Annotated in this window: 56 protein-coding genes, 2 pseudogenes and 1 riboswitch (1 of these 59 cut by a window edge); of the genes and pseudogenes, 31 read left to right on the top strand and 27 right to left on the bottom strand. The window is 75.1% G+C overall.

All coding sequences use genetic code 11. The features are described 5' to 3' along the window. Both ABD358_RS16875 and ABD358_RS16870 read right to left on the bottom strand, forming a co-directional pair. A protein-coding gene (locus ABD358_RS16875) for a 6-phospho-beta-glucosidase (protein WP_344631859.1) crosses the window boundary here: on the bottom strand, positions 1-244 show its 5' end (the start). 1,100 nt of this gene lie to the left of the window's left edge; only the first 244 of its 1,344 coding nucleotides appear in the window; the start codon lies at positions 242-244; its stop codon lies off the left edge, out of view. A gap of 188 nt (positions 245-432) precedes the next feature. Next, a complete protein-coding gene (locus ABD358_RS16870; protein ID WP_344631858.1) occupies positions 433-666 on the bottom strand; it encodes a hypothetical protein in 234 nt (77 codons plus the stop codon). 197 nt (positions 667-863) lie between these two features. Here ABD358_RS16870 and ABD358_RS16865 point away from each other — a divergent pair. Beyond that, positions 864-1,295 (top strand): annotated as a pseudogene (locus tag ABD358_RS16865) (RrF2 family transcriptional regulator); the annotation flags it as partial. A gap of 50 nt (positions 1,296-1,345) precedes the next feature. On the opposite strand, the gene ABD358_RS16860 reads toward ABD358_RS16865, so the two are convergent. Beyond that, positions 1,346-1,999 carry a phosphoribosyltransferase gene (locus tag ABD358_RS16860; RefSeq protein ID WP_344631857.1) on the bottom strand — a complete coding sequence of 218 codons (654 nt, stop codon included), beginning with the start codon at positions 1,997-1,999 and terminating at the stop codon, positions 1,346-1,348. Between the two features lie 55 nt (positions 2,000-2,054). Then, complete coding sequence (locus tag ABD358_RS16855; protein ID WP_344631856.1) at positions 2,055-2,723, bottom strand: dienelactone hydrolase family protein; 669 nt, start codon at positions 2,721-2,723, stop codon at positions 2,055-2,057. Between the two features lie 506 nt (positions 2,724-3,229). On the opposite strand from ABD358_RS16855, the gene ABD358_RS16850 reads away from it, so the two are divergent. Then, positions 3,230-3,748, top strand: a complete 519-nt coding sequence (locus tag ABD358_RS16850) for a gamma-glutamylcyclotransferase family protein (RefSeq protein WP_344631855.1) — start codon at positions 3,230-3,232, stop codon at positions 3,746-3,748. Positions 3,749-3,757: 9 nt separating this feature from the next. On the opposite strand, the gene ABD358_RS16845 is transcribed toward ABD358_RS16850, so the two are convergent. Continuing rightward, entirely contained in the window at positions 3,758-5,032 is a 1,275-nt protein-coding gene (locus ABD358_RS16845) for an endonuclease Q family protein (protein ID WP_344631854.1), read from the bottom strand. 139 nt (positions 5,033-5,171) lie between these two features. Then, a riboswitch (guanidine-III (ykkC-III) riboswitch) is annotated at positions 5,172-5,231 on the top strand. 62 nt (positions 5,232-5,293) lie between these two features. On the opposite strand from ABD358_RS16845, the gene ABD358_RS16840 reads away from it, so the two are divergent. The 7 genes from ABD358_RS16840 to ABD358_RS16810 all read left to right on the top strand — a co-directional run bounded on the left by ABD358_RS16840 (position 5,294) and on the right by ABD358_RS16810 (position 11,455). Then, positions 5,294-5,608, top strand: coding sequence for a DMT family transporter (locus ABD358_RS16840; protein WP_344631853.1), 315 nt, complete (start codon positions 5,294-5,296; stop codon positions 5,606-5,608). Positions 5,609-5,804: 196 nt separating this feature from the next. Next, entirely contained in the window at positions 5,805-6,896 is a 1,092-nt protein-coding gene (locus ABD358_RS16835; protein ID WP_344631942.1) for an LLM class flavin-dependent oxidoreductase, read from the top strand. Between the two features lie 63 nt (positions 6,897-6,959). Beyond that, positions 6,960-7,595, top strand: a complete 636-nt coding sequence (locus ABD358_RS16830; protein WP_344631852.1) for an FMN reductase — start codon at positions 6,960-6,962, stop codon at positions 7,593-7,595. A gap of 37 nt (positions 7,596-7,632) precedes the next feature. Further along, positions 7,633-8,604: an AraC family transcriptional regulator gene (locus ABD358_RS16825; protein ID WP_344631851.1), complete on the top strand. Its 972-nt coding sequence runs from the start codon at positions 7,633-7,635 to the stop codon at positions 8,602-8,604. Between the two features lie 43 nt (positions 8,605-8,647). After that, positions 8,648-9,091, top strand: coding sequence for a VOC family protein (locus ABD358_RS16820; RefSeq protein ID WP_344631850.1), 444 nt, complete (start codon positions 8,648-8,650; stop codon positions 9,089-9,091). A gap of 239 nt (positions 9,092-9,330) precedes the next feature. Beyond that, positions 9,331-10,353: a glutathione S-transferase family protein gene (locus ABD358_RS16815; RefSeq protein WP_344631849.1), complete on the top strand. Its 1,023-nt coding sequence runs from the start codon at positions 9,331-9,333 to the stop codon at positions 10,351-10,353. Between the two features lie 91 nt (positions 10,354-10,444). Next, positions 10,445-11,455 carry a zinc-binding dehydrogenase gene (locus ABD358_RS16810; protein WP_344631848.1) on the top strand — a complete coding sequence of 337 codons (1,011 nt, stop codon included), beginning with the start codon at positions 10,445-10,447 and terminating at the stop codon, positions 11,453-11,455. Here ABD358_RS16810 and ABD358_RS16805 read toward each other — a convergent pair. Beyond that, complete coding sequence (locus ABD358_RS16805) at positions 11,445-11,717, bottom strand: hypothetical protein (RefSeq protein WP_344631847.1); 273 nt, start codon at positions 11,715-11,717, stop codon at positions 11,445-11,447. The two genes, ABD358_RS16810 and ABD358_RS16805, sit on opposite strands and share 11 nt — an antisense overlap. Positions 11,718-12,386: 669 nt before the next feature. Here ABD358_RS16805 and ABD358_RS16800 point away from each other — a divergent pair. Continuing rightward, entirely contained in the window at positions 12,387-13,667 is a 1,281-nt protein-coding gene (locus tag ABD358_RS16800; protein ID WP_344631846.1) for an MFS transporter, read from the top strand. A gap of 55 nt (positions 13,668-13,722) precedes the next feature. Next, positions 13,723-14,343, top strand: a complete 621-nt coding sequence (locus tag ABD358_RS16795; RefSeq protein ID WP_344631845.1) for a hypothetical protein — start codon at positions 13,723-13,725, stop codon at positions 14,341-14,343. A gap of 76 nt (positions 14,344-14,419) precedes the next feature. On the opposite strand, the gene ABD358_RS16790 is transcribed toward ABD358_RS16795, so the two are convergent. The 3 genes from ABD358_RS16790 to ABD358_RS16780 form a co-directional block, all read right to left on the bottom strand. Beyond that, positions 14,420-16,444 carry a neutral/alkaline non-lysosomal ceramidase N-terminal domain-containing protein gene (locus tag ABD358_RS16790; protein WP_425576357.1) on the bottom strand — a complete coding sequence of 675 codons (2,025 nt, stop codon included), beginning with the start codon at positions 16,442-16,444 and terminating at the stop codon, positions 14,420-14,422. Positions 16,445-16,737: 293 nt separating this feature from the next. Beyond that, positions 16,738-17,325: a GNAT family N-acetyltransferase gene (locus ABD358_RS16785; protein ID WP_344631843.1), complete on the bottom strand. Its 588-nt coding sequence runs from the start codon at positions 17,323-17,325 to the stop codon at positions 16,738-16,740. Between the two features lie 83 nt (positions 17,326-17,408). Further along, complete coding sequence (locus tag ABD358_RS16780) at positions 17,409-17,555, bottom strand: hypothetical protein (protein ID WP_344631842.1); 147 nt, start codon at positions 17,553-17,555, stop codon at positions 17,409-17,411. A gap of 248 nt (positions 17,556-17,803) precedes the next feature. Here ABD358_RS16780 and ABD358_RS16775 point away from each other — a divergent pair, with 248 nt between their 5' ends. Then, entirely contained in the window at positions 17,804-18,832 is a 1,029-nt protein-coding gene (locus ABD358_RS16775) for a LacI family DNA-binding transcriptional regulator (protein ID WP_344631841.1), read from the top strand. 49 nt (positions 18,833-18,881) lie between these two features. Here the strand turns inward: ABD358_RS16775 and ABD358_RS16770 are convergent, their stop codons facing one another. Continuing rightward, positions 18,882-19,802, bottom strand: coding sequence for a DUF6891 domain-containing protein (locus ABD358_RS16770; protein WP_344631840.1), 921 nt, complete (start codon positions 19,800-19,802; stop codon positions 18,882-18,884). A 140-nt stretch (positions 19,803-19,942) separates the two neighbouring features. Between ABD358_RS16770 and ABD358_RS16765 the strand changes: the two genes are divergently transcribed. Beyond that, complete coding sequence (locus ABD358_RS16765) at positions 19,943-20,797, top strand: hypothetical protein (protein WP_344631839.1); 855 nt, start codon at positions 19,943-19,945, stop codon at positions 20,795-20,797. 146 nt (positions 20,798-20,943) lie between these two features. Beyond that, positions 20,944-22,167 carry an MFS transporter gene (locus ABD358_RS16760; protein WP_344631838.1) on the top strand — a complete coding sequence of 408 codons (1,224 nt, stop codon included), beginning with the start codon at positions 20,944-20,946 and terminating at the stop codon, positions 22,165-22,167. A 91-nt stretch (positions 22,168-22,258) separates the two neighbouring features. On the opposite strand, the gene ABD358_RS16755 is transcribed toward ABD358_RS16760, so the two are convergent. The 3 genes from ABD358_RS16755 to ABD358_RS16745 all read right to left on the bottom strand — a co-directional run bounded on the left by ABD358_RS16755 (position 22,259) and on the right by ABD358_RS16745 (position 24,482). After that, positions 22,259-23,209 carry a hypothetical protein gene (locus ABD358_RS16755; RefSeq protein ID WP_344631837.1) on the bottom strand — a complete coding sequence of 317 codons (951 nt, stop codon included), beginning with the start codon at positions 23,207-23,209 and terminating at the stop codon, positions 22,259-22,261. Between the two features lie 270 nt (positions 23,210-23,479). Then, positions 23,480-23,608, bottom strand: coding sequence for a DUF397 domain-containing protein (locus ABD358_RS16750; RefSeq protein WP_344631836.1), 129 nt, complete (start codon positions 23,606-23,608; stop codon positions 23,480-23,482). Beyond that, positions 23,571-24,482 (bottom strand): helix-turn-helix domain-containing protein, encoded by a 912-nt coding sequence (locus tag ABD358_RS16745; RefSeq protein WP_344631941.1) that lies wholly within the window; start codon positions 24,480-24,482, stop codon positions 23,571-23,573. Before ABD358_RS16745 ends, ABD358_RS16750 begins: the two co-directional genes overlap by 38 nt. Before the next feature lie 163 nt (positions 24,483-24,645). Here ABD358_RS16745 and ABD358_RS16740 point away from each other — a divergent pair, with 163 nt between their 5' ends. Further along, a complete protein-coding gene (locus ABD358_RS16740) occupies positions 24,646-25,107 on the top strand; it encodes an ATP-binding protein (RefSeq protein ID WP_425576353.1) in 462 nt (153 codons plus the stop codon). Between the two features lie 170 nt (positions 25,108-25,277). Next, positions 25,278-25,772, top strand: coding sequence for a hypothetical protein (locus ABD358_RS16735; RefSeq protein ID WP_344631835.1), 495 nt, complete (start codon positions 25,278-25,280; stop codon positions 25,770-25,772). Positions 25,773-25,879: 107 nt separating this feature from the next. Here the strand turns inward: ABD358_RS16735 and ABD358_RS16730 are convergent, their stop codons facing one another. Both ABD358_RS16730 and ABD358_RS16725 read right to left on the bottom strand, forming a co-directional pair. After that, entirely contained in the window at positions 25,880-27,709 is a 1,830-nt protein-coding gene (locus ABD358_RS16730; RefSeq protein WP_344631834.1) for an AMP-dependent synthetase/ligase, read from the bottom strand. A gap of 148 nt (positions 27,710-27,857) precedes the next feature. Continuing rightward, a complete protein-coding gene (locus ABD358_RS16725) occupies positions 27,858-28,388 on the bottom strand; it encodes a DinB family protein (protein WP_344631833.1) in 531 nt (176 codons plus the stop codon). Between the two features lie 127 nt (positions 28,389-28,515). Between ABD358_RS16725 and ABD358_RS16720 the strand changes: the two genes are divergently transcribed. The 3 genes from ABD358_RS16720 to ABD358_RS16710 all read left to right on the top strand — a co-directional run bounded on the left by ABD358_RS16720 (position 28,516) and on the right by ABD358_RS16710 (position 30,396). Next, complete coding sequence (locus ABD358_RS16720) at positions 28,516-29,346, top strand: LacI family DNA-binding transcriptional regulator (RefSeq protein ID WP_344631939.1); 831 nt, start codon at positions 28,516-28,518, stop codon at positions 29,344-29,346. Next, entirely contained in the window at positions 29,346-29,816 is a 471-nt protein-coding gene (locus ABD358_RS16715; RefSeq protein WP_344631832.1) for a helix-turn-helix domain-containing protein, read from the top strand. The genes ABD358_RS16720 and ABD358_RS16715 overlap by 1 nt, the downstream gene beginning before the upstream one ends. Before the next feature lie 172 nt (positions 29,817-29,988). After that, entirely contained in the window at positions 29,989-30,396 is a 408-nt protein-coding gene (locus tag ABD358_RS16710; RefSeq protein WP_344322104.1) for a four-helix bundle copper-binding protein, read from the top strand. Between the two features lie 66 nt (positions 30,397-30,462). On the opposite strand, the gene map is transcribed toward ABD358_RS16710, so the two are convergent. Continuing rightward, the gene (gene map, locus ABD358_RS16705) at positions 30,463-31,230 is read right to left on the bottom strand and encodes a type I methionyl aminopeptidase (protein ID WP_344631831.1); all 768 of its coding nucleotides are present in this window, start codon (positions 31,228-31,230) and stop codon (positions 30,463-30,465) included. A 75-nt stretch (positions 31,231-31,305) separates the two neighbouring features. On the opposite strand from map, the gene ABD358_RS16700 reads away from it, so the two are divergent. Further along, complete coding sequence (locus ABD358_RS16700) at positions 31,306-31,581, top strand: helix-turn-helix domain-containing protein (RefSeq protein WP_344631830.1); 276 nt, start codon at positions 31,306-31,308, stop codon at positions 31,579-31,581. Between the two features lie 152 nt (positions 31,582-31,733). After that, the gene (locus ABD358_RS16695; RefSeq protein ID WP_344631829.1) at positions 31,734-32,117 is read left to right on the top strand and encodes a cupin domain-containing protein; all 384 of its coding nucleotides are present in this window, start codon (positions 31,734-31,736) and stop codon (positions 32,115-32,117) included. Between the two features lie 49 nt (positions 32,118-32,166). Here the strand turns inward: ABD358_RS16695 and ABD358_RS16690 are convergent, their stop codons facing one another. From ABD358_RS16690 to ABD358_RS16675, 4 genes are all read right to left on the bottom strand, one after another. Then, on the bottom strand, positions 32,167-32,601 hold the full coding sequence (locus ABD358_RS16690; protein WP_344631828.1) for a pyridoxamine 5'-phosphate oxidase family protein: 435 nt from the start codon (positions 32,599-32,601) through the stop codon (positions 32,167-32,169). 135 nt (positions 32,602-32,736) lie between these two features. After that, positions 32,737-33,435, bottom strand: a complete 699-nt coding sequence (locus ABD358_RS16685) for a response regulator (RefSeq protein WP_344631827.1) — start codon at positions 33,433-33,435, stop codon at positions 32,737-32,739. Between the two features lie 131 nt (positions 33,436-33,566). Further along, positions 33,567-34,253 (bottom strand): CBS domain-containing protein, encoded by a 687-nt coding sequence (locus tag ABD358_RS16680; RefSeq protein ID WP_344631826.1) that lies wholly within the window; start codon positions 34,251-34,253, stop codon positions 33,567-33,569. 56 nt (positions 34,254-34,309) lie between these two features. Further along, positions 34,310-34,771, bottom strand: a complete 462-nt coding sequence (locus ABD358_RS16675; protein WP_344631825.1) for a Crp/Fnr family transcriptional regulator — start codon at positions 34,769-34,771, stop codon at positions 34,310-34,312. A 376-nt stretch (positions 34,772-35,147) separates the two neighbouring features. Here ABD358_RS16675 and ABD358_RS16670 point away from each other — a divergent pair, with 376 nt between their 5' ends. Next, positions 35,148-36,050 carry a universal stress protein gene (locus ABD358_RS16670; RefSeq protein ID WP_344631824.1) on the top strand — a complete coding sequence of 301 codons (903 nt, stop codon included), beginning with the start codon at positions 35,148-35,150 and terminating at the stop codon, positions 36,048-36,050. A gap of 77 nt (positions 36,051-36,127) precedes the next feature. Next, positions 36,128-36,355: a DUF4236 domain-containing protein gene (locus tag ABD358_RS16665; protein ID WP_344631823.1), complete on the top strand. Its 228-nt coding sequence runs from the start codon at positions 36,128-36,130 to the stop codon at positions 36,353-36,355. Between the two features lie 54 nt (positions 36,356-36,409). Here the strand turns inward: ABD358_RS16665 and ABD358_RS16660 are convergent, their stop codons facing one another. Beyond that, the gene (locus tag ABD358_RS16660; RefSeq protein WP_344631822.1) at positions 36,410-37,624 is read right to left on the bottom strand and encodes an acyl-CoA dehydrogenase family protein; all 1,215 of its coding nucleotides are present in this window, start codon (positions 37,622-37,624) and stop codon (positions 36,410-36,412) included. Between the two features lie 46 nt (positions 37,625-37,670). Further along, a complete protein-coding gene (locus ABD358_RS16655; RefSeq protein WP_344631821.1) occupies positions 37,671-38,132 on the bottom strand; it encodes an SCP2 sterol-binding domain-containing protein in 462 nt (153 codons plus the stop codon). Between the two features lie 76 nt (positions 38,133-38,208). On the opposite strand from ABD358_RS16655, the gene ABD358_RS16650 reads away from it, so the two are divergent. Continuing rightward, on the top strand, positions 38,209-38,931 hold the full coding sequence (locus ABD358_RS16650) for a TetR/AcrR family transcriptional regulator (RefSeq protein WP_344631820.1): 723 nt from the start codon (positions 38,209-38,211) through the stop codon (positions 38,929-38,931). On the opposite strand, the gene ABD358_RS16645 is transcribed toward ABD358_RS16650, so the two are convergent. Next, positions 38,917-39,843, bottom strand: a complete 927-nt coding sequence (locus tag ABD358_RS16645; RefSeq protein ID WP_344631819.1) for a MaoC/PaaZ C-terminal domain-containing protein — start codon at positions 39,841-39,843, stop codon at positions 38,917-38,919. The two genes, ABD358_RS16650 and ABD358_RS16645, sit on opposite strands and share 15 nt — an antisense overlap. Before the next feature lie 5 nt (positions 39,844-39,848). Then, a complete protein-coding gene (locus tag ABD358_RS16640) occupies positions 39,849-41,198 on the bottom strand; it encodes a 3-oxoacyl-ACP reductase (protein ID WP_344631818.1) in 1,350 nt (449 codons plus the stop codon). A gap of 74 nt (positions 41,199-41,272) precedes the next feature. Between ABD358_RS16640 and ABD358_RS16635 the strand changes: the two genes are divergently transcribed. The 4 genes from ABD358_RS16635 (at position 41,273) to ABD358_RS16620 (ending at position 47,775) form a co-directional block, all read left to right on the top strand. After that, positions 41,273-42,589, top strand: a complete 1,317-nt coding sequence (locus tag ABD358_RS16635) for an acetyl-CoA C-acetyltransferase (protein ID WP_344631817.1) — start codon at positions 41,273-41,275, stop codon at positions 42,587-42,589. Positions 42,590-42,669: 80 nt separating this feature from the next. Further along, positions 42,670-44,589, top strand: a complete 1,920-nt coding sequence (locus ABD358_RS16630; RefSeq protein ID WP_344631816.1) for an AMP-dependent synthetase/ligase — start codon at positions 42,670-42,672, stop codon at positions 44,587-44,589. A 47-nt stretch (positions 44,590-44,636) separates the two neighbouring features. After that, positions 44,637-46,469 (top strand): FAD-dependent oxidoreductase, encoded by a 1,833-nt coding sequence (locus tag ABD358_RS16625; RefSeq protein WP_344631815.1) that lies wholly within the window; start codon positions 44,637-44,639, stop codon positions 46,467-46,469. A 178-nt stretch (positions 46,470-46,647) separates the two neighbouring features. After that, the gene (locus ABD358_RS16620; protein WP_344631814.1) at positions 46,648-47,775 is read left to right on the top strand and encodes a polysaccharide deacetylase family protein; all 1,128 of its coding nucleotides are present in this window, start codon (positions 46,648-46,650) and stop codon (positions 47,773-47,775) included. A gap of 124 nt (positions 47,776-47,899) precedes the next feature. Here the strand turns inward: ABD358_RS16620 and ABD358_RS16615 are convergent, their stop codons facing one another. After that, positions 47,900-49,615, bottom strand: coding sequence for an ATP-binding SpoIIE family protein phosphatase (locus ABD358_RS16615; protein ID WP_344631938.1), 1,716 nt, complete (start codon positions 49,613-49,615; stop codon positions 47,900-47,902). Positions 49,616-49,935: 320 nt separating this feature from the next. Here ABD358_RS16615 and ABD358_RS16610 point away from each other — a divergent pair, with 320 nt between their 5' ends. Next, a complete protein-coding gene (locus ABD358_RS16610) occupies positions 49,936-51,012 on the top strand; it encodes a GDSL-type esterase/lipase family protein (RefSeq protein ID WP_344631813.1) in 1,077 nt (358 codons plus the stop codon). A 119-nt stretch (positions 51,013-51,131) separates the two neighbouring features. On the opposite strand, the gene ABD358_RS16605 is transcribed toward ABD358_RS16610, so the two are convergent. Next, a complete protein-coding gene (locus tag ABD358_RS16605; protein ID WP_344631812.1) occupies positions 51,132-51,659 on the bottom strand; it encodes an ATP-binding protein in 528 nt (175 codons plus the stop codon). A 228-nt stretch (positions 51,660-51,887) separates the two neighbouring features. Between ABD358_RS16605 and ABD358_RS16600 the strand changes: the two genes are divergently transcribed. Together ABD358_RS16600 and ABD358_RS16595 are read left to right on the top strand one after the other, a co-directional pair. After that, on the top strand, positions 51,888-52,124 hold the full coding sequence (locus tag ABD358_RS16600) for a DUF397 domain-containing protein (protein ID WP_344631811.1): 237 nt from the start codon (positions 51,888-51,890) through the stop codon (positions 52,122-52,124). A 128-nt stretch (positions 52,125-52,252) separates the two neighbouring features. After that, positions 52,253-53,159 (top strand): annotated as a pseudogene (locus ABD358_RS16595) (helix-turn-helix domain-containing protein). Between the two features lie 85 nt (positions 53,160-53,244). On the opposite strand, the gene ABD358_RS16590 reads toward ABD358_RS16595, so the two are convergent. Beyond that, positions 53,245-54,060: an SAM-dependent methyltransferase gene (locus ABD358_RS16590; RefSeq protein WP_344631810.1), complete on the bottom strand. Its 816-nt coding sequence runs from the start codon at positions 54,058-54,060 to the stop codon at positions 53,245-53,247. Between the last annotated feature and the right edge of the window lie 253 nt (positions 54,061-54,313).

The raw sequence follows: 54,313 nt of genomic DNA, 5'->3' as shown, positions 1-54,313 counted from the left end.
ACACGAAGTCCGCGCCGCGCAGCGCCTCGTCGAGGTCGGTGGTGGTCCGCAGCGCGGGGGCCGGTCCGGTGTGCCGCGCCCGCTGGTGGGCGAGCACCGCGCCGATCGCGTCCAGCCGGGCGCGGTCGGTGTCGTACAGGACGAGTTCGGTGCAGCGGCCCGCCGGATCCCCGGCGTCGCCGAGCAGCGCCCGGTGCACCAGCGGCACCCGGAAACCGCCGCCTCCCAGCACGGTGAGCCTCATCGCGCGGCCACCCCCCGTCCGGCGTCCGCCACGGTCGTCACAGCGTCCACGGTCCGTCCCCGGTCTGTCGCGGTCCGATCCTCCCCGCCCGCGGGAGCCGGCGGGGCAGGTGCGATGGTCGCACACCTCCGCGTCCCGGACGGGCCCGGGTGGCCGGGGCGGCCCGTCCGGGGCGCGGAGGGGCGGGGTCAGGCGTGGTCGACCAGTTGCGCGTGCCCCTGCACGCGCGCGCAGTGGGCGCAGCAGTAGAAGTGCCCGTCGGACTCGACGCCGTGGCCCAGGATGCGGCACTGGCAGTTCTCGCAGATGGGCGCCATCCGCTGGACGGCGCACTCGAAGCTGTCGAAGACGTGGACGGCGCCCGCCGCGTGCACCTCGAACGCCATCTCGTAGTCGTTGCCGCACACCTCGCACACGCTCATGAAACGTTCCTCCTCCGCTGGGTCGGTCAGCCGCAAGGATGGATCGGGCGCACCCCGGTCCTCCCTCGCGACGCGGCGCCGGTCTCCGACCGGCGCAGCGCGACCACCCGCCCGGCCGACGCTTCCCGGCGGACCGGATCAGGTTTCCCCGGGAGTCCCGGATACGCGTCTGAGATGCGAATCGATGACGTCATGGCGTGCGGCTGACGAAGTTCACCGACCTGGCGCTGCGTGTCGTGGTGCGCCCGGCGGTCGCGGACGAGGCCGGGACGCCCGCCTCCCGGCAGGTGGCCGAGGCCGTGGCCGCGCCGTACACGCACGTGTCCGAGGTGGTGAGCCGCCTCCAGCACCCGGGCGTGCCGGAGGCGGGGCAGGGGCGGCGGGCTGGAGCTCACCGCCGGGGGACGCACCGCCTCGGCCGGCTGGCTGGTGCGGCAACTTGAGGGGGCCGGTGACGTGGTGGGCTGCGAGGACCCGCCCACTCCCTGCCCCCGCGCGGGGCCTGCCGGCTGCGCGCCGCCCTGCGCGACGTGCAGGAGGCGTTCTACGCGGCCCTCGACCCGCTGACCGTGCGGGACCTGGTCGGCGAGCCGGCCCGGCCCGTGCTGGCGAGGCTGCTCACCCGGGCCGCCGCCCGCGGGAGGGCCCCAAGGGGCTCCCCCCGGTCCGCCCGCGTCCCTCACCGCGCGCCGGCCGCGGCGCGCAGGGTGGCGACCACCTCGTCGTCGCCCACCTGCGCGAAGTCCGCGTACCACTGCCCGACGCCCTGGAAGGACGGCGGCTCCGACAGGCACACCAGCCGGTCCGTCTCCGGCTCCAGCGCGGCGGCGGCCTGGGGCGAGGACACCGGGACGGCCAGGACCGCCCGGTCCGGCCCCAGGGCGCGGACCGCGCGCAGCGCGGCGCGCGCGGTGACGCCGGTGGCCAGCCCGTCGTCGACGACGACCGCCGTCCGGCCGCGGACGTCGGGCGCCGGCCGTCCGGCGCGGTACAGCTCCTCGCGGCGGCGCAGCTCCGCCCGCTCCCGCTCGACCAGCGGGGCCAGCCCCTCGGGCGTCAGGCCGAGCGCGGCCAGCGACCGCTCGTCGAAGAGCGGCGGGCCCCCGCCCGCGATGGCGCCCACCCCCAGCTCCGGGTTGAACGGGGCGCCGATCTTGCGGGCGACCAGCACGTCCAGCGGCGCGTGCAGCGCGCGGGCGATCTCGTCGCCCACGGGGACGCCGCCGCGGGGGAGAGCCAGGACCAGCGGGTTCTCCAGCTCCCCGGCGAGCAGGAGCTCGCGCAGCGGTTCGGCGAGGCGGCGGCCCGCCTCCCTGCGGTCGTGGAAGCGCATGGTCTCCTCTCCCTTCGCCCCCTGCGCACCGGGACGCCGCGGAGCCCCGCGGCCGTCACCGGGGCGCCGTCTCGCGGGACATGCGGACGAACCAGTCGCGGGCCGCGGCGGCGGCCTGGTCCAGGGTCCCGGGCTCCTCGAACAGATGGGTGGCACCGGGCACCACGTGCACCGCGCAGGGCGCGGCCAGCCGCGCGGCCGCCTGCTCGTTCAGCCGCAGGACCTCCCGGTCCTCGCCGCCGACGATCAGCAGGACGGGCGCGTCGACCCGGTCCAGGGCGTCCCCGGCGAGATCCGGCCTGCCGCCCCGGGAGACCACGGCCCGCACCCTCTCCGGCCGCTGCGCCGCCGCGACCAGGGCCGCCGCGGCGCCCGTGCTGGCGCCGAACAGGCCGATCGGCAGTCCGGCGGTGGAGGGGTGGGCGGCGAGCCAGTCGACGGCGGCCACCAGACGCCGTCCGAGCAGGGGGATGTCGAAGCGGTGCGCTGCGGTGACCGCGTCGGTGCGCTCCTCGTCCTCGGTGAGCAGGTCGAACAGCAGCGTGCCCAGACCCGCGTCCCGCAGCACCCCGGCCACCGCGCGGTTGCGGGGGCTGTGGCGGGAGCTGCCGCTGCCGTGGGCGAACGCCACGGCGCCGCGGGCCCCTTCGGGCACGGTGAGGTCTCCGGGCAGGACGGCTCCCGCGCCGGTGGCGATCCGGGCTGTCTCGGTCTCGGGGAGCATCGTCGCCTCCCGCGCTGTGCGGACGTCCGTGCCCGGCCGGAGGTACCCGCCGTCGGCGGCGGTATGCGCGCCCGGGACGTCCGGAACGGCCCGGGCGGAGCCGGGGCCGGAGTGGACGGCGCCCCGGTGCCGCGGACCTGCCGGTCCCGGCCGGGGCCGTGCCGCCCGCCGCCGTGCGCGCCCCGGGATCCGAGGGGGCGGCCGGTGAACGCGGCCGGCCGTGTGCCGGGCATGGTGACGGCGGCCAGCCGGCGCACCCCGCGGAGCGCGCGGGCGGTGCTCGCCGGGGCCCCGGCGCACCGGCACCGGGCCGCCCGCGGTGGTGACCCGCCGTCCGGGCCCGACGCGCTCCGTACCGTGTGCGGTCCCGCACCGCCGCCGATCGGCCCACTCCGGCGCACGCGCGCGCCGGGACCGGGCCATCATGGGAGCGGCCGGCCCCGCGCGGCCCGTCCGTCCCGGCGCGCCGCCGACGCCCCGCCGCCGATGCCACCAGGAGGAACCCCGTGCTCCGCCGCCCCGCCGACCAGAACCCCGCCCCCGCCGACGCCGTGCGCGGACAGCGGGCCGCCCCGGCGGACGAACCGCTGTTCGTGTACGGGACGCTGCGCTTCCCCGAGGTCCTGCGCGCCCTCCTGGGCCGGGTGCCGGCCCGGACGCCGGCGGCCGTCGCCGGATGGCGCGCCGCCGCCCTCAGGGGGCGCGTCTACCCCGGCCTCGTCCCCGCCGACGGGACGGTGACGGGCCTGCTCCTGGAGGACCTGACGCCCGCCGAGCGGCACGTCCTCCACACCTTCGAGGGCGACGAGTACGAGCTGCGGCGCCTGCCCCTGACCGACGGCCGGCACTGCCGGGCCTACGTCTGGTCCGCCGGGCGGGTGCTGCCCGGCGACTGGAACGCCGAGGACTTCGCGGAGTGCCACCTGGCCGCCTTCGCGGCCCGGTGCGCGCGGCTCGCCCTGGGCCCCGCCCCGGAGCCCGTCCCGGTCCCGGAGGCCCCGGCCCGCCCGTCGGCCTCCCGGTGAGGACGCGGCCTATCCGCCGCGGTCGGCCGCCGGGGCGGGCCCGTCCGGTTCCACCACGGTGACCGCGCCGAACACCCCGTCGTAGCCCGGCTCGCGCCGCACCCGGTGGGCGCGCAGCCGCCCGATCGCCTCGGCCGCCTCCGGCTCGCCGGCCCCGCGGATCTCCTCCAGGGGCACGTCCAGCAGCAGGGGCAGCTCCGGTCCCAGGGCGGCGGTCAGGGCGTCGACCGCGCGCGCCACGCGCTTGCTCTTCGGCCCGACCCCGAGGATCTGGCCCATGACCTCCGGCAGCGGCACGATCTTCAGCGGCTCGCCCGCGGTGGACGGCCGCCGCCCGGGGGGACGGTCGCCCAGCTCCTCGACCCGGTGGAGCACGCCCACCGTCAGGCGCCTGCCGCACACCGGGCACCGCCCGCCGTGCTCCCTGGTCCCGGCCGGCTCCAGCCGGACGCCGCAGCCGCGGTGCCCGTCGAGGTGGTACTTGCCCTGCTCGGGATAGAGGTCCACGGTGCCGGCGTACCCCTCGCCGGTCCGCAGGGCGCGGCGGAGCGCGAAGTAGTCGAGTGCGGTGTCGAACACGGTGGCGTTGCGGCCCACGATGGGCGGCGAGTGCGCGTCGGAGTGGCTGACCAGCCGGAAGCGGTCCAGGGAGGAGACCCGCCAGTTCATCTCCGGGTCGGAGGACAGTCCGGTCTCCACCGCGAAGACGTGCCCGGCGAGGTCGCCGTAGCACTCCTCCACCCCGTCGAAGCCGGACTTCGAGCCCAGGACGCCGAACCAGGGGGTCCACACGTGGGCCGGCACCAGGAAGGAGCCCTCGCCGGCGGCGAGGACGGCCTCCAGCAGGTCCCGCGCGTCCATGGCCAGGGCGGGCCGTCCGTCCGAGGCGAGGTCGCCGAACGGGGCCAGGCGGCGGGTGAGCTCCTCCGCCGCGTCGAAGCCGGGCACGTGGCACAGGTGGTGGATCCTGCGCCCCCGGCCGTCGCGCCGGTAGTTGGTGGAGACCTCCACCTGGAGCGTGAAGCGCAGGGGCCCGTGGCAGGACGGCGGCAGGGCCTGCAGGACCTCGCGGTCGAGGTCGTCCCGCAGCCGGAACAGGCCCGGCTCGGCCGGGACCAGCGACTCGCGCAGGGTCCGCGCCCACACCGGGTGGGTGAAGTCGCCGGTGCCCAGCACGGTGACGCCCTTGCGCCGGGCCCACCAGGCCAGGTGCACGAGGTCGCTGTCGCGGCTGCAGGCCCTGCTGTACCGGGAGTGCACGTGCAGGTCGGCGTAGTGGCGCATGGAGGGGCCTTTCGCGGCGGGGCCGTCCCGCCGGGTGTCGCGGGTGTCGGCTGCGTGGCCTTCCGTGTGCCCCGGTACGGCGCGGGCATGGGCGCCGCGGCCGCCCGTCGGCCCGGCCGGCCGTGGTGCTACGTTGGCCTCCGGCGCCCCCGGCGCCCCGGACGAGCGCGCCGTACCCGGTGAGGACAAGACGGCGCAGGCATACGCAGGTATACGCAGGCACACGCAGCCATGCACCGTCACCACTGCGGAGGTCGCGCCATGGCGTGGTTCGTTCTGTTCGTCTCGGGGATCCTGGAAGCGGTGTGGGCCGCCGCGCTGTCCGCCTCGAAGGGCTTCACCCGGCTCGGCCCCAGCCTCCTGTTCGCGGGCGCCCTCGTCCTGAGCATGGGCGGGCTGGCCTACGCCCTGCGCGAGATCCCGGTCGGCACCGGTTACGCGGTGTGGGTGGGCATCGGCGCCACCGGGGCGGCCCTGTACGGGATGGCGGCGCTCGGCGACCCGGTGACGGCCGGGCGCGTGGTGTGCCTGCTGCTGATCGTCGCGGGCGTGGTGGGACTGAAACTGCTGCACTGAGACGGCCCGGCCCTTCGCGGGCGACCGCGGCGTCCACCGCGCGGTGCCCGCGCCGCCCGGTTTCCGGCTTTCCGGCGCCCGTGCCCGGGAACCGCGCCCCCGGCGGGGAACGCGGGCGGGGAATAGGCGGGTACGGTGGGGCGTTCGAGAAGATGATTGAACAATCAACTATCGGGATGTGAGTGCTGTGAACGCAGTGCAGTTCGGGATCTTCACCGTCGGTGACGTCACTCCCGATCCCACCACGGGCCGGACGCCCACCGAGCACGAGCGGATCAAGGCGATGGTCGCCATCGCGCTCAAGGCGGAGGAGGTGGGCCTCGACGTCTTCGCCACCGGCGAGCACCACAACCCGCCCTTCGTGCCGTCCTCGCCCACGACCATGCTCGGCTGGATCGCCGCACGCACCGAGCGGCTCGTCCTCTCCACCTCCACCACCCTGATCACCACCAACGACCCGGTGAAGATCGCCGAGGACTTCGCGATGCTCCAGCACCTGGCCGACGGGCGCGTGGACGTGATGCTGGGCCGCGGCAACACCGCGCCGGTCTACCCCTGGTTCGGGCAGGACATCCGCCAGGGCATCCCGCTGGCCATCGAGAACTACGCGCTGCTGCACAAGCTGTGGCGCGAGGACGTGGTGGACTGGCAGGGCCGCTTCCGCACCCCCCTCCAGGGGTTCACCTCCACCCCCCGTCCGCTGGACGGCGTCCCGCCGTTCGTCTGGCACGGCTCGATCCGCAGCCCCGAGATCGCCGAGCAGGCCGCCTACTACGGCGACGGCTTCTTCCACAACAACATCTTCTGGAACAAGGAGCACACCCAGCGCATGGTCTCCCTGTACCGGGAGCGCTACGCCCACTACGGCCACGGCACCCCCGAGCAGGCGATCGTCGGACTGGGCGGCCAGGTGTTCATGCGGCGCAACTCCCAGGACGCCGTGCGCGAGTTCCGGCCCTACTTCGACAACGCGCCCGTCTACGGCCACGGTCCCTCCCTGGAGGAGTTCACCGAGCAGACCCCGCTCACCGTGGGCAGCCCCCAGCAGGTCATCGAGAAGACCCTGACCTTCCGCGAGTACGCGGGCCACTACCAGCGCCAGCTCTTCCTGATGGACCACGCGGGACTGCCGCTGAAGACCGTCCTCGAACAGCTCGACATGCTCGGCGAGGAGGTCGTGCCGGTGCTGCGCAAGGAGTTCGCGTCGGGCCGTCCGGCGGACGTCCCCGACGCCCCCACGCACCGGTCCCTGGCCGCCCGCCGCGACGCCGGGACCGCACCGGCCTGACGGCCGCGGCCCCCCGCACCGCCCGCACCGGAACCCCACGCACACAGACGCAGGAGAACGACGATGAAGCCCATCCGCATCGCGGCCGTCTCGGCCGGTCTCGGCCGGCCGTCCTCCACCCGCCTGCTGGCCGACCGGCTGGCCGAGGCCACCCGGCGGGAACTGGCGGACGGCGACCGCCCGGTCGAGGTCCGGACGGTCGAGCTGCGCGAACTGGCGGGCGGCATCGCCGACGCCATGGTCACGGGCTTCCCCGGCCCCGCCCTGGGCGAGGCGATCGAGGCGGTGACGGAGGCTGACGGCCTGATAGCGGTCACGCCGATCTTCACCGCCTCCTACAGCGGCCTGTTCAAGTCCTTCTTCGACGTGATCGACAACACCGCGCTGCGCGGCAAGCCCGTCCTCATCGCGGCGACCGGCGGCACACCGCGCCACTCCCTGGCCCTGGAGCACGCCCTGCGCCCGATGTTCGCCTACCTGCGGGCGGCCGTGGCCCCCACCGCGGTCTACGCCGCCCCCGAGGACTGGGGCGGCGGGGACGCACGGCACGGCGAACTGGCCGCGCGCATCGGGCGGGCCGCGGAGGAACTGGCCCACCTGGTGCGGACCCGGCCCGAGCCCGCCGGGGAACCCGGCGCGGCGGACACCGGGGCCGTCACCCCCTTCCAGGAGCACCTGGCCTCCCTGGGCCTCGACTGACACCGGGCGCGGCCGGCGCCGGGCCGATACTGGGGGAGTGGACCGAGTGGAGGACGCGCCCGGACGGGGGCGGGCGGACGGAGTGGTCGACGAGTACCTGTGCCGCCGCCCCGCCGCCCCGCTGCGACCGTACGTGGCCCGGTACTTCGGCTACCGCCAGGCCGGTGTCCCGCCGGGCCTCCACCGGGGACTGCCCTCCCCGTACCTGACGCTGATCCTCACCCTCGACGACCGGCTCACCGTGGCCGGCCATCCCGATCCCCGGCAGCGGCCCGGCCGGTACGACACGCTGCTCGGCGGACTCCACGCGGCGCCCGCGCTGATCGCCCACGAGGGCAGGCAGTCGGGCGTCCAGATCGCGATCGGTCCGCTCGGCGCGCGGACCCTGCTCGGACTGCCCGCCGGGGAACTGGCCCGCACCGACGTCCCGGCCGACGCCGTGCTGGGCCGGTACGCCGCCGAACTGCGGGACCGGCTGCGGGAGGCCCGGACCTGGGAGGAGCGGTTCGCCGTCCTGGACCGTCTGCTGCCGCGGCTGCTCGTGCCCGGACGGGAGGCGCCCCGCGAGGTCGTCCACACCTGGGGCCGGCTGCTGTCCTCCGGCGGAACCCTGACGGTCGCGGAGCTGGCCGCCGGGACCGGCTGGAGCACCCGGCACCTCACCGCCCGCTTCCGCGACGAGATCGGACTGTCCCCCAAGACCGCGGCCCGGGTGATCCGCTTCGACCGCGCGCGCCGCCTGCTGAGGGCGCGGGCCGCGGCGCTCGCCGCGGGCGGGCCGGGCGGCGGGCCGTCCTCCGCGACGGGCGGACTCGGGCTGGCCGACGTGGCCGCCGCCTGCGGCTACTTCGACCAGTCCCACCTGGCCCGCGAGTTCCGCGCGCTGGCCGGGAGCGCGCCCAGCCACTGGCTGGCCCGGGAGGCCCACGGGGAGTTCCGAAACGTACAAGCCGACCGGGCGGCGGGGACGGAAGAGTGGGAGGGGCAGGGGCTCATCGCGAACGGGTGAGCCGGCGATCCACTGGAGGACGATCGAAGGAGGACGACCGGAGATGGACGGCACGGCACCGGCACCGGCACCCCGGGTGTGGCCGACGCTGAGGGCCCGCGACGCGCGGGCGCTGATCCGCTTCCTGACCGACGCCTTCGGCTTCGAGGCGACGACGGTGGTGGCCGACGGGGACTCCGTCCACCACGCGGAACTGGCCTGGCCCGAGGGCGGCGGGATCATGCTCGGCTCGGTGCGCGGCGGAGACGGCGATCCCTGGCCGCTGGAGCCCGGGAGCTTCGGCGCCTACGTGGTCACCGACGACCCCGACAAGCTCTTCGAACGCGCCCGCGGCGCCGGGGCGCAGGTGGTCAGGGCGCCGTACGACACCGACCACGGGTCCCGCGACTTCACCGTGCGCGACCCGGAGGGCAACCGCTGGCAGTTCGGCACCTACCGCGGCGCGCCGCGGGGGGAGGCGGCCCGGCCGGCGGTCCGGGAAGGCTGACGCCCGCCGCGGCCTCGTCCCCGTTCCTCCGGCGGACACCCCGGCGCCCCGGACACGGGGACCGGGAACCGAGGAGGACGGGGACCGGGCCACGGGTCCGGGGGAGAGGAGCCCCCGGGGCGGCGGCGCGGGGGCTCCACGGGGGAGTGCGCCGGGTCCCGCTTCCGACTCCGGATGCCGGGCGCGGAAGCGGGTACGCGTACGGTCCGCGTCCGCCCGCGCCGCGAGAGAGGGTGACGATGACCACCGTCGGCAATCCCGGCAGCACGACCCCCGAGTACGAGCGGTCCCCCAGCCGCTTCACCGACCGCATCACGGCCGACGGCAGGGACGGCTGGCCCGTCGAGGCGGGACGGTACCGGCTGGTGGTCAGCCGGGCCTGTCCCTGGGCGAGCCGCGCGGTGATCGTGCGGCGCCTGCTCGGCCTGGAGGACGCCCTCTCGCTCGCGATCGCCGACCCCCTGCAGGACGAGCGGAGCTGGCGCTTCACCCTGGACCCCGGCGGCAGGGACCCGGTGCTGGGCATCGCCTTCCTCGGCGAGGCCTACGCCGCCCGCGACCCCGGCTACGACGGCGGGATCAGCGTCCCGGCGGTCGTCGACGTCCCCAGCGGCAGGCTCGTCACCAACGACTACCCGCGGATCACCCTGGACCTGGCCACCGAGTGGACCGCCCTCCACCGCGACGGGGCCCCGGACCTGTACCCCGAGCCGCTGCGCGACGAGATCGACGAGGTGATGGAGGACGTCCACCGCAACCTCAACAACGGCGTCTACCTGGCCGGCTTCGCCAAGTCCCAGCGGGCCTACGAGCGGGCGTACCGGAACCTGTTCGCATGCTGGGACCGGCTCTCGGAGCGCCTGGCGACCCGCCGCTACCTGGTCGGGGACACCGTCACCGAGGCCGACGTGCGGCTGTTCACCACCCTGGTCCGCTTCGACGCGGTCTACCACGGCCACTTCAAGTGCAACCGCAACAAGCTCTCCGAGGACCCGGTGCTGTGGGCCTACGCCCGCGACCTCTTCCAGACGCCCGGCTTCGGCGACACCGTCGACTTCGACCACGTCAAGCGGCACTACTACCAGGTCCACACCGACATCAACCCGACGCAGATCGTGCCGCTCGGCCCGGACCTCTCCGCCTGGCTGACCCCGCACCACAGGGAGGAGCTGGGCGGACGGCCCTTCGGCGACGGCACGCCCCCCGGTCCGGTGCCCGCCGGCGAGGAGGTGCCGCCCGGGGGCCGGGCGGACGGACGGTGACCGCCCGCCCGCCGGAGTCCCCCCGCGCCCCGGGATGGCCCCGGCGGTCCGTGGAACCCGGGGAGACCCGAGCCCCCGACACGGAAAGCAGGTGACCGCCGTGCTCGCCGGACGACTCAACGTGAGGACCCGCGCCTTCTCGGTGGAGGAGGTCCCCACCCCGCGGCCCGGACCGGGCGAGGTGCTGGTCAAGGTCGAGGCCGCGGGCGTCTGCCTGTCGGACGCGCACCTGATCGACGGCACGCTCACCCCGCTCCACCTGCCCGGGGACACCGTCACCCTCGGCCACGAGGTGGCGGGCGTCGTCGCCGAGCCGGGCGCGGGCGTGACCCGCTGGCGGCCGGGGCAGCGCGTCCTCCTCCAGGCCGGGGAGGAGCGCGGGGGAGTGGTCTGGACGCGCGGTGTGGACTACGACGGCGGCTGGGCGGAGTACGCGGTGGCCGGCGAGTCCACGCTGGTGGAGCTGCCGGACGACCTGCCCTTCGAGCAGGCCGCGATCATCCCCGACGCCGTCTCCACCCCCTGGGCCGCCATCACCGCCACCGCCCGCGCCGAGCCCGCGCGCCCGGCCGGCGTCTGGGGCGCGGGCGGGCTGGGCGTGCACGCGGTCCAGCTGCTGCGCATCGTCGGCGCGGCGCCCGTCGTCGCGGTCGACCCCCTGCCCGATGCGCGGGAGCGGGCCCTGGCCCTCGGCGCGGACGTGGCCCTCTCCCCGGGCGATCCCGAGCTGCCCGCCCTGGTGCGGGCCGAGACCGGGGGCGCGGGACTGGCCGTCGCGTTCGACTTCGCGGGCGTCCCGGCCGCGCGGGAGCAGGCGGTGGCCTGTCTGGACCGGGGCGGCAAACTGGTGCTGGTGGGCCTCACCGACCAGCCGCTGACCATCGCCGACGGGACCGCCTTCAGCTACTTCCAGCAGCAGGTGCTCGGCCACTACGGCTCCGCCGACGAGCACGTCGGGCAACTCGTGGAGCTGGTGCGGCGGCACCGTCTGGAACTGTCCCGGTCGGTCGGCGGCGTGCTGCCGCTGGCCGAGGCCCAGGAGGCGGTGGACCGGCTGCTGCGCAAGGAGGGCAACCCGGTCCGGCTGATCCTCAGGCCGTGACGTCCCGGTCCGGCGGCGCCCCCGGACCGGGGAGGGGCGCGGGCCCGGCGTCCGCCCGGGCCGCCGCCGGGGGTTCGACGGTGTGGAAGCACTGGGCGCACACGTAGCCGCCCCGGGGCCCTTCCTGGACCGCCCAGCCGCACTGGGCGCAGTGCATCACGGCGACGTCGGGGGCGGGTATCCCGGAGGAGGTCATCCGCTCGCCCCGCAGTTGCCGCACGACCAGCGCCCGTCGGGTCCCTGGATCACCTGGGCGCCGCACGTGGTGCAGTTCACCGGCAGGTCTCCTTCCGCCGCCTCTCCCGCCACGTCCGCTCCCGGTGTCCGCCGCTCTCCGCCGCGCTGCCGCGGTCCGCCGCGGCCGGGCGCGGGCGGAGGGACGAGCGTTCTCGCCCGTACGGGCTTTCCCCTCCCCGGCTTCCGGTATGCCGTCCTCCGCGCGCCTCGCGGACCGGGCCGGCGGAGTATGGCGCCCGTCACGTCCGCCGGTGCCGTGCCGCCGCCGGTCGCTGACGGTCCGTGGGCGTGCGGCCGCCTCCCGACGGGCTGTGAGAAACGCCACCCGCCGGTGAAACCGCCCCGCCCGTACGGACGTTGACGGGGGTGGGGAGGGTCACGCGGCCGGGGACGCCCGGCGGCGGGGGCCTTCTGTGAGGATGGTGGATCGTCGGGCCCGCAGTGCCGCGGAACCGCCCGAACGCCGCTCCGCCCTCCGGCGGTCCGGCTGTTCACGTGCCCGCCGGGCCCTCGAACCCCCCCTTTCTCCATGCCTTCTTCTTTCTCGAGTCCCTCGTCGCGCGCCTCGGATCCTTCCGGGCCCGACGCTTCCTCCGCCCCCCGCTCCCTCCTCCGCCGTGCCGCGCTCCGGCGGCGGCCGAAGGACGCGGGCGGGGAGGACCGCGCACCGTGGCGCGCCCTGCGCTCCCCGAGCATGCGGTGGTGGTCGGCGGCCAATCTGGTCTCCAACGCCGGCACCTGGATGCAGCTCACGGTGCAGAACCTGCTGGTGCTCCAGGTCACGGGCTCCGCCGCGATGACCGGTCTGTCGGTGGCCGTCCAGGCCGCTCCCGGTCTGCTGCTCGGAGTCGCGGGCGGCGCCGTGGTCGACTCCTGGCCGCGCAAGGTCACCGCGGCGGTGAGCCAGGCCGTGCTGGGCGTCGTGGCCTTCGCCACGGCCGCCCTGGTGGCGTTCGGCATGCTGAACACGGGCGTGCTGATGGCGCTGGCCGCGGTCACGGGCCTGATCGCCACCGTGGACGGACCGGCGTGCGCGCTGCTGGGCAACGACCTGGTGGAGGACCGGGACGTGCCCTCCGCCATCGCCCTGGGATCCGTGGTGCACAGCGTCGGCCGGCTGGCCGGGGCCGCCCTCGCCGGCGGCGCGGTGGCCTGGTTCGGCACCGCCGCCGCGTACGTCGCCAACGGGCTGTCGTTCCTGGCGGTCGCCGCCGTCATCCCCTTCCTGAAGCCGGTCCGCCGTCCGCAGCGCGCCGCGAGGAGCCCGGAAGGGAGGACGCCGGCCGCGGCCGGCGGGTCCCGCCCCGCCCGGAAGCGGGCCCGCGGCGGCGCCCGCGAGGGCCTGGCCTTCTTCCTGCGCAGGCCCCGGCTGGTGGCCCTGGCCGGGATCACCGGGGTGAGCGCGGTCTTCGGACGGAACTACAGCCTGACCCTGGCGGTCCTGGTCACGGGCCCGCTGGCCGCCGGCGCGGGGGACTTCGGCACCGTCGCCACCGTCCTGGCCGTCGGCGGCACGGTCGGCGCGGTGCTCGCCGGGCGCCTGAGCAGGCCGTCGGTCCGCCTGGTGGCCGCCATGGCCGCCACCGGGGCGCTCCTCCAGGTCGCCGCCGGGCTCTCGCCGTCCCTGACCGTGCTGCTCCTGCTGGTGGCCCCGATGGCGGTGGTGGAGTCGGTGTCCGACACCGCCGGGACCACCGTGCTGCAGACCGACCCGCCCGCCCACCTGCGCGGCCGGGTGCTGGGGGTGTGGCGCAGCGCGAGCACCGGCTGGGGCCTGGCCGGGCCCCCGCTGCTGGGCCTGCTGATGGAGGTGGCCGGACCGCGCGGCGCCCTGGTCGCGGGCGGGCTGGCCGTCGCCGGCGCGATCGGCGCGGGCGCGCTGTGGCACGGCCGCCGTACCCTGTCCGCGACGGTGGTGCCCGCCCGGCGCGCGGCCGAGGCGGAGCCCCTGCCGGAGCTGGCCCCGGTGGCCTGAACGGGCCTGGTACTACCATCGAACCGGAATCCGCTCCTCCGATTGCGGGACCAAGGTGTCTGCTGATCTCTCTTCCGTCATAGCCGCCACCACCCGGTGGCTGGTCCGGGCCTATCCGACCGCCGGCGGCGTCTTCAGCGCGTCCCTGGCCGAGGCGCAGGCCCGGCAGGCGGTCACCGTGGCCGCCTGGCTGCGCTACCCCACGTCGATGGACGCCGCCCTGGTGGCGGTGGCCGGGCCGGGCGGTGCACGGCGGCTGGACCGGATCACCGGTGCGGCGCCCCCGGAGCCCGCCGGGGAGGCCCCGGAGCACCCGGACTCCCCGGACGGCGCCGCCGGGCTGCCCTGGATCCCCGCGCCCCGCGAGCCCGGCGACGCGGACGGCGCCTGGCGCACCTGGGTGGACGAGATCCTGGCGAGCTGGGCGGCCTGCCTGCTGACCTCGCCCGAGCTGGCGGACGCCGCGGTGGCCGCGGTCGCGCACAGCGAGCACGCGCGGGGGACGCAGATCGAGTTCCGCCGGCTGACCCGGCCCGACGCGCTCGACCGGCAGGCGGCGCCCCTGCTGCGGCACCCGGACCTGATGGCGCCGATCGCGGACCTGCACCGCGGCGAGTTCCTGGCGCGCCTGGGCTCCGCCCGGGGGCCGGAGACCGAGTCCGTCCCGTCGGACTGACCGCTTCCGCGGGGCCCGGGCGGAGGCCGCCGCGGGGCCGCCGCGTGCGGGCGTCCCCGGACGCGGCGGCGGGGCCTCAGCCCAGGACGGTGAAGGCCCGCGTGGTGCCGGAGAAGGAGCGGACGCCGCCCACCAGGGGCTTGGCGTCGCCGTGGTAGCGGATGCGGTAGCTGCCGGGCTCGGTCCCGTCGGGAACGTCCCAGGTGACCGTCACCTTCGAGGCGGCGATCCCGTCGCGCTGCCACCGGAAGGTCGTCGACCAGTCCCCGTCGTCGGCGACCGTGCGCCAGGCGCCGCCCTCGGCCCGCTCCACCCGCAGGTAGGTGCTGCCCCGGTGCAGGTCGTTGCCCGGGTGGGCGCCGGCGAACACGGCGGTCACCCGCTCGCCCGCCCGGTAGCTCTCCCGCGGCTGGGTCAGGACGTCGCCGAAGGAGCGCCCGAGCTGCGGGGCGTCCAGCACGACGGGGGGCTGGAGGGCGAGGGCCCGCCCGGAGAGGTCGGGCGGCGGCGTCCCGGCCGGCAGGTCCCGCCCGTCGCGCATGGCCCGCGCCAGGCGCGCCGCGGTCTGCTGGAGCGCGGGGAGCTGCCAGCGGCCGAAGAGGGTGCTGCCGCCCTCGTAGTGCTGGGCGTCGTACTCCTCGGGCGTGGTGACGTAGTGGAAGTAGGAGTTGGCGTAGCCCGCAACCAGGACGTCGTCCAGGTCGGCGCCCACGATCCCGGCGACGGTGCGGCGCAGGCGCAGGCCCGCCGCGATGGTGACCTCGCCCGGAACGCCGATCAGGTGCAGCCGTCCGATCCGCACGAGCTGGACGGGGACGGTCTCCTGAACCCAGGGGTAGAGCCGGTTCATCTCCCCGATGGGCACGGCGATCGCCTTGGGGGCGTGGGCGTCGCGCAGTTCGGGCGAGACGGTGTAGATCACCGAGTGGGAGATCGCGTCCCACAGCGGGTTCTCGCCCTCGGTGAAGCCGGGGAAGGCCGGGCCGTCCTCCAGGCTGCCCGCCGCCATGGCCGCGCCGACGGCCGGCGCGGCGGTGCGGTGGACGCGTCCGTCGCCGGTGAACTCCGGCTCCACGGTGACGTCGGAGAGGTCCACGTACACCAGCCGGGAGTCCACGCCCCCGGTCAGCCGGGTGCCGGGGCGCTCCAGCTGGCGCGCGGCGGCCTCGTACTGGCGCAGGCCGAGCCGCCGGGTGTTCTCGAAGTCCTCCGGGGTGGTGGGCGGCTTCAGGTCGAGGTTGGGGGACATGTCGCCGGCGTTGGTCTGCGCGAAGGCGCAGATCACCTCGGGCGCGGTGTCCGCCAGGTAGTCCGCGCCGGCGACCTCGCGCTCCCAGTGGTAGGCGGCGTAGCCCTTGTTGTCGGCGCTGACGAGGCGGTTGTCGCCGGACATGCTGGTGCAGTGGGTGGCGAACCAGTTGACGGCTCCCGCCAGCCGCCCCCGCCGCTCGACGCGCAGCAGCGTGGTGAGGGGATCGACGGCGTCGGGGAAGTGCTCCCTGATGTCGGCGGGGTTGCGGTCGAAGGCGGCGCGGGAGCGGTTGACGCTCGCCCCGCGCAGCTCGCCGCGGGAGAGGGACAGCTCGGACGGGGCCAGGTCGGCGTGGGCCCGCGTCACCGCCTCCACGATGCCGCGGACGACGGCGTCGAAGGTCTTGGCGTGGAAGCCGAGCGTGGTGAGGTTGTACAGCAGGTGGTGGGAGTAGCCGCCCGGCCCGGCGTGGGTGTGGGTGGCGGTGATCATCGTGTTCCGGGCGGTGTAGAGGCCGCCGTACCGGTCGGCGAGGGCGCGCAGCACCGCCTGGTGCACGCTGGAGAAGATCATGGGGGAGTCGACCACGACCAGGGCCACCCGCTCGCCCGCGCCGCCGTCCGGGGCCTGCTCGGCGACGACGAAGGCGCGGGCCCGCAGCCGGGTGTGGAGCCCCTCGGCCTGCTGGTCGGTGCGGCCGTAGCCCATCAGGCCGACCTCGGCCACCTCGCCGGTGGCGTCCGCGATGCCGCGGCCCACCAGGTAGGAGCCCGCTCCCCGGGCGTCCGCGGACGACCGCGCGGGCGCGCGGGAGGCGGCGGACGCGGGGGAGAGGGGGAGCCCGGCCATCCCGATCCCGGCCGCCGCGGCCCCGGCGCGCAGCACGCCGCGGCGGCTGCGGCCCGGCGGCCGGGCCGGCCCTCCGGAGGGTTGGCCGGACGGTGTCTGCCGCTGGGCTCGGGGATCGCTCACCTGGGCTCCTCAGGGTGCTTCTCGTGCCGCCTGTGGGGTTACCGCCGGTTCACCGGTGGGCGATGTGAGCATGACATCCCTGAGGGGCGCGGGCAATCCGCCGGGACGGGATTCGCCGGGACCGCGCGGCGCGGCCCCGCGGCGGCCCGCACCCGCACCGGGCCGCCGCCTCACCACACGTCGCCGTCGCGCCAGTCGCAGACCAGGACGCGGGTCGGGTCCAGGCGGGCCGTCACCGGCAGGACGAAGACACCGCCGTCGTCCCCCTCGGTGCGCACCACGCCCGTGGGCGTGAGCACCGCGGTGGGGCCCTGCCAGCGCTGCCAGCCGCGCGCCGCGTAGAAGTCCAGCGCGTCCTCGGAGGAGCTCAGCGCCCCCAGCTCGTACGCGCCGCGGACCACCCGCTCCAGCGCCTCCAGCATGGCCCGGCCGTGCCCGAGCCCCCGCCGGTCGGAGCGGACCCCGACCCCCTCGACGTAACCCGCCCGCAGCGCCCGGCCGCCGTGCAGCAGCCGCCGCTGCACCAGCGAGGCGTGCCCGACCAGCTCGGAGTCCTCCCACACCAGGACGTGCACGCCGCCCAGGGCGTGCTCCCAGTCCTGCTCGTCGAAGTCTCCCCCGAAGGCCTCGTCGAGGAGTTTCCGGACCGCCTCGCGGGCGGCGGTGTCCAGATCGGCCGTGTGGAGGGTCTGGACGGTTCGTTTGTTACCGGTGATCCCGGCGTTGTCACTGGTGCTGGTGGTGCGGACCTCGGTCATGCGCGCCATCCTGGCAGCACGCGCCCCCGTCCGTCACCGTCCCGGCGGCGGACGGGGGACCGGCGGGGGCCGGCGGAGGCGCCTTAGCGGCGTCCGCGCAGCCTGGTCAGGGCGCGCTTGGCCTCGGCGCGCTTGCGGGGGTCGGAGGCGGCCCGCTTGGCCTGCTGGGTCAGCCGGCGCCCCTGCGGAGTGCGGGCGAACGCGGCGATCTTGCTCAGGATGCCCGGCATGGTTCCTCCAGGTGGTCGCGTGTGCCCGGCGGGACGGGCGCACGAACGGCGATGTCGTCCTGACTGCCTCCTACCCCCGCGGGTGCGGGTGATGTCAGCCCCCCGGCCGGCCGGAAGCGGCGGCCGGGGGCCCGGGCACGCGGGACCCCGGGCGTGTGCGGACCGTCAGGCCTCTGTTCCCGGCCGTGGCGGCCCGCTCTAGGATGAGGCGGCAGTCGACGACAGCCGCGCGCGGGGAGGGAGTTGCGGTGAAGCGTCCCACGATGGTGGACATCGCCCGCCGTGCGGGAGTGACCAAGAGCGCGGTGTCCTTCGCGCTCAACGGCCGGCCGGGGGTGTCGGAGGCGACCCGGGCCAGGGTGCTGGCCATCGCGGACGAACTGGGCTGGCAGCCCAACAGCGCCGCCCGGGCCCTGTCGGACGGCAGGGCCGGAGCCTTCGGCCTGGTGGTGGACCGCCCGGCCCGCTCCCTGGGCGCCGAGCCGTTCTTCATGCAGCTCGTCTCGGGCATCCAGGACGAACTCTCCGGGGACGGCGTCTCCCTGCTGTTCACCGTCGTCTCCGGAGCCGGGGTGGAGACGGCCGCCTACCGGGCCTGGTGGGCGCAGCGCAAGGTCGACGGCGTCTTCCTCGTCGACCTGCGGGTCGACGACCCCAGGGTGCGCGCCCTGGAGGAGATGCGCATGCCCGCCGTGGTGATCGGCTCGCCCGCCGACTCCGGAAGCCTGCCCGCGGTGTGGAGCGACGAGGCGGCGGGGGTGCGCGCCGCCGTGGCCCACCTGGCGGACCTCGGACACCGCTCGATCGCGCACGTCACCGGCCCCGCCGGTCTGCGGCACTCCGTCATCCGCGCCGAGGCCTTCACCGCGGCCGTCGCCGAACGGGGCGTCACCGGATGGAACGTGGAGGCCGACTACAGCGGCGAGCAGGGCTTCGCCGTCACGCGCGCCCTGCTGGAGGGCGCCGAGCGGCCCACCGCGATCCTGTACGACAACGACGTGATGGCCGTCTCGGGGCTGAGCGCCGCCCAGAGCCTCGGCGTCCGGGTGCCGGAGGACGTCTCCCTGGTGGCGTGGGACGACTCCCCGCTGTGCGAACTCGTCCGCCCCGCCCTGACCGCGCTGCGCCGCGACATCGCCGCCTACGGGGCCCTGGCGGCCCGCCAGTTGCGCGACGCGGCGGGCGGACGGGCCGTCCGGCACCGCCAGGCCCCCGACCCCACCCTTATTGTCCGCGGCAGCACCGCCGCCCCCGCCCGGGACGGCGCGGCTCGCTGAGCCCCGCGCCGGGAACGGCCCGGGCGGAGCGCCCGCGCCGGGGCCGGCCTCAGCCGACGAGCCGCTTGCGCCAGTCCAGCGGAGCGACCCGGACGGCATGACCGGGATCGCCGTTCCACTCCACCGGCAGACCGGCCGCCACGAGGGCCGCCGCGACCTCCCGGCCGATCGCCGCCGTCGTCTCCGGGGAGTCGTCGAAACCGCCGTACTGGAGGCTCAGCCCGTATCCGGCCGCGGCCGAATCCGTGTCCTGGGAGTGGAAGAAGACGAAACCGCGGGAGCCCGGTGACGCCTCCCCGCCGATCTCGGCGTGGCCGCAGGTGGAGCAGCAGGTGAAGTTCTCCCGTGCCGTGATGCCGGCCTCCTCCAGCGCCTCGAAGGCCCGGGTGAGCCGCTCCGGGTCCGTCTCGCCCTCCCAGCCGGCCTGCTCCCCGACGCGCTCCAGCCACATCCGGTCGACCAGCGCCCGCGCCTGTTCCGGGGAGACCGGCCGGGGACCGTTCCCGGAGGCCAGGTGATCCTGTGCGGACTCGGCCAGCTCGGCCCGGGTGGCGTAGCCGCCGACGAGCATTTCGCGGAGGTGCTCCTCGAGTTCCTCGCGGTCCTCGTCGGAGAGCCGGAGCGGGGGCACGTCCGGCGCCGGGCCCAGGTCCAGCGGCGTCCAGTCCGGCCCGACGTCCCAGCCCTCCTCCCGGCGCGCCCATCCGGTCATGGCCGCGATCACCGGCTCCGGGCCGTCGAGCGTCGCCCAAAAGTGCCGGTCGGGCCCGCCGTCGCGGTGCTCCAGCCGGTATCCGCCCCCCGTCTCGTGCCACACCTGGGCGAAGACCTCGGGAAGGTCGGGGATCCGCTGCACCACCAGGAAGTTGTCGCCCCGGCCGCCGATCCGCCGGAACAGCCCCGCGAACTCCTCCGCCGTGGGCCGGACATACCGCCGCCCGCTCTCCGTCCGCACCGTGATCTCCAGCATGCCGCCCACTCTGGCACAGGCCGCCGACAACGCGGCGCGGCGGCCCTTCCCCGGCGCCCGCCCGACACCGTATGCCGGTCAACCCCCTTGGCCAGCAAGGGAGTTGGAGAACCGACCCGGCTGCTGCCATGCTGGGCGCCATGGCTCGGGGGAGTACTGGGGAGGACCCGGACCGCGGTCTGGTGCGGCGCCGGCGGTGGATCGGCGCGGCCGTCACCTGCGCGGCGGCCGCGCTCGCGGTGGTGCACGTGGTCCTGCCGGACCTGAAGATCGACAACACCACGGTCGTCCTGCTGGCGATCGCCGTACTGCCGTGGCTGGGCGACCTGTTCGACAGCATCGAGCTGCCCGGCGGGGCGAAGCTCCAGTACAAGCGGCTCGAAGAGCGCATCGGCGCGGCGGAGGAACGCGCGACGCGCCTGGACCAGGAGGTGGACGGGGCCGCGGCGACCGCCCGTGTGGCCCTCGCCGCGGCCGGCGTCCCCGACCGGGGCGCGGCCGGGGAGGTGGAGGATCCCCGGGCGGAGGAGGAACTCGGGCGCCTCGTCGCCGAGTACGTGCGGGTGCGCGCGTCGATGCCCAGCGGTCCCGCGCGCACCGCGCGCCAGGAGCACGTCTTCGCCGAGATGCTGAAGTCGGCGCCGCGGGTGCGGGACCTCGACGTCGACGCCCTGCTGGGATCCGAGGACGCGGGCGAGCGCCTGGCCGCCATCGCCCGCCTCTACGCCGTCCCGGACCCGGCGAAACTGGGCCGGCTGGTGGACGCGCTCATCCGCGAGGAGTTGCCGTTCCTCTCCTACTGGGGCGTCAACGTCGTCGAGCGGCTGGTGAGCGGGATGGGCCCGGCCGAGGTCCCCATCGGGATCGTGCAGCGCATGCGTGCCCATCTCGGGGAGATCCCCGCCGACTCCGGCCGGGCCGCCGCCTTCCGGAACATCCTGGCGAAGTTCGAGCCGCCCGGCACCGGCGTCATCGGGGGGATCCCGCGGTGGTGACCACGGGCGCCGCCGGAGCCGGGCCGGTCACGGGGGCGCCCGGCCGGCGGCGGGTCAGGGGAAGGGGACGCGCGGGGTTGGGGCGGCTGCTAGAATAGAACCGCTTGCCTTCGGCGCCTCAATGTACGCGGCCGGAGGCTTTTTTCATGCCTTCTCACACATCCGCGCACGGCGCGTCCGCCTCCATCGGCTACCGTTCACTCCTCCGCGACCGCGAGTTCGTCGGCCTCTATGCGAGCTTCACGCTGACGGTCGCCGCGAGCACCCTGTCGGGCTTCGCGCTCGGCACCCTGGTCGAACAGCAGACCCGGTCCCCGTTCCTGACGGCCGTCAGCATGTACGGCGCCACGTTCGCGACGGTGCTGGGCGCGCTGACGCTGATGTCCGTCGCGGACGGGCGCCGCCCCCGCCGGACGATCGTCGCGCTCCAGTGCGTCTCGCTGGCGGGCGTCGCCGCGCAGGCCGTCCCCGGGCTGCCCCTGGCCGCCCGGTTCGGTCTGCTGCTGGTGCTGGGATTCTTCCAGTCCCTGGCGACCGGGACGCGGCTGGGGCTGCTCGCCGAGACCGTCCCGGCCGCCGCGTACGCCCCGGCGCGTTCGCTGATGAACGTCACCTCGGGCGGCGTGGCGGTCCTCGGGTACGCGCTCGGCGCCGTGCTGCTGCGGCACCTGACCCCGCAGGAGGTCTTCGCCGTCGCCGCGGCCCTGACCGGACTCGGACTGGCCGTGGTGGCGGCGACCGTCCGGGAGCACTCGATCCGCCTCACCCGCCGCCCCGGGCTGCGGCAGACCTGGGCGACGAACGCCATGCTCTTCTCCCACCCCGGCCGGCGGGCGCTGCTGCTGAACCTGTGGGTGCCCAACGGCCTGATCGTCGGCTGCGAGGCGCTGTTCATCTCCTACGCCCCGCAGCACGCCGGCGCCCTGCTGGCCGCCGGGGCGGCGGGCATGCTCCTGGGGGACCTGGTCGTGGGGCGGCTGCTCACCGCCGACCGGCGACGCCGCTGGGCGTTCGCCCTGCGGCTGCTGCTCGCCGTCCCGTACCTGCTGTTCGCGCTCCATCCGCCCGCGCCGGTCGCGGTGGCCGCGGTGTTCGTCGCCGGCGCCGGGTTCGCCGCCACCCTGCCGTTGCAGGAGCAGCTCCTGGCGCTGACCCCCGACCCGGTCCGCGGCCAGGTCCAGGGCACCGAGTCCGCCGGCCGGATGACGTGGCAGGGCATCGGCGCCGTGATCGCCGGAGGGACCGCCCAGTACCTCGGCCCCGGCACCGCGATGACCGTCCTCGCCGCGGTCTCCGTCGCCGTCACGGTCGCCTCCCGGCCGTCCGTGGCCCGTGCCCGGACCGCCCCCGCCGACGGCGCCCCCGCCTGAGCCGGGCGGCTCCGCTCCCGCCCGCCTTCCCGGTGCGGCCCGGCCATCCGGCGGCCCCCGGCGGCCCCGGCGGCTTCCGGGACGCGCCGGTTCAGCAGGCGGCGGGCAGGACGTCCCCGGTCCCGGCGCGGCAGTCGCGGCAGAGGCCGGGGACGGCCGCGCGGAAGGCGCGTTCGTAGCCGTCGCAGGTCTGGAAGGGGAGGACGGCCGGTCCGGCGGGCGGCGGAGCCGGGGCGGGCACGGGGAGGGGCGGTTCGGCGAGGCGGAAGGCGAGGATCGCGGACGGGCGGGCGCGGAGGCGGTCGGGGAGCCCGGTGGTGAGCGCCTCGGTGATCCGGGCGGGGGCGACACCCGCGGCGAGCCACCGTGTGACGGCCGGGGCGAGCCGGGCGGCCTCCGTTCCGGTCAGGACCAGCCGGGGGTCGACCGCGCGGAGCGAGGCGAGGAGCGCGACGGCCCGCGGATCGGCCCCGGCCTGCGGAGGGAAAGCCGGGACCGCGTCCGGAGCCGGTGCGTCCGAAGCAGGCGCGGCAGGGGCGGGCGCGGCAGGGACCGGTGCGGCGGGGACCGGTGCGGCGGGGACCGGTGCGGCGGGGGCCGGGGACGGCGCGGGGAGGGGCGCGGGCGCCGGGACTGCCCCCGGTTCGGGACGCCGGGCACGGCGAGCCGGCCGTACGGGGGCCGGGGCGTCCCCGTGCGGGACGTCGTGGAAGTACGTGCGCGTCCGGACCCGTCCCATCGGCCCGCGCTCACGCCGCCGCTCCAGACAGCCCGCGGCCTCCAGTTCGCGCAGGGCGCGGGAGATGAGGATCTCGCCCTCGGAGAAGTGCTCGCACAGGGCGGCGATGCTCACGGGCGCGCCGTCCGGGAGGGAGGCGATGTAGGCCGCGACGCCGACGGTGACCGCGCTTCCGGGCCGCTGGAGGAGGACGTTGGCGAGGACGGTGAAGTCGGTGGTGAGGCGGGTGCGGACGTGGATCACGCCGGAGGACGGAGCCTCGGCACGGGCGCGCGAGGGCGCGCTAAACTGCGGGTCAGCCATCGGGAAGCCTTCTTCTTCCTGATCGGTGAGGCCCTCGGAGCGGGATGGCCGTCCCGGCCGGGGGCCGCATTCTTTTCGCTGTCGCGGCGAACGTAACCGCCCGCATTCCGAACCTGCAAGCCCGTCACCCGGACGGGTGACGAGGGGAGGGGGCGGGTGGGAGGGAGGTTCTTTCCCCGGGTCCTTTGGGGGAGTTCGTGGCCCGCCGGGACCCCGCGGACGGGGCCCCGGCGGGACGGGACGGCGGGCGCCGGCCGTCTCCCGGCCGGCTCAGGGCCGGTGACGGACCCTCAGCTCGCCGATGAAGGATGCCCAGGAGGCCGCCGGGAAGGCCAGCACCGGGCCGTCGGGGGCCTTGCTGTCACGGACGGGAACGAGGCCGGGGAGGCCGTCGGCCACCTCGACGCAGTTGCCACCCGCCTGATTGCTGTAACTGCTTGTGCGCCAGACGGCGCCGCTCGGATCGGGACGGAACACTCGCTCCACGGTTGCCCTCCAGCACGGATCGAATCATGTCGAGCGACATGAGCGGGGGCAGGGCTGCCGCCCGCAGCCGATCGTAGATATCTGCGTAACGTTTGACCTCGTTCGGTTCCTCTATGAGCTGGCCGTAGTCCGCCCCCTCCGTGTAGGCGACCTCGGCGCCGTCCGGAAGGCACAGCACCGTCAGGGAGCCGCCCATCGCGCCGTGCCCGCCCTCGTCGAACGGCAGCACCTGCACGGTGATGCTGGGTTCGGCGGCCGCCTCCAGCAGCCGCTCCAACTGACCCCGCATGACCGCCCATCCGCCGACCGGGCGCCGCAGCACCGCCTCGTCCAGGACGGCCCACAGCGCGGGACGGCCGGGCGACCGCAGCCGCTCCTGCCGCCCCAGGCGCGCGGCGACCCGCTCCTCGAGCTGCTCCTCGCCGCTGAGCATGACGTCGAGGCTCAGGACGGCCCGCGCGTAGTCCTCGGTCTGCAGCAGGCCCGGCACCACGTGCGCCGCGTACTCGCGGATGGACACCGCCCGCTCCGAGTGGGCGATGAACGCCCGCGACCAGTCCGGGAACGCCTCGCGGTAGACGTACGGCCACAGATCCACCAGCAGGTCGTCCGCGCCGAGGGCGTCGTCGAGAGCGCGCGCCAGTTCGAGCGTCGGTCTGGCGCCGGAGGCCCGCTCGATCTGGGTGATCCGGCTGCCGACCACGTACGCCTTCTCGCCCAGTTCCGCCTGGGTCAGCCCGGCGGCGATCCGGAGCCTGCGGACCCGTGAACCGAACAGCGCCGCCATCGAGGCGCGGGGATCGATCTCCTTGGCCAAGGCGTCACTTCCTTACGGATCGGGAGGTAAGGCGGCAACCCCTTCCGAGAGTAGGCGCACGGACCCATCATCGAGTACGGAACGTGATGATTCACATACGTTGCGGATCACGCGGAGAAGCGGGGGACGAGCCGTGCCGACGACGACCACGCCGGACGACGATCCGAAACCGGGGGAGGGGGACGCGGCCGGAACCGGACCGCTCGTGTACACCCGGCAGTTCACCTCGTCGCCCAGGGGCGCGCGGCTCGCCCGGAGACTGACCGCGCGGTGCCTGGAGGAGTGGGGGTGGCCGCCCGCGTCGGACACCTCGCGCACCGTCTCCCTGCTGGCCGGCGAACTCGCCGCCAACGCCGTGCGGCACGCCCGGGTGCCCGGGCGCGACTTCCTCCTCCGTCTCGAAGCGCGGGAGCACCTGGTCCGCGTCGAGGTCTCGGACGCCTCCCCGGTCCACCCGCCCCCCGTCCCGCCCCGGTCGTCCGCCGACGACGAGTCGGGGCGCGGCCTGTTCCTGGTGGACACCCTCGCCGCCCGCTGGGGGACGGCTCCCCGCGACCCCGTCGGCAAGACGGTCTGGGCGGAGGTGGAGGCGTAGGGCACGGGTGCCCGCCAACCGCCCCGCCCGCTCCGGGAGTTACGCCGTGACGATCCGTCTTCCGCACGCGGTGCCCGTCCGGCAGACTCGTGCGCGCACACCAAGCGTGGGCGAGACGGTTCCCACGCACGGCGCGACACCGTGTCGCGCCCCGACGAGGAGGAGTTCGATTGCGTACGAAGCGCCTGCTTCTCGGCCTGGCGGCTGCCGCCGCATCGCTGGCGACGGCCGTCGCCACCACCGGATCGGCGCAGGCGGCCGTCCCCGCGGACCACGCGCCGGCCGCCCGGATCCTGAAGGCCCCGCCGGCGCCGGCGGGCGCTGAGACCGTGTCGGCCCTGGGAGCGGCCGCGACCTCCCCCGGAATCTCGCCGTACGCCAGGTCCATCCACGTACCGGCCAACAGCGACTTCCCCTGCGGCAGCGGAAACCTCTGCACCATGGTCTGGGACCCCACGAAGAGCATGTGGGAGGTCTTCTACCTCTACGACTGCAACCGGTACTACCTGTCCGACTGGCTCGGCACAGGTAAGTACTTCAACAACCAGACCGGCAACCCGACCTCGTACTTCTACGACGGCGGCGGCAACGTCATCAATTCCTTCCGGCCTCCCGCCAGCGGGTCGCAGAACTGGGACCCCGTCTGGTCCATCCGCAACTGCTGAACGCACGCCGCGCGGCAGGCCCCGGACGCCGTCCGGAGCCTGCCGCGCGGCCCGCTTCCCGGCGGCCCGCCGGCGCGGAGCGCGGGACGTGCCGGGAGCCGCCCGGCTCAGGAGGCGTAGAGCCGCTCGATCTCCGCCCCGTACATCTCCGCGATCGCCGCCCGCCGCAGCTTCAGCGACGGCGTGACCAGACCGCCCTCCGCGCCGAACTCCGCCGGCAGGATCCGGAACGCCCGGATGGACTCGGCCCGCGACACCGCGTTGTTCGCCAGGGTCACCGCCTTCTGGACCTCCGCGCGCAGGTCCTCGTCGAGGGACGCCCTCCGGGGATCGGCCGGCTCCTTGCCGCGCAGCCGGTACCAGTGCGCCAGCGCCTCCGGATCCAGGGTGACCAGCGCCGCGATGTACGGGCGGTCGTCGCCGACCACCAGGCACTGCGACACCAGGGGATGCGACCGGACGCGCTCCTCCAGCACCTGCGGGGCGACGCTCTTGCCGCCGCTGGTGACGATGATGTCCTTCTTGCGCCCGGTGATGACCAGATAGCGCTCGTCGTCCAGGAAGCCCACGTCGCCGGTGGCGAACCAGCCGTCGCGCAGCACCGCCGCGGTCGCCCCGGGATCGTCGAGGTACCCGGCGAAGACGACGTCGCCGCGCACCCATATCTCCCCGTCCCGGGCGATGCGGATCGCGTGCCCGGGCATCGGCCGGCCCACGGTGCCGTACCGGACGCGGCCCAGCGGCTGGGCGGTCACCGCGGCGGTGGTCTCGGTGAGGCCGTAGCCGTCGTAGACCGTGATCCCGGCGCCCGCGAAGGCCAGACCGAGCTCGCGCCCGAGCGCCGACCCGCCCGACACGGCGTACCGCACGCGCCCGCCCAGCACCGCCCGCAGCTTCCGGTACACCAGGCGGTCGAAGAGGGCGTGGGAGGCCCTCAGCTTCGCACCGGGCCCGGGCCCCTCGTCCAGGTTCCGCTGCTCCACGGCCTCGGCGTGGCGCACCGCGACGTCCATCGCGCGGTCGAAGAGGTCGGCCTTGCCGGCCTCCGCGGCGACCTGGCGCGCCCTGCGGAAGATCTTCTCGAAGACGTACGGCACCGCGAAGAGGAAGGTCGGGCGGAAGGACGCCAGGGCGGGCAGCAGCGCGGCGGGCGCGATGTCGGGCTGGTGCCCGAGCAGCACCGCGTGGCGGACGCAGTACACCTGCACCATCAGGCCGTAGACGTGCGACAGCGGCAGGAAGGCCAGGATCGACGGCTGCTCGCCCGGCCCGGCGAGGAGCCCGGACCACCCGGCGTGGAGGATGTCGCACTCGGCCGCGAGGTTGCCGTGGGTGATGACGCAGCCCTTGGGCCGGCCGGTGGTGCCGGAGGTGTAGCAGACCGCGGCGACCGACCGCGGCGTCACCGCGCGGCGGTGACGGTCCACCAGCTCGTCGGGGACGCCGCGCCCCTGCTCGGCCAGCCGCCGCACGCAGCCGGCGTCGAGCTGCCAGATGCGGCGCAGCGACGGCACCGCGTCGCACACCGCGCCCACCGTCATGGCGTGGTCCTCGTGCTCGACCACGACCGCCACCACCCGGGCGCCGGAGAGGATCCGGTGCACCTGCTCGGCGGAGGAGGTGGGGTAGACGGGCACGACCTGCGCGCCGACGGACCACAGGGCGTAGGAGAACAGCGTCCACTCGTAACGCGTCCGGGCCATCACGGCGACCCGGTCGCCGAAGTGGACGCCGTCCGCCAGCAGGCCCCTGGCGAGGGCCAGCACCTCGTCCCGGAAGGCCGCCGCGGAGACCGTCACCCACTCGTCGCCGCCCGGGCCGCCGCGCCGGGCGAGCTGCGCGAACCCCGGATCGCGCTCGGCCCTGTCGTGGACCGAGTCCGCGAGACCTCCGGTCCGCATCGGCTCCACCACGGGAGGAAGACTCACATCGCGCACGGCACCCCCATCGACGCACTCCGCCGTGCCGCGTCCGAGCGGCAGGAAGGCGAAAGATACCGGCCGGTATCCCCGTTGCCCAGGGGATGACCGGAATCGTTCCCCTTGTGCGACGTGCGTGGCGGCCCGCGGCGGCGCGGGCCGTGCCTCACGCCCCCGCGGTGCCGTCGAGGCGCTCCCGGAGCAGGTCGGCGTGGCCGTTGTGGCGCGCGTACTCCTCGATCATGTGGACCAGGATCCAGCGCAGCGACACCTCCCGGTGGCCGGCGTGCCCGGCCTCCCGCTCCGAGAGGCGGCCGGTGTCGTCCAGCGAGGAGGCGGCGGCCACCAGTTCGCGGCTCCGCGCGACCTCCGCGCGCCAGGCGGCCAGCGCATCGTCGAGCCCGCGGCCCGGGACGAGGGTGAACCCGTCCCCCTCGCCCTCCTCGTGGACCGGCGGCACGTCGAGACCGGCGAACACCCGCTGGAACCAGTTGCGTTCGATCTCCGCCAGGTGCTGGACCAGGCCCAGCAGCGTCATCGGCGACGGCGGCACCGAGGCCCGGCGCACCTGCTCGTCGTCCAGGCCCGAGCACTTCAGCGCGAGCGTCGCGCGGTGGAAGTCCAGCCAGCCCTCCAGCATGGCGCGTTCACCGGCGTGCGGGGGAGGGACGGGGCGCCCGTCGGGTGTCGTCTGCATACGCGCCACTCTCGCACGGAACGCTCAGCGGCACCGGACGGGGGCCGTGCGGGCACGGGTGTGTACTCCGCCGTGCCCGCCGGGGGGAACGCGTTCCGTCGTACGCGCGCCATAGTCCACACGCTTCATCGGGCTGGTCACGGCCAACATCCACCTGGGCGTCGGCGCCACCCTGTGGTCCGGGGTCCTGGCGGCGGCCGAGCGCAACGACGTCAACCTGGTGTGCTTCCCCGGAGGGCCGCTGCGGCCCGCCGGGGCGCCGCGCGCCGCGCTGTACGACCTGGTCGGCCCCGGACGGCTGGACGGCGTCATCTGCTGGACCTCCACCCTCGGCCTGCCCGCCCCGGGCGACGAACGGGCCGCGCGGCTGGTGGAGAGGCTGGGGGAACTGCCGGTCGTCAGCCTCAACCGGGCCCTGGAGGACCACGAGACGCTGCGGCTCGACAGCTACGCGGGCATGCGGGCGGCCGTCGGCCACCTGGTGGGGGAGCACGGCCGCCGCCGGCTCGCCTGCGTGCGGGGGCCGCTGGCCAACCCGGTACCCCGCGACCGCCACCGCGCCTACGCCGACGCCCTGGCCCGGCACCGCGTCCCCCGGGACCGGTCGCTGGTCGTCGCCGCGACGGACTTCGGCGGCAGGGCCGGCGCCGCGGCGATGCGGGTCCTGGTCGACGTCCGCGGGATGCTGCCCGGCCGGGACTTCGACGCGGTCGTCGCCTGCAGCGACGTCCTGGCCGCCGACGTCCTGCGGTTCCTCACCGGGCGCGGGGTGCGGGTGCCCGAGGACGTGGCGGTCGTCGGCTTCAACGACTCGCCGGAGGCGCCGCCGCCCTGGCGCTGCTGGCGGAGGACGCCCCCTGCCTGCTCGTCGTCTCCCGCGACCTCCCCGACACGGACGGCTTCGACGTCGCCGAGGGGGCGCGCGGCGGCACGGGCCGCCCCGACCCGCCCGTCCTGATGGTCGGCGACCGGGGCTTCACCGACGACGACGTCCGCCGCGCGGAGCCGCACCCGGGCATGCTCTTCCTCGGCCGGGACGTCCTCACCGACGCGGAGACCGCTGCCCTGCTGGCCGCCACGGTCCGGCGCGCCGAACCGTCGGCCTCCCGCGGCCGCGCCCCGGTCCGCCGGGCCCTGGCCTACCTGGACCAGCACTACCGCCACCGCATCTCGCGCCGGCAGGTCGCTCGTGCCGCCGGCCTCGGCGAGGACCACCTCAGCAGGCTCTTCCACCGCGAACTGGGCCTGTCCCTGTGGGAGTACCTGACCCGGCTGCGCGTCCAGCGGGCCAAGGAGCGGCTGCGGCACAGCGGCGACAGCGTCCAGGCCGTCGCCCGCGCGGTCGGCTTCCACGACCGCGCGTACTTCAGCCGCGTCTTCCGCAAGGTCACCGGCATCGCGCCGCACGCCTACCGGGAGGTCTCGTAGGGGCCGCCCCGCCGGGCCGGGCGGGGCCCGCGCAGGCCGGCACACCGCTGCGCATGTCCGGTTTGTTCCTGCCGTGGCCGGGTCACCCGGGGGGCGTAACGGACGGCGGGCGGCCCCGGGCCCTCCGGCCCGGGGCCGCCCGCCCACGCAGGGAACGGAAGAGGTGACGACCGTGACCACGATGGTCAAGGACATGCTGCGGACCTATCCGGCCGATCTCGGCGGCGTCAACCGCGGGGCCATGGAGAGGTGCATCTCCGAGTGCTTCGACTGCTCGCAGGCCTGTACGGCGTGCGCGGACGCCTGCCTGTCGGAGGACATGGTCGCCGAGCTGCGCAAGTGCATCCGCACCAACATGGACTGCTCGGACATCTGCGAGGCCACCGGCAAGATCCTGTCCCGCCACACCGGCTACGACGCCAACATCACCCGCACCCAGCTCCAGGCCTGCGCCATGGTCTGCAAGTCGTGCGCGGAGGAGTGCGAGCGCCACGCCGACATGCACGAGCACTGCCGGATCTGCGCCGAGGCGTGCCGCCGCTGCGAGCAGGCCTGCAACGAACTGCTCGCCACCCTCTGACGGCTCCACGGCCCCACGGGCGGCCGGCCCGGCGGGCCGCCCCGGACCGCCCGGGTCCGGGGCGGTTCAGGGCAGGGTGAGCACACGCGGGCCGTCCTCGGTGACCGCCACGGTGTGCTCGAAGTGGGCCGCCCTGCTGCCGTCGACGGTGCGCAGCGTCCAGCCGTCGGCGTCCGTGCGGTAGGCGTCGCTTCCGCCGGCGATCAGCATCGGCTCGATGGCCAGTACCAGGCCGTGGCGCAGGGGGAAACCCCGGCCGGGACGCCCTCGGTTGGGGACGGAGGGGTCCTCGTGCATCCGGCGGCCGATGCCGTGGCCGCCGAAGTCCCGCGGCGTGCCGCAGCCGGCCGCCCGGACGACCGAGCCGACGGCATGGGAGATGTCGCCGACGCGGTTGCCGGCGGTGGCCGCCGCGATGCCCGCGTCCAGGGCCCTTCGGGTGGCCTCGACCAGTTCCAGGTCGGCGGGGCGGGGCGTGCCGACGGTGAAGCTGACGGCGGCGTCGCCCGTCCAGCCGTCCAGTTCCGCGCCGCAGTCGATGCTCACCAGGTCGCCGTCGCGCAGTCGGTATCCGCCGGGGATGCCGTGCACGATCGCGTCGTTGACCGACGCGCAGATCACCGCGGGGAAGGGGGTGGGGGCGAAGGACGGCCGGTAGCCCAGGAAGGGCGACCGCGCCCCGGCCTCGTCCAGCACGGCGCGCGCCGCCTCGTCCAGTTCCCGCAGGGACACCCCGACGGCCGCCGCGTCCTGTGCGGCGGCCAGCGCGCGGGCCACGACCCGCCCGGCCTCCCGCATGGCCTCCAGCGCCGCGTCGGTCTTGATCTCCACCATGTGCCGCCCCTCCCCGGTCCGTACCGCCGCCGCGCGACGGGACCCAATTCTTATACCGGTATTAGTATCACGGTCATGGTGAGAACTCCCCTGACTCCCTGGGAACGCGCGCGGGGCGAACGGCTGGGCGCGCTGCTGCGCCGGGCCCGCGGCGACCGCAGCATGGCCGAGGTCGCCGCGGCGGCCGGAGTGTCGGCCGAGACCCTGCGGAAGATCGAGACCGGCCGGGCGCCCACCCCGGCGTTCTTCACCGTGGCCGCCCTGGCCGCCGCGCTGGGGATGTCCCTGGACGAACTGGCCGCCGCCTGCGCCCCGGAGGACACCGGCCACGGCGAGGCGCTGTCGGCCTGACCCCCGCCGGACTCCGCGGCCACGGGCCGGGAGGTGACACACCGTCGCGCCGACGGGCGGCCCGCCCGTACACACCACACCGTCCACCGCCGCCCGGGACACGCGCACGGCACGGGTCCGCGCGCTCCCGGCACGGGGGAGGAGAGCACCGGGTGAACGCCCACCACGACGCGCACGGCGCACGGGGCGCACGGCCGGACGCCCGCCCCGCCGGCGAGGTCACCGCGCTGTCGGAGACCGGGCAGCGGCTGCCGGCCGAAGCCGTGCCGGCCTCCTCCGGCCGGGCGGCGCGCACCGTCGTCGCGCTGCCCGGACTGCGCGCCACCCTGCTGGCGCCGGCCGAGGGCCGGGCACCGGCCGGGCACCGGGCGCCGGGCCCGGCGACCCTCCTGTGCCTGGCCGGGCGGGTGACCCTGAGCACCGCCGGCCGGGCGTGGACGCTGGGCCGCAACGACCTCGTCCCCGTCCCGGAGGAGCGCCACCGCCTCGACGCGGGGACCGACGCGCTGGTCCTGCTCACCGTCCGCCCGGACTGACCGGCCGGAGCCGGCCGCGACGGGGACGGCCGGGCCGGGGACGGCCGGGTCAGGGGGAGACGGGGCGGACGACCGCCGCCCTCTCCAGCACCCGGCCGGTGACCAGCTCGGGCTCGATCCGCAGGAACACCCCGTCCTCGACGGGGACCCAGGAGGGCGGCCCGGCGGCGCCGAGCCGCCCGGCCTCCCCGGGATCGGCCACCAGGGCGGCGCGGCCGGTGACGACCACGCTCCAGCCGGTGCGCGCCGCCTCGTCGAAGGAGTCCGCCTCGAAGGCGACCACGCTGCCGTCCACCGCCCGGGCCATCCGGGAGGCGGCCGAGGTGCGCAGGACCACCGCGTGGTCGTGGTCCAGGAAGAAGTTGACGGGGAGGACGGCGGGCAGCGCGTTCTCGGTATAGACCACCCGCCCCAGGGGGACGCGGGGCAGCAGGCGGAGGCACTCCTGCCGGCCGAGTTCGCGGAAGCCGTCGTGTCGGTGCATGTCCCCATGGTGCGGGCGCCGCCGGGGGAGCGAATAGGGCCGGTCGGTCCCCATCGGGACGGAAGGACGCCGCATCCCCCTCCGGAGCACGGGGGAATCGGACACCTCCGGCCCGCGCGGCGGCCCGGAGGGGCCTCAGCGGGAGGGGGGCGGCGGGGCGGTCTGGGTGGCGATGACGGCGGCCTGCACGCGGCGCTCGACACCGAGCTTGGCCAGCAGCCGGGAGATGTTGTTCTTGACCGTCTTCTCCGACAGGTAGAGCCGCTGGCCGATCTGCCGGTTGGTCAGCCCCTCGCCGATCAGGGCCAGGATGTCGCGCTCGCGGGGGGTCAGCGAGGCCAGCGCGGCGTCCTGCGGCTCCTCGGCGGCCTGCTGGGTCTCCTGGACGCGCAGGCTGTTCATCAGCCGCGCGGTGGTGGCCGGATCGAGCATGGACTGCCCGGAGGCGACGGTCCGGACCGCGGACACCAGGTCCGAGCCCTTGATCTGCTTGAGGACGTAGCCGGCGGCACCGGCCATGATCGCGTCCAGCAGGGCGTCGTCGTCGTCGAACGAGGTGAGCATCAGACAGGCCAGCCCGGGCATCCGCGAGCGCAGCTCGCGGCAGACGGTGATCCCGTCGCCGTCGGGCAGGCGCACGTCCAGCACGGCGACGTGCGGACGCAGGGCCGGGCCGCGCGCCAGCGCCTGCTCGGCCGTGCCGGCCTCGCCGACCACCTCGATGTCGGGCTCGGCGTCCAGCAGGTCGTGCACGCCGCGCCGTACCACCTCGTGGTCGTCGAGGAGGAACACCCGGATCGGTGACTGGGGGGAGGGCTGCTGGGCCTGGGTCATACCGTTCCTTCACACCGTCGGACAGGGGCGTGAGCCCCGGTCTCCGATCGTGCCCTCCGAAACCCTCCCGACGCCAGGGCCCAACGGCCCGGGGCGTGTTCCCCGGTCCCCGGGGCGGCCCCCGAGCACCGCTAGAACAGCGGGCCCACCACCGGCGGCTCCGGGCGGCGGACAGGGACGGACGGGCGGACGAGGTCGAACCCGACGTCCACGACCCCCTCGACCGCGCGGGCCATCCGGGCCGCCACCGGCACCAGGGCCGTGTCGCGGACACGGCCGGTGAAGGCGACCACCCCCTCCGACACCCGCACCCCCACGTCCCCCTCGGGGAAGAGGGGGGCGACCACCTCCCGGCGCACCTCCCGGGCGATGTCCTCGTCCGGCCGCAGGAACACCCGCAGCAGGTCGCCGCGGCTGACCACGCCCACCAGCACGCCCTGGGCGTCCACCACGGGCAGCCGCTTGACGCGCCGGACGGCCATGAGCCGGGCCGCCTCGGACAGGGCGGCCCCGGCGCGGACGCAGACCGCGGGGGACGTCATCAGCTCGCCGGCGGTGACGGCGCCCGCACGGGCCAGCTCCTTCGGGTGCCGCAACTGCTCCATGCGGCTGGGATCGCTGCCGCGGTACCCCTCCTTCGGCAGCAGGTCCGCCTCCGAGACCACGCCGACGACGCGGCCCTCGCCCTCCAGGACCGGCAGGGCGCTGATCCCCCACTGCTCCATGAGCGCCACGATCTGCTTGAAGGGGGCGTCCCTGCCGATGGCGACGACGGTGTGGGTCATCACGTCGCTGACGATGCGCGGGGTGCCGTCCATGGCGGTCTCCTTCCTCGGGGCCGGCCGCGCCCGGGCCGGCCGGATGCCCGCGCCCGTCACGGGCGCGGGGCGTTTCCGTACGGCCCGTACAGGTCCAGCAGCCGGGTGCGGGCGCTCTGCAGCCGGTGCGCGACGATCTCGGCCACCTTCGTGGCGACCGCGCGTCCCAGGACCGGGTCCTCCTCGCACAGCTCCCGCACCCGGGCGGCGTCGAACTCCACCGCCCGCACCGGGCTGAGCGCCTCGGCGCCCAGGTGCCAGGCGTAGGGCGGGAAGAGCCACGACCAGCCCAGCAGGTCGCCCGGTGAGAGGGTCTCGACGACGACCGCGCGGCGGCCGGGCACGTGCAGGTCGAGCGTGACCGAACCGGTCCGGATCACCCAGAACCGGTCGGCGCGGCGGCCCTCCTCGAAGATCCGGGCGCCGGCGGGGAAGGACACCTCGCGGGAGTGCTCCATCAGCCGCTCACGGCTCCCGGGGGGCAGTGCGCCGAGCAGGTTCGTGGGGGCGGCGATCATGGCGGGCCTCCGATCCGGTCGGTTGCTTCGGGTGTGGGGCGCCCGCGCCCCGGCGGGAGGCGGGCGCCCGCCGTCATCGTCGGGCCGCCCCGCCCGCCGGGGCAGGGGCCGGACGGGTTCCGGAGGCGGGACCTTCGGCCCCCGGTCCGGGCCTGCGGACCCCTCCGGGCCGCGGTACCACCGGGGGATGGTGGTGATGCGCCCCGGCGGGGGGCGGATCCCCGGTTCCGCCGACCGCCGCGGGCGGCCGGCGCGGGGCGGTCCGTCCCGGGGCCGGAACTTGTGACCCCCGCGCTTCCCGGGTACCCGGGACGGCCGTGGGACTGGAAGCGGACAGGGGAACGGCGGGCAGCCGCCCCGGACACGGAGGTGTGTGATGGCGCGTACGGTCACCGTGGGCGTGGACGGCTCGGGCGAGAGCCTGGCCGCGGCCGACTGGGCGGCCAGGGAGGCGGTGCGGCGGGGGGTGCCGCTGCGGCTCGTCCACGTGCGGGAGCCCGACCCCTTCACCGTGCCGGAGTCCTTCGCCGACGCCGAGACCCGTGAGCACTGGGCCCGGCGGATCCCGCGGGAGGCGGCGGACGACCTCGCGCGCCTGTACCCGGAACTGGAGATCACCACCGAGCAGCTCACCGGCCACGCGGCCGCGGTCCTCACCGACACCGCCCAGGAGGCCGAACTGCTGGTCATCGGCACCCGGGGCCTGGGCGTCGTGGCCGGGTTCCTGGTCGGTTCCGTCGCCCTGACCACGGTGGCCCGCGTCCCGTGCCCGGTCGTCCTGGTGCGGGCCGGCACCACCGACGAGCACGCGCGGAAGGAGGGCACCGGGGACGCGGCCGACTACGGTCCGTACCGGGACGTCGTCCTGGGAGCGGAGCTGTACCGGCCCACCGACGAGCTGTTCGCGTTCGCCTTCGAGGCCGCCGCCCGGCGCGGCGCCGTGCTGAGGGTCGTCCACAGCTGGAACCCGCCGCTGGTCTACGGCATCGATCCCGTGGCCGTCGACCCCCGCATGGCCACCGACCTGGCCCAGGAGAGCTCCCGGGCGCTGCAGGACGCGCTGCGTCCCTGGCGGGGCAAGTACCCCGACGTCGAGGTGCGGGCGGAGGCCGTGGTCGGCAGGCCCGCCCGCCACCTGCTGGAGGCCGCCAAGGACGCCTCCCTGGTGGTCGTCGGCCGCCGCAACCGCCGCTCGCCGCTGGGCTTCCACATCGGTCCGGTCGCCCACACGGTCATGCACCACTCGCCCGCGCCCGTCGCCGTCGTCCCGCACGACTGACGCCCGGCCCCGCCACGGCTCCGTCCGCCGGGGGCCGCCCGGCCCGTCGCGGCAGCGTGCCAAGGGTGTGCCGCACCATGGGAGCAGCAGACCGCCGACGGGGTGAGGAGACCATGCCGCTGTACTTCCGCAAACGCATCACGATCGTTCCCGGGCTCGTCCGCCTCACCTTCGGGCCGCGCGGCTGGTCGCTGACGGTCGGTCCGCGCCGGGCGCACATCACGCTGGACCGGCACGGGAACCGTGGCGCGACCGCGCACCTGCCCGGCGGCCTCACCTGGCACCGCGGGCGGTCGCGGCGCTGAGACACGCCCGGGGCCGGGCCGGGGCGCCCCGGCCAGGCCCCGGGCGTCCGGGGATCAGCGGATGTGCCGGCCGGAGACGGCGCGGGCGATGACCAGCCGCTGGATCTCGCTCGTCCCCTCGAAGATCGTGTAGATCTTGGCGTCGCGGTACATCCGCTCCACCGGGTGCTCCCGGCTGTACCCGGCGCCGCCGAGGATCTGGACGGCCTTCTCCGTGGCGGCGACGGCCAGTTCGCCGGCGCGCAGCTTGGACATCGAGCCCTGCGCCGCGTCGAAGGCGCGGCCGTTGCGGGCCATCCAGGCGGCCTGCCAGATCAGCAGGCGGACCGCCTCGATCTCGGTCCGCAGGTCGGCCAGGGCGAAGGCGATCGCCTGGTTCTCGACGATGGGCCGCCCGAAGGCCACCCGCTCGCCCGCGTACTCCAGGGCGTACTCGTAGGCGGCGCGGGCGATGCCGAGCGCCTGCGCGCCCACGGTGGGGCGGCTGACCTCGAAGGTGGCCATGGCGGCCTGGCCCTTGGCCCGGCCGCCCTCCCGGGCGCGGGCGAGGCGGGCGTCCAGCCTCTCCTTGCCGCCCAGCAGGCAGTGGCCCGGCACCCGGACCTCGTCCAGGAAGACGTCGGCGGTGTGCGAGGCCCGCAGGCCCAGCTTCCTGATCTTCCGGCCGGCCTCCAGACCGGGGGTGCCGGGCGGGACGATGAACGCGGCCTGGCCGCGGGCGCCGAGTTCGGGCTCCACCGAGGCCACCACCACGTGGACGTTCGCGATGCCGCCGTTGGTGATCCACGCCTTCTGGCCGCTGATCACCCACTCGTCCTTGGCCTCGTCGTACCGGGCGCGGGTGCGCATGGCCGAGACGTCGGACCCGGCGTCGGGCTCCGAGACGCAGAACGCCGCGACCTTGGGGTCGTTCTCGTCGCCGAAGCACGGGGGCACCCACTCGGCGAGCTGGTCGGGGGTGCCGGAGGAGAGGATGCCCGCGACGGCGAGCGAGGTGCCGAACAGCGCCATGCCGATCCCGGCGTCGCCCCAGAACAGTTCCTCGTTGGCGATCTGGAGGGACAGGCCGGAGGGGTCGCCGTACATGTCGGCCAGGGACTCGAAGCCGTACAGGCCGATCCGGGCGGCCTCCCGGATGACGGGCCAGGGGGTCTCCTCCCTCTCGTCCCATTCGGCGGCGGCCGGGCGGACCACGTCGGCGGCGAAGCCGTGCACCCAGTCGCGCAGGTCCCTCTGTTCCTCGGTGAGGTCGAGCGAGAAGCCACTCATGCCGTTTCCCTTTCCGCGTCCGTGACTCCGGGGGCCTCCGGTCCCCTCATGCCTTGGGGATGTCGAAGTACCGGGTCAGTCCGGCGGCCAGGCCGACGTCGCCGGCCAGTCTCAGCCTGCGGGTGATGAACATGGTCACCGGGTTGGCGTTGCCGGAGACGAGCTTGAGGAAGTCGGCGTCGCCCATGGTCAGCGTCACGCGCGCCTCGGCGTCCGTGCGTCCCTCGCGGACCGTGCACGTCCCGTCGGCGACGGCGGTCTCGTAGACCGCGTCGCTCTCCCCGGTGACCTTCCACCGGATCAGGGCGTTGAGCGAGCCGGCGCTCTCCGGGCGGAACTGCCGCTCCATCCGCCGGAAGACCTCCCCGAGCACGCGCCGGCGGAGTTCGCCGCGCATGATCTCGCCGATCTCCCTGGTGGACAGGCCCTTGACGATCCGGGCGAACTCCTCGGGGGAGACGGCCGCGAAGTCCAGGCCCGCCAGTCGCTCCCTGACGCTGTCGGCCATGGGACACCCCTCACTTCTTACTTAGGAGTAAGTTTACTGGCAGGTAAGATTACGTGAGGGTAGATAGGCTGGCAAGGTGAGCGACAAGCGCAGGCGGAGGGTTCCCCGGCAGGTCCGGGAGCAGCAGATCATCGACATGGCGGTCCAGGTCTTCGCCAAACGCGGGTACCACCCCGCGTCGGTGGACGAGATCGCCGAACTGGCCGGGATCTCCAAGCCGATGGTCTACCTCTACCTCGACTCCAAGGAGGGCCTGTTCCTCGCCTGCCTGCGCCGCGAGGCCGAGCGGCTGGCGACCGCCTTCCAGAAGGCGGCGCGCGGCGTCGGCTCCCCCGAGATGAGGCTGTGGGCGGGGCTCTCGGCGTTCTTCGCCTACGTCACCGAGCACCGGGACAGCTGGGTGGTGCTCCACCGGCAGACCTCGGAGCTCAGCGAGGCCATCACCGAGGAGGTCGCCCGGGCCCGCCGCGCGGTCATGGCGGAGGTGGCGGGCCTGGTCCGCGACGGCATCGCGGAGGCCGCCGGCCCGGTCCGGCCCGGCGACGAGGAGGCCGACTTCGTGGCGCACGTGCTGGTGGGCGCGGCGGACTCGCTCACCGACTGGATGGAGCGCCACCCCGGGGAGACCCCCGACAGGGTCGCCCGGCGCCTGATGAACATGGTGTGGGTGGGCATGCGCAACGTGCTCGGGGGAGAGCTCTGGGAACCCCCGGAGCCGCCGCACGCCCCCGAGGGACCGGAGGCCCCGGACGCCCCGCATGCCCCTGACGTCCCGGGGCCGCCCTCAGTCGAGGGGTGAGACCTCGCCGCGCAGGTGCTCGCGCGTCCCGCCGTCCTGCCGCAGCCCGAACTCCCAGCCCGGACCGGCTTGTACGGCGGTGAAGCGCACCCGTGCCGGCAGCAGGACCGGGGCGCGGAAGGAGACGTCCACCCGGCAGGCGCCGGGGAGCCGGTCCTCCAGTGCCGCCAGGCAGCGGGCCTTGGACCACATGCCGTGCGCGATGGCGCGGGGGAAGCCGAACAGCCGCGCGGTGAGCGGGTGGAGGTGGATGGGGTTGCGGTCGCCGGAGACGGCGGCGTAGCGGCGTCCCACCGAACCGGGCACCTCCCACCGTTCGTCCAGGGCCGGCCCGTCCGCCGGCCCGTCCGCCGGCCGGGACGGGGGGCCGCCGCCGGCGGAGGCGGGGCCGGTAGAGGCGCGTGGCCGGGGGTCCTCCGCGCCGGACCCGCGGTGGAGGTAGGTGCTGACGGACCGCCAGACCGTGCCGTCGCCGTCGCCGGCCTCGGCCACCACGTCGAAGGCGGTGCCCTTCGGGTGCGGGCGCAGCCGGTCGGCCCGCACCCGGTAGGTGAGCCGTTCCCCGGCCCCCACCGGCCGCAGCCGCTCGACCCGGTTGGCGATGTGGACCAGGCCGAGCAGCGGCAGGGGGAAGTCCCGTTCGGTCATCAGCGCCATGGCCAGGGGGAAGGCGACGATGTGCGGGTACGTCACCGGCAGGCGGGAGGCGTCGGCGAAACCGCAGACGGCGGCGTAGCGGCGCAGCCGGTCCGGGTCGGCCGCCACGTCGCGCAGCACCAGCCGCCGCGCCGGGAGGGGGCCGTCGCCGCGCCGGGAGAGCAGGGCGCGGGCGTAGAGGGAGGCCGTGCCGGGAACCGACCGCAGCTCCCTGGTCCCCGGCTCTCCGGCGGTTCCGTTCTCCGGGGTCGCCACGTCCCTCACGCTCCCAGCAGGGACTGGCCGCACACCCGCAGCACCTGGCCGTTGACCCCGCCGCTGCAGGGGGAGGCGAACCAGGCGACGGCCTCGGCCACGTCGACGGGCTGCCCGCCCTGCCGGAGGCTGTTCATGCGGCGTCCGGCCTCCCTGACGAACAGCGGTATCGCCGCCGTCATCCGCGTCTCGATGAACCCCGGGGCCACGGCGTTGACGGTGATCCCGCGCCCGGCGACGGCCGGCGCCAGCGCCTGGACCAGGCCGATCAGACCCGCTTTGCTCGCCGCGTAGTTGGTCTGCCCCACGTTGCCGGCGATGCCGCTCATGGACGAGGTGCACACGATCCGGCCGCCGTCGCGCAGCACGGGGCCGCCGTCGCCGTCCGCCTCCAGCAGACGCTCCGTCAGGCGCTCCACGGCGGTGAGGTTGACCGCCATCACGGCGTCCCACTTCTCGGCGTCCATCCGGCCCAGGGTCTTGTCGCGGGTGATGCCGGCGTTGTGCACCATCACGTCCAGGCCGCCGTGGCGCTCGCGCAGGTGCGCGGCCAGGACGTCCCCGGCGTCGTCGGCGGTGACGTCCAGCGGCAGCGCCTCCCCGCCGATCCGCTCCGCCACCGCGCGCAGCTCCTCCGCCTGTCCGGGGACGTCCAGGCAGACCACCCTCGCCCCGTCCCGGGCCAGGGTCTCGGCCACCACCTCGCCGATGCCCCGCGCGGCGCCGGTGACGGCGGCGACCTTCCCGTCCAGCGGACGCTCCCAGTCGGCCGGGGCCGCGGCCGGGTCCGCGGGCCCGGCGACGCGGATCACCTGCCCGGAGACGTAGGCCGAGCGGGCCGAGAGGACGAACCGCACGGTGGACTCCACCGCCCCCTCCGCGCCCGGCGCGACGAGCAGCAGGTGCGCGGTCGCCCCGCGCCGCAGCTCCTTGCCGAGCGAGCGGACGAAGCCCTCCAGCGCGCGCTGGGCGGCCGCCTCCCGCGCGTCGCGGGCCAGTTCGGGCGGGGTGCCGACGACCACTGCCCGGCCGCAGGGGGCCAGGGAGCGGATGCGCGGGTGGAAGAAGGCGTGGAGGGCGCGCAGTCCGGTGCTGTCGGTGATGCCGGTCGCGTCGAAGACCAGCGCGGCGGGGGGCTCGCCGTCCGCGCGCCCGGCGGACGGCAGGGAGTCCACCAGCTCGCGCAGCGGTCCGGTCAGCCGGCCGCCCCCGGCGCCGTCCACCACGGCGGGGCCGGACAGGACGGGGCGGCCGGGGCGGTGGCGCTCCAGGGGCTCCGGGCGCGGCAGGCCCAGGCGCTTGGCGAGGAGGGCGCCGGGGCCGGAAGAAGTCAGTTTCTGGTAGCGATCGGCCATTGATTTCTCCTTACGCATGAGTAAGTTTACTCCGAAGTAAGTAGAGGGGTTTCCTACCACAGGGAGTGGTGGCCATGGCAACGGTCGGGCGACGCGTCGCAATCGTCGGAAGCAACCGCATCCCCTTCGCCCGGGCGGACGGCCCCTACGCCACCGCCTCGAACCAGGAGATGCTCTCCGCCGCGCTCGCCGGACTCGTCGAGCGCCACGGCCTGGCCGGCGAACTGCTCGGGGAGTTCGTCGCGGGCGCCGTACTCAAGCACAGCCGGGACTTCAACCTGGCCCGGGAAGTGGTCCTGGGCAGCGAACTGGACCACCGCACCCCCGCGTACGACGTCCAGCAGGCCTGCGGCACCGGCCTGGAGGCCGTCATCCTGGTCGCCAACAAGATCGCCCTGGGACAGATCGACTGCGGCGTCGCCGGCGGCGTGGACACCGCCAGCGACGCGCCGCTGGGCCTCAACGACGACCTGCGCAGACTGCTGCTGAAGGCCCGCCGGGCCCGCACCCTCCCCCGGCGGCTGGGCGCCCTGGCGGGACTGCGCCCCCGCCACGTCGTCCCCGACATCCCCCGCAACGCCGAACCCCGCACCGGACTGTCGATGGGCGAGCACGCCGCCCGCACCGCCGCCGAGTGGGGCATCAGCCGCGCCGACCAGGACGCCCTGGCCGCCGCCAGCCACCGGCGCCTGGCCGCCGCCTACGAGCGCGGCTTCCTCGACGACCTGGTGACCCCCTTCCGGGGACTGGAGCGCGACCAGAACCTGCGCCCGGACAGCACCGCGGAGAAGCTCGCCCGCCTCAAGCCCGTCTTCGGGAAGGGAGAAGGCGCGACCATGACCGCCGGCAACTCCACCCCGCTCTCCGACGGGGCCTCCACCGTGCTCCTGGCGAGCGAGGAGTGGGCCGCCGAACGCGGCCTCCCCGTACTGGCCTGGTTCACCCACGCCCGCACCGCCGCCGTCGACTTCGTCGACGACCCCGACGGGCTGCTGACGGCCCCGGTGTACGCCGTCCCCAAGCTGCTGGAGGCCGCCGGGGCGGAACTCGGCGACTTCGACTTCTACGAGATCCACGAGGCGTTCGCCTCCCAGGTCCTGGCCACCCTCGCCGCCTGGGAGGACGAGGACTTCTGCACCCGCCGCCTGGGCCTCCCCGGCCCCCTGGGCAGCATCGACCGGGACCGGCTCAACGTCGCCGGCTCCTCACTCGCCGCGGGGCACCCCTTCGCCGCCACCGGCGGCCGGATCGTGGGCACCCTCGCGAAACTCCTGCACGAGAAGGCCGGCGGGAACGGCACGCCGGCCGCCGACGGCACGGCGACCGTCCGCGGGCTGATCTCCGTCTGCGCCGCGGGCGGCCAGGGGGTGACCGCCGTCCTCGAACGCTGACCCGCCGCGACGTCCACCCCCCGCACCCAGCCCCACCCCGACACCGGCCACTCCTCCCACGCCACGAACAGGAGCCGACCATGGGCGTACGCAAGGACCTGAAGAGGGCCAGACGGCGCGGCGACCTCGCCGACCGCGTGACGGTGGAGGTGATCCGGGAGGGCGGCGCCGTCCGCGAGGCGCGGGCCTCCTGGCGCACACCGCCGCCCCCCGTCCCGGGCACCACCGCCGACATCCCCTTCGCCAACGCCGAACAGGCCCCCGACGCGGTGGTCCTCAGACGCAAGGAGGCCGGGACGTGGCGGCCGGTCACCGCCGCGGCCTTCGCCCGCGAGGTGACCGGCGCGGCCAGGGGACTGATCGCCGCCGGACTCGAACCCGGCGACCGGGTGGCGCTGATGTCCCGCACCCGCTACGAGTGGGAACTGCTCGACTTCGCGATCTGGGCCGCGGGCGGAGTGACCGTGCCGGTCTACGCCACCTCCTCCGCCGAGCAGGTCGAGTGGATCCTCCGCGACTCGGGCGCCCGCTTCCTGGTGGTCGAGACCGACGAGCACGCCGTCACCGCGGCCTCCGCCTCGGTGTCCCTCCCCGACCCGCCGCGCACCTGGCGGATCGACGCCGGAGCCGTCGCCCACCTCACCGACCTGGGACGGGGAACGCCCGACGAGGAGGTGACCAGGCGCCGCGCGGCCCTCACCCACGACACCCCCGCCACCGTCTGCTACACCTCCGGCACCACCGGCCGCCCCAAGGGCTGCGTGCTCACCCACGGCAACCTCCAGGCCGAGGCGGGGAACACCGTCCAACTGCTGCACCCGGTCTTCGAGGCGGTCACCGACCGGACGGCCTCCACCCTGCTCTTCCTGCCGCTCGCCCACATCCTGGGCCGCACCATCCAGATCGCCTGCCTCCAGGCCCGCATCGAACTCGGCCACTGCCCCAGCATCAAACCCGCCGAACTGCGGCCCGAACTCAAGGACTTCAGGCCCACCTTCCTGGTCGGCGTGCCCTACCTCTTCGAGAAGATCCACGAGACCGGCCGCGCCACGGCCGAGAGGATCGGCCGCGGCTCCTCCTTCGACCGCGCCGACCGCATCGCGGTGCGCTACGGCGAGGCGTTCATGGAGGCGTTCCGCGGCACGGGCCCGGGCCCCGGCCCCGGACTCCGCCTGGCCCGGGGTCTGTACGACCTGCTGGTCTACCGGCGCGTCCGCAAGGAGCTGGGCGGCAGGCTCCGCTACGCCATCAGCGGCGGCTCCCCCCTGGACCGCCGGCTCAACCTGTTCTTCGCCGCCTGCGGCATCATCGTCTACGAGGGTTACGGCCTGACCGAGACCACCGCCGCCGCCACCCTCGTCCCGCCCCTGGCCCCCCGCCCCGGCACGGTGGGGCAGCCCATCCCCGGCACCGCCGTGCGGATCGCCGACGACGGCGAGGTGCTGATCAGGGGCGACATCGTCTTCACCGCCTACCGGAACAACCCCGCCGCCACCGGGGAGGCCCTGCGGGACGGCTGGTTCGCCACCGGCGACCTCGGCTCCCTGGACGGGGACGGCTACCTGACCATCACCGGCCGCAAGAAGGACATCCTGGTCACCACCGGTGGGAAGAACGTCGCCCCGAGCGTGCTGGAGGACCGGCTGCGCAGCCGTCCCCTCATCGGGCAGTGCATGGTGGTCGGCGACAACCGGCCCTTCGTCGCGGCCCTCGTCACCCTGGAGGCCGACGCCCTTCGGCACTGGCTGACGGTACGGGGACGCCCCGCCGACACCCCCTTCGCCGAACTGGAGAAGGACCCCGAACTCCTCGCCGCCGTCCAGAGCGCCGTGGACTACGCCAACGAGGCGGTCTCCCGGGCCGAGTCGATCCGCGCGTTCCGCCTGGTCGAGGGGGAGTTCACCGAGGACAACGGGCTGCTGACACCGTCACTGAAGATCAAACGGCATGCCGTGGCGGCCGCGTACGCGGACCGGATCGACGCCCTCTACAGCCGGTGACGCGCCGGACCGGCCGGCGCGCGGAGCGGACGAGGAGGTCTGCTGCCATGACGGAGACACCCGCGGGAGCACCCGGGAACGACCGGGGCCACGACGGCCCCGGCCGCGACCGCGACTACGAATACGACTACGACGTGATCGTCGTCGGCTCCGGTTTCGGCGGCTCGGTGTCCGCGCTGCGGCTCACCGAGAAGGGCTACCGCGTCGGCGTCCTGGAGGCGGGCCGCCGCTTCACCCGCGAGACGCTGCCGAAGAACTCCTGGGACCTGAGGAACTACCTGTGGGCGCCCGCGCTGGGCCTGTACGGCATCCAGCGCATCCACCTGATGGACAAGGTCATGATCCTGGCGGGGGCCGGGGTCGGCGGCGGCTCGCTGAACTACGCCAACACCCTCTACGTGCCGCCGCCCGCCTTCTTCACCGACCGCCAGTGGGGCCGCATCACCGACTGGCAGGAGGAGCTCAGGCCCTACTACGACCAGGCCCGGCGGATGCTCGGCGTGCGGACCAACCCCACCACCACGGAGGCCGACCGCCATCTGCGGAGGGTCGCCGAGCGGATGGGCGTGGGCGACACCTTCCGCCTCGCCCCGGTCGGCGTGTTCTTCGGCGACGGGAAGGACGCCGACGGAAAGGCGAAGGCCGCGCCGGGCGAGGAGGTGCCCGACCCCTACTTCGGCGGCGCGGGCCCGGCCAGAACGGCGTGCAGGGAGTGCGGCTCCTGCATGACCGGCTGCCGCCACGGCGCCAAGAACACCCTCACCGAGAACTACCTCCACCTCGCCGAGAAGGCGGGCGCGGTCGTCCACCCCATGACCACCGTCGTGGAGGTGGCCGAGGATCCCCGGGGAGGCTTCCGGGTCACCACCGTGCCGACGAACAGGCGCCGCAGGGGGAGGCGGACGGTGCTGCGCTGCGGGCAGGTCGTCCTCGCCGCCGGCACCTACGGCACCCAGACCCTGCTGCACCGGATGCGCGACGAGGGCGTCCTGCTGCGGATCTCCCCGCGGCTGGGCGAGCTGACCCGCACCAACTCCGAGGCCCTGGTGGGCGCCCTCACTTTCCCCCGCCGCTACCGCCGCAAGCACGGCGGCACCACCGGACCGGACTTCACCAGAGGCGTCGCCATCACCTCCTCCATCCACCCGAACGAGAACACCCACATCGAGAACGTCCGCTACGGCAGGGGCTCCAACCTGATGGCCCTGCTCTGCGTCCCGCAGTACCGGCGGGACGGCCCCCTGCCCAAGGCGCTCGCGGCGGCCCTGGCGTTCCTGCGGCACCCGGTCCTGGTGGCGCGCACCGCCACCACCCACCGCTGGTCGGAGCGGACGATCATCGGCCTGGTGATGCAGTCGCTGGACAACTCGCTGACCACCTACCGCAAGCCCAGGGGCCCGGGGAAGGGCCTGCTCACGGCCCGGCAGGGACACGGCGCCCCCAACCCCGACCACATCCCGGAGGGCGCCGAGGCGGTCCGGCTGCTGGCGGAGGAGATCGACGGCTTCCCGGGCACGAACGTCGGCGAGCTGATGGGCACCCCGCTGACCGCGCACTTCCTGGGCGGCTGCCCGATCGGCGCGTCCGCCGAGGAGGGCGTCATCGACCCCTACCACCGGCTCTACGGGCACCCCGGCATCTCGGTGGTGGACGGCTCGGCGGTCTCCGCCAACCTGGGCGTCAACCCGTCCCTGACCATCACCGCCCAGGCCGAGCGGGCGATGTCCCTGTGGCCCAACAAGGGCGAGGCCGACCCCCGCCCCGAACAGGGCGGACCCTACGTCCAGGTGCGCCCGGTGGCCCCGCGCCGTCCGGCCGTCCCGGCGCACGCCCACGCGGCCCTGGTCCTGCCCGTGCCCCGCGTCCCGCCGAGGAACTGAGCCCCGGACCGGAACCCCGCGGGCCGAGCCGGTCCGGCGGGGCCCGCGGGACGCGGCCACCGGCACCGTCCGTCGATCGGCCGAACACGGCGAGAGAAGACCGCGCTCCTGCCCGAGCCTGGAGGGGACGGTCCGGCAACCGCCGGGCGCCGTCATCCCGACGCCCGGAGAGAGCACCATGCGCATACGTCACCGGGGAAACCGCGCGGTCCTGGCCGCGCTCGCCGTACTGCTGGCCGGCTGCTCGGCGGCCGGCCAGTCCGACACCGGACCGCCCGGAGAGCGGGCGGTGAGCCCGCAGGCGAACGACGCTGACAACGCTGACAACGCTGACAACGCTGACAACAGGGCCCCCGAGGAGCCGGGAGAGGGCGGAACCCCCCTCCCCTCGGACGGATCCGGGTGGGAGCAGGCCTCCCCCGACCCGGCGGAGGTGGAGGCCAACGAACTCGGCGTGGTCCCGGTACTGATGTACCACCGAATAGTGGAGGACCCCCAGGGCGTGGACGACCGCACCCCCGAGGACTTCCGCGCCGAACTGGAGCGGCTGGCTCGGGAGGGCTACGTGCCGGTCACCGCCCGGGAGTTCACCGGCGGCGAGATGGACCTCCCCGCCGGAGCCCACCCGGTGGTCCTCACCTTCGACGACTCCAGCCCCAGCCAGTTCCGCCTGGACGCCGACGGACGCCCGGCCCCCGACACCGCGGTCGGCATCCTGCTGGACGTCGCGGAGCGCCACCCGGGGTTCCGCCCCGTGGCGACCTTCTTCGTCAACGCCGACCCCTTCGACGACCCCGGCGGCCGGAAGACCCTCGACTGGCTCAACGACCACGGCTTCGAGATCGGCAACCACACCCTCGAACACACCCTCCTGGGCAAGGCGGACGACGAGTGGGTCCGCTGGGACATCGCCGCCAACAAGTGGGCCCTCTCCCACGCCCTGCCCGGGGTGCCGGTGGTGTCGATGGCCCTTCCCTACGGCTCGATGCCCAGGAACCGCGGCCTGGCGCTCGAAGGGGAGTACCGCGGCGTGCGCTACCGGCACCAGGGCGTCTACCTGGCCGGCGCCGGCCCCGCCCCCTCGCCCTACTCCGCCGACTTCGACCCCGGGGCCGTCCCCCGCATCCGCTCGCAGGACACCTCCGGCCCGGACGCGCCGTACGGCTCGACGGCCTGGCTGGACAGGCTGCGCGACGGCGAGACCGAGCGCTACACCTCCGACGGGGACCCGGAGCGGATCAGTTTCCCGAGAGCCTGGGCCCCCCGGCTCGCCCCCGCCCACCGGGACGCCGCCCGGCCGTACTGACCCGCCGTCCGTCCGGGCCGTCCCGACCCCGCAGCCCCGGCCCGGAAGCCGCACCGGCCCCGGACGGGGACCGCCGCCCCGCGCCGTACCGCGCGGGGCGGCGCGGGGCGTCAGGGAGGGGAGCTCAGGAAGGGGAGGCGGGGATGTCCTGCTCGACCCACACCACCTTGCCGGTGGAGGTGCGGCACGATCCCCAGTTGCGGCTGAGCATGTTGACCAGTTGCAGCCCGCGCCCGCCCTCGTCGCTGAGCTCCGCGCGCTGGATCTGGGGCAGGTCGGGGCCGGTGTCGGAGACCTCCAGGACCAGCCTGTCGTGCCGCAGCAGCCGGAGCTGCCCGGGCCCGTTGCCGTACCGCAGGGCGTTGCCGACCAGCTCGCTGACGACCAGTTGCGCGACGTCGGCCAGCTCCTCCAGACCCCAGCGGGCCAGCCGTTCGGTGACCAGGCTCCGCGCGACGGACGCGGCGGTGCCGTCCGGCGGCAGGGACCACACGCACACGTCGGCGCCGGACGGCGGCTCCTCGGCGGCGGCCACCAGCAGGACGGACTCGTCGATGCGCGCCGCGTCCCCCAGCGGGACCGCGGCCGGGTCGCGGGACTCCAGCAGCCGGTCCACCATCTCCGGGGCGGTCTCCACCAGCCGCCGGAGCTGGGCGTCGATGTCGCCCCCGCGCGTCTTGACCAGCCCGTCGGTGTACAGCACGAGCCGGCTCCCGGCGGGCACCGGAACGGCGACGGGATCGTACGGGATCACCCCCGAGCCCAGCGGGGCCCCGGTGGGCACCTCGATGCGGGAGGCGGTGCCGTCTGCGGCCACCAGCAGCGGCGGCATGTGCCCGGCCCCGGCGACGGTGCAGCTCGCGGTGGCCGGATCGTAGACGGCGCACAGGCACGTGGCCACCTGCTCGTCCTCCAGGTCCCGGACGGCCAGGTCCAGCCGGGCCAGGACGCGCTCGGGCGCGATGTCCAGCGACAGGAGCGTGCGGCCGACCGTGCGCAGCCGCCCCATCGTGGCCGCGGCCGGCAGCCCGTGGCCCATGACGTCCCCGACCACCAGGGCGGTCCGCCCGCCGGGCAGGGCGACCACGTCGAACCAGTCGCCTCCCACCCCGCTCGGGTCGGGACTCGGCGTGTAGTGGGTGAGGACCTCCAGCCCCGGCGTCCGCGGCGTGCCGCGGGGGAGCAGGCTGCGCTGGAGGGACAGGACGTGCTCGCGCTCGCGCCCGTAGAGGCGGGCGTTGTCGATGAAGACGGCCGCCTGGGAGGCGAGCTGCATCGCCAGCTCGACGTCGGCCTCGGTGAACGGGGCGCTCCCGGAGGCGCGGATGAAGTCGGCGACTCCCAGCAGGACGCCGCGGGCGACCAGCGGCACGGCCATGTAGCTGTGCACTCCGGCCTCGCGCAGTTTGGCCGCCGCCCCCGCGGAGGGCGCCACCCGCTCGTGGTCCCCGTGCCGCATCCGGCCGATGAGCACCGGCTCCCGCTCCCGCAGGCAGTGGAGCGAGAGCACCGTGTGGGGGTGAACGGAGGGCGTGCCCACCTCGTCCGGTTCCAGGTCCCGCAGCTCGTCGACGACGGCCACCGCGACGGCCCGGGTGGCCGGCGTTCCCGTGCCCGTCCAGCGGGCTCCGTCCTCCCCGCGCAGGACGGACTCCAGCAGGTCGACGGCCGCGCCGTCGGCCAGTTGGGGGACGGTGTACTCGGCCAGCTCCCGCGCGGTCCGCTCCAGGTCGAGCGTCGTCCCGATCCGGGTGCTCGCCCGGCTGAGCCACGCCAGGCGCGCGCGGGAGGTACGGGGGCGGGCCATCGCGGCGGCGGCCCGGCGCAGCCGCACGGGCATCCGGCCGCTCCACCGGAACCGCCGTACGTGGCCGCCGCTGCCGTTCGCCGTCACGACTCTCCCCACTCGCGCCAGACCCGCCGGTCATTACAGAGTCTTCCAGGCGCCGGCCGGAGGCGTGCCGGAAGAGGGGGCGGCTGGGCCGAACGGAGGCGTCCCCGCACAGGGCCGCACCGCCGCAGCGGGCAGGCGGGCAGCATACAACCGGGAACGGGACGGCGGGGCGGGGCGGAAGCCCGGTTCCGGCTCCTTGACGCGCCGTTGGAGCGGTGGCTTGATGTTCCGGATGGGAGCGCTCCCATCCTGTCGGAAGGAGCATCATGCGCAACAGACACCTCTTACGGGCGGCCCTGACCGCCCTGGCGCTGGTCCTGGGCCTCCTCGGCGCCGGGCCGGCGGCCGCGGACGCCGCCCCCGCCCCCGCGAAGGCCGCCGCGGATCCGGTGCGGATCATGCCGCTGGGGGACTCCATCACCGGATCGCCGGGCTGCTGGCGCTCGCTGCTGTGGAACCGGCTCCAGAGCGCGGGACACACGGACATCGACTTCGTGGGGACGCTCGGCCCCCAGGGGTGCGGCCGACCCCACGACGGTGACAACGAGGGACACGGCGGCGCGCTGGTGACCAATGTGGCGAGCCAGAACCTGCTTCCCGGCTGGCTCGCCGCCACTCGGCCGGACATCGTTGTCATGCACTTCGGGACCAACGACGTCTGGAGCAACCGGTCGCCGGAGAGCATCCTCGCCGCCTACGGCACGCTGGTGGACCAGATGCGGGCGAGCAACCCGCGGATGAAGGTCCTCGTCGCGCAGATCATCCCGATGAACCCCAGCACCTGCGGCGAGTGCGCCCGGCGGGTGGTCGCCCTCAACGAGCGGATCCCCGGCTGGGCGCGGAGCAAGAGCACCGCGGACTCCCCGGTGATCGCCGTCGACCAGTGGACCGGCTTCAGCACCGCGAGCGACACCTACGACGGGGTCCACCCCAACGCCTCCGGCGACGAGAAGATCGCGGACCGCTGGTACCCGGCCCTGGCCGACCTCCTCGACCGGGAGAATCCCGGCGACCCCGGCGACCCCGGCGAGCCGGGGGAGGGAGAGGCCGCCTGCGCGGCCTCGTTCCGGGCGGCGTCCTCCTGGCAGGGCGGCTACCAGGGCGAGGTGACGGTCCGCAACACCGGGACCGTGCCGGTCTCCGGCTGGTCGGTGCGGATCACCCTGGCCGACGGGGGACGGATCACCCAGGTCTGGAACGGCACCCTGGACGCGGGCACGGGCACGGTGCGCAACGCCTCCTGGAACGGCGCCCTCGCCGCGGGGGGCAGCGCGTCCTTCGGCTTCATCGCCTCCGCCGCATCCGCCTCGGCGACCGTCGACTGTACCGCCACCGCGGCCTGACCCGCCGCCCCGCGCGTCCTCGCCCGGTGTCCCGTACGTCCCCCGAGGGCGTACGGGACACCGGCCGGGCCGGGAAGCGCCGGAGGGCGGAACGTGCCCGGAAGCCGGAGGGCGGACCCTCAGCGGCCGCCGTCCACGCCGACCGTGGCCCAGACCGTCTTGCCCGTCCCGCAGCAGGGCCGCGACCAGCCCCACCGCCAGCTCAGGGCGTCGACGATGTGGAGTCCGCGCCCCGACTCGGCGAGGTGGTCGGGCTCCCTGACGACCGGCAGGACGGAACTCGGATCGGAGACGGCGCACAGCAGCGTGGTGTCCTGCCACAGCAGTCCCAGCCGGACGGGGCGTTCGCCGGCCGGCCGCGCCGGAGCGGCGTGCACCCCGTAGCGCAGCGCGTTGCCCACCAGTTCGGACACGATGACCGACACGTCGTCGACCAGCGCGGTCAGGTTCCAGGCGCCGAGCGTCCTGCGGGTGAACTCCCGCGCGGTGGCGGCCCACCGGGGAGCGGGACCGAAGCCGCACGCCGCGAACTCCCCGTGGACGCGGGGACGGACGCGCGAGGGGTCCGGTGAGGAGGAGCCGCACCCGGGGAGGCCGGGCCAGTCGCCGGGCAGCGAGGCCAGTGAAGGGTCACTCGCCGAAGTCACCGGATGCGCTGTCATCTCGATCTCCCGCGGTGCCTGTGGGGAACTCGGCACGAGAACGGCCCTGTTGGAGCTACTATCCTCGACTGTCACACGCCGCTGCAAGCGCATCTGCACTTACAGATGTAATTGCACCGACTGTGGTACGTGCACGCACAGTAACGGAACATCATGGCCGCGGCCCGGCCTGAGGGGTGGCAGTGCGGAGGCCGTGGCCGGTGAGGGGCGACAATGCAGCAGATCGTCAACGGCATACGGGCCACGGAGATCGAGGGCGCGGTGTGGCGGAAGAGCCGCCGCAGCAACCCCAACGGCAACTGCGTCGAACTGGCCGCGCTGCCGGACGGCGCGGTGGCGGTGCGCAACTCCCGGCACCCCTCCGGACCGGCCCTCGTCTACACCCGCGAGGAGATGATCGCGTTCCTCCAGGGCGCCAAGGACGGCGATTTCGACGACATGGTCGGGTGAACCGGGCGAATCCGGGCGGAGGGCGACCGCAAGGCCGAGCGGGCCGGTCCCCGAAAGGGCGATCGCTGTACGCGGCGGCGCGGCCGGTGGCACACTGAGTGCCAGTCACTTCACCCGGGAGAGCACGCATGGCCGCCGAATCGAGCCGCTCCTTGTCGATAAAGCGCTACATCGAGCATCCCAAGGGAAGCCCGACGGTCCTGCGTCTGGTGGTGGGCGCCCAGCTGCGGCGGCTGCGCAAGGAGCGCGGCATCGGCCTGGAGGAGGCCGCCAAGGCGATCCGCGGCTCCGCCGCCAAGGTCAGCCGTCTGGAGCGCGGCCAGGGGGCCTGCAAGGAACGTGACGTGGCGGACCTCCTCACGCTCTACGGAGTGCTGGACGAGGACGAGCGGGCGGACTTCCTCGCCCTGACCCGCAGGACCGGCGCGCGCGGCTGGTGGCACCGGTACAACGACGTCCTGCCGGGCTGGTTCGACCGGCACATCGGCCTGGAGGAGGCCGCGGCGATGATCCGCACCTACGAGGTGCAGTTCATCCCCGGCCTGCTCCAGACCGAGGACTACGCCCGCGCCGTGATCCTCCTGGGCCACCCCCGCGCCTCCGCGGAGGAGAACGCCCGCCGCGTCCGGCTGCGCATGGAACGCCAGGAACTGATCCTCCGCGAGGACGCCCCCCCGCCTGTGGGCCGTCCTCGACGAGGCGGCGCTGCGCCGTCCGCTGGGCAGCAGGGAGGTGATGCGGGATCAGCTCCGCCACCTGATCGAGATGTCCCGGAGGCCGAACGTCACGCTGCAGGTGGCGCCGTTCGACATCGGCGGCCTGGCCGCGGCGGGCGGGCCGGTGACGATACTCCGCTTCCCGGAGCCGGACCTGCCCGACGTCGTCTACCTGGAACAGCTGACCAGCGCCCTCTACCTGGACAAGGAGGAGGACGTCGACCACTACCTGTCGATCATGGACCGGCTGTGCGCCGCGGCCGAAACCCCCGCGCGCAGCGTGGAGTTCCTGAAGGAGCTCCTCGACGAGCTCGGCTGAGCCGGAACCCGCCGAACGCGTGTGAGGCCCGCCCTCCGGGACGACCGCCGGAGGACGGGCCTCGTGCGTCCGCGGGCCGCGGACCTCAGGGCTTGCGGCCGACGCCCCCGTACTCCTGCCACTCCCAGGTCTGCTGCCGGGGGCCGATGTCGGAGTCGGGCCGCCAGGTGGACACCTCCACCAGGCCGGGCTCGAGGATCTCCAGCCCCTCGAAGAACCGGTGGACCTCCTCGGGCTCCCGGACCCTGCCCCACTTGCCGCCGGTGCTTCTGTCCATGAACTCGGTCACGGCCCTGCGGGTCTCGGGGTCCTCGCTGACCAGCTGGCAGATGACGAGGAAGCTCCCCGGAGCCAGCCGGTCGGCCACCTTCCTTATCAGGCCGGCCGGGTCGCTGGAGTCGGGGATGCAGTGCAGCACGGAGTTGAACAGCGCGGCGACCGGCTGGTCGAAGTCGATCAGGCGGACGGTGTCCGGGTGGTCGAAGATGCCGTCGGTGTCGCGCATGTCCGCCTGGATGACGGTGGTGTTCCCGTTCTCCTCCAGCAGGGCACGGCCGTGCGCCAGGACGATCGGGTCGTTGTCCACGTAGACCACGCGGCAGTTCTCGTCCACCCGCTGTGCGACCTGGTGGACGTTGTCCTGGGTGGGCAGGCCGGAGCCGTGGTCGATGAACTGCCGGATGCCGTAGTCCCGGGCCAGGACGCGCACCACACGCTGCAGGAACCGGCGGTTGTTGAGCGCCAGCGCCTGCGTGCTGGGGACGACCTTGAGGAGCTCCTCGGCCGCCTCGCGGTCGACGGCGTAGTTGTTCTTGCCCCCCAGGTAGTAGTCGTACATGCGCGCGGCAGTGGGGACGTTGACGTCGATCCTGCTGGAGAGCGGTTCCTTGGCCTGACTCATCAGGGCCTTCACAACCTTCCCGCCTGGAAGAAGCGTTGGGGACAGTGCGGCACTCATCGAGTGGAGACCCATGCTGCCAGCCCCGGAGCGTCCCCGCTGGGGAAAGCCGATACTCCGCGGGCGCGCGGTGATGGAGATGTTGTGAAGGGGGCGGGAGCGGCGGGGAAGGCCCCACCCGGCTTCCGCACCGGGCGGCGCTGACGGGAGTGTGCAGCCTTCGACACGCCCGACCGCGTGGGTCGGCGAGTGGCCC

It is taken from the genome of Streptomyces glaucosporus (genome assembly GCF_039533345.1).
In the GTDB taxonomy this organism is placed as follows: Bacteria; Actinomycetota; Actinomycetes; order Streptomycetales; family Streptomycetaceae; genus Streptomyces; species Streptomyces glaucosporus.
This window is presented reverse-complemented; position numbering and strand designations above follow the sequence as displayed.

Excerpts from the sequence above, each read along its gene's own strand:
- ABD358_RS16815 (WP_344631849.1), top strand. The coding sequence starts at position 9,331 with ATGACCACCGTCGGCAATCCCGGCAGCACGACCCCCGAGTACGAGCGG.
- ABD358_RS16685 (WP_344631827.1), bottom strand. The coding sequence starts at position 33,435 with ATGACCCAGGCCCAGCAGCCCTCCCCCCAGTCACCGATCCGGGTGTTC.
- ABD358_RS16855 (WP_344631856.1), bottom strand. The coding sequence starts at position 2,723 with ATGCTCCCCGAGACCGAGACAGCCCGGATCGCCACCGGCGCGGGAGCC.
- ABD358_RS16845 (WP_344631854.1), bottom strand. The coding sequence starts at position 5,032 with ATGCGCCACTACGCCGACCTGCACGTGCACTCCCGGTACAGCAGGGCC.
- map (WP_344631831.1), bottom strand. The coding sequence starts at position 31,230 with ATGGTGGAGATCAAGACCGACGCGGCGCTGGAGGCCATGCGGGAGGCC.
- ABD358_RS16615 (WP_344631938.1), bottom strand. The coding sequence starts at position 49,615 with ATGCCCGTGCGGCTGCGCCGGGCCGCCGCCGCGATGGCCCGCCCCCGT.
- ABD358_RS16670 (WP_344631824.1), top strand. The coding sequence starts at position 35,148 with ATGGCGCGTACGGTCACCGTGGGCGTGGACGGCTCGGGCGAGAGCCTG.
- ABD358_RS16665 (WP_344631823.1), top strand. The coding sequence starts at position 36,128 with ATGGGAGCAGCAGACCGCCGACGGGGTGAGGAGACCATGCCGCTGTAC.
- ABD358_RS16870 (WP_344631858.1), bottom strand. The coding sequence starts at position 666 with ATGAGCGTGTGCGAGGTGTGCGGCAACGACTACGAGATGGCGTTCGAG.
- ABD358_RS16765 (WP_344631839.1), top strand. The coding sequence starts at position 19,943 with ATGGCTCGGGGGAGTACTGGGGAGGACCCGGACCGCGGTCTGGTGCGG.
- ABD358_RS16675 (WP_344631825.1), bottom strand. The coding sequence starts at position 34,771 with ATGATCGCCGCCCCCACGAACCTGCTCGGCGCACTGCCCCCCGGGAGC.
- ABD358_RS16790 (WP_425576357.1), bottom strand. The coding sequence starts at position 16,444 with ATGGCCGGGCTCCCCCTCTCCCCCGCGTCCGCCGCCTCCCGCGCGCCC.
- ABD358_RS16745 (WP_344631941.1), bottom strand. The coding sequence starts at position 24,482 with ATGGCGGCGCTGTTCGGTTCACGGGTCCGCAGGCTCCGGATCGCCGCC.
- ABD358_RS16590 (WP_344631810.1), bottom strand. The coding sequence starts at position 54,060 with ATGAGTCAGGCCAAGGAACCGCTCTCCAGCAGGATCGACGTCAACGTC.
- ABD358_RS16780 (WP_344631842.1), bottom strand. The coding sequence starts at position 17,555 with ATGCCGGGCATCCTGAGCAAGATCGCCGCGTTCGCCCGCACTCCGCAG.
- ABD358_RS16680 (WP_344631826.1), bottom strand. The coding sequence starts at position 34,253 with ATGGACGGCACCCCGCGCATCGTCAGCGACGTGATGACCCACACCGTC.
- ABD358_RS16600 (WP_344631811.1), top strand. The coding sequence starts at position 51,888 with ATGCAGCAGATCGTCAACGGCATACGGGCCACGGAGATCGAGGGCGCG.
- ABD358_RS16860 (WP_344631857.1), bottom strand. The coding sequence starts at position 1,999 with ATGCGCTTCCACGACCGCAGGGAGGCGGGCCGCCGCCTCGCCGAACCG.
- ABD358_RS16610 (WP_344631813.1), top strand. The coding sequence starts at position 49,936 with ATGCGCAACAGACACCTCTTACGGGCGGCCCTGACCGCCCTGGCGCTG.
- ABD358_RS16625 (WP_344631815.1), top strand. The coding sequence starts at position 44,637 with ATGACGGAGACACCCGCGGGAGCACCCGGGAACGACCGGGGCCACGAC.
- ABD358_RS16800 (WP_344631846.1), top strand. The coding sequence starts at position 12,387 with ATGCGGTGGTGGTCGGCGGCCAATCTGGTCTCCAACGCCGGCACCTGG.
- ABD358_RS16640 (WP_344631818.1), bottom strand. The coding sequence starts at position 41,198 with ATGGCCGATCGCTACCAGAAACTGACTTCTTCCGGCCCCGGCGCCCTC.
- ABD358_RS16700 (WP_344631830.1), top strand. The coding sequence starts at position 31,306 with ATGGTGAGAACTCCCCTGACTCCCTGGGAACGCGCGCGGGGCGAACGG.
- ABD358_RS16755 (WP_344631837.1), bottom strand. The coding sequence starts at position 23,209 with ATGGCTGACCCGCAGTTTAGCGCGCCCTCGCGCGCCCGTGCCGAGGCT.
- ABD358_RS16655 (WP_344631821.1), bottom strand. The coding sequence starts at position 38,132 with ATGGCCGACAGCGTCAGGGAGCGACTGGCGGGCCTGGACTTCGCGGCC.
- ABD358_RS16690 (WP_344631828.1), bottom strand. The coding sequence starts at position 32,601 with ATGCACCGACACGACGGCTTCCGCGAACTCGGCCGGCAGGAGTGCCTC.
- ABD358_RS16620 (WP_344631814.1), top strand. The coding sequence starts at position 46,648 with ATGCGCATACGTCACCGGGGAAACCGCGCGGTCCTGGCCGCGCTCGCC.
- ABD358_RS16830 (WP_344631852.1), top strand. The coding sequence starts at position 6,960 with ATGAAGCCCATCCGCATCGCGGCCGTCTCGGCCGGTCTCGGCCGGCCG.
- ABD358_RS16820 (WP_344631850.1), top strand. The coding sequence starts at position 8,648 with ATGGACGGCACGGCACCGGCACCGGCACCCCGGGTGTGGCCGACGCTG.
- ABD358_RS16660 (WP_344631822.1), bottom strand. The coding sequence starts at position 37,624 with ATGAGTGGCTTCTCGCTCGACCTCACCGAGGAACAGAGGGACCTGCGC.
- ABD358_RS16725 (WP_344631833.1), bottom strand. The coding sequence starts at position 28,388 with ATGCAGACGACACCCGACGGGCGCCCCGTCCCTCCCCCGCACGCCGGT.
- ABD358_RS16785 (WP_344631843.1), bottom strand. The coding sequence starts at position 17,325 with ATGACCGAGGTCCGCACCACCAGCACCAGTGACAACGCCGGGATCACC.
- ABD358_RS16840 (WP_344631853.1), top strand. The coding sequence starts at position 5,294 with ATGGCGTGGTTCGTTCTGTTCGTCTCGGGGATCCTGGAAGCGGTGTGG.
- ABD358_RS16760 (WP_344631838.1), top strand. The coding sequence starts at position 20,944 with ATGCCTTCTCACACATCCGCGCACGGCGCGTCCGCCTCCATCGGCTAC.
- ABD358_RS16715 (WP_344631832.1), top strand. The coding sequence starts at position 29,346 with ATGGTCGGCGACCGGGGCTTCACCGACGACGACGTCCGCCGCGCGGAG.
- ABD358_RS16770 (WP_344631840.1), bottom strand. The coding sequence starts at position 19,802 with ATGCTGGAGATCACGGTGCGGACGGAGAGCGGGCGGCGGTATGTCCGG.
- ABD358_RS16630 (WP_344631816.1), top strand. The coding sequence starts at position 42,670 with ATGGGCGTACGCAAGGACCTGAAGAGGGCCAGACGGCGCGGCGACCTC.
- ABD358_RS16635 (WP_344631817.1), top strand. The coding sequence starts at position 41,273 with ATGGCAACGGTCGGGCGACGCGTCGCAATCGTCGGAAGCAACCGCATC.